Genomic DNA, 57,671 nt, shown 5'->3' on the forward strand with positions numbered 1-57,671 from the left:
CTTACTTGGAGAACAGGCTAACTCAAAACACCGGACTTTTCAGGGGAGCAGGTCAGCAGGAATCGCATCTACCAACCTTAGGCGGTAGTGTGGTGCTGAGCCAACGCTTACTATGATCTCTTCAAATCAAGGCTCGATAAAAAGGTTGATTTCGCCGATGTGTGCGATCTGCCTTTGGTAATTTCTTCTACTGAGGTATTGTACGTGGTTTAATATTATATTTTAATATCAATTTATTATGGAATATATAATACTGACCCTCGGTTCGCCATCAAAGTGTCTGTGAACTTTCATGATAAGATTCATTTCCCGTCACAAAACGTCCTTTCGATTGCAAACTTAGTGTCCTGTGGAACGAACTGTTGGGTTAACTTCCGGCGCAGATAGTTTTATCTGCTGCCTTGGTTTCGGACGGCCGCGTTGAATAGCTCATTGATGAAGCTGATCTCGCTTCGGACGCCAGGCTGCCGTGTTTGTATGTGTCCGTTCTTGGTGGTTCTGATTGGTTCTATCCCCAGTAGTGTCGCTTTCGCATCGCATCGGGCCGTCCGCCTGAAATCCAAGCAATTGACCGTTCGCATCAATTGCGCGCCACAGGTACCGCCATTTTCCACCGGCCCGTATGTAGGTTTCATCCATTGCCCGGCAGGCGATCACACGATGATCTGCCGAGAGGAGACGTGCTAGTTCAGGCTAGCGCGGCTGAGAGGGCGCTAAGCCGGCCTGAACAGTTCAGGCCCAAACTTCTGCATCCATCGAGAGAACGTCGAGCGGTCGACATCCCGCCCTCGTTCTGCAAGCAGGTCCGCCCCATCTTGGTAGAACGGTAGGTGCCGCAGATACGTCCGAACCGTACACAGGATGATCACAGAGGGGAAACCGGTAGCGCTTGAACGGCTGTTTGCTTGCCATGTAGAAGTCCCTTTGATTAACAATTTCGCGACAAGCTGGCCGTTAATGCAACAGTCCTATTTTGAGGTGCGTATGGTGGCTATCATGCGCGGTCTTTGGCTTCAGCGCTTGTGGGGCCAAATAGAGCGATTTGATGCAACACACCCGTCTCAGGTAAGCTTGCGGGGTTGTCCAGTATCGTCGAGCTGCTTTCTCATGCGGCCCGGCGTGAACAGGCCCGGCATTGTCCAGTTGGGAGTTTCGCCAACAAAATCTTCGAAAAAACCAATGGCGAGATTTACGTCTTCGTTCACGTTTTCGCGAAAAGACCACCAGGTCCGCAAATCACCCAGTTTGGGAGCTGTATCCGCGGACAGTGAAAAATCCTGTTCAATCACCGCATCGCGCACAGCAAGGCAAAACGAAACGTAGAGATACCCTTCAGGCCAAAAGGTTGCGGGTTGGTCGCGTTCACCTTCGTCTTCCTGCGCTGTGACGGGAGCAAAACGCACCATTTCTCGCAGCATAAGGCCAGCCGCAAATGTAACGTACTCCAGCCGGTGTTCCTGCGCTTTGAATTTCTGCGCCTCGAAAGACCGAAACCACGCGCTGAAAGCCTGCAACAGTTTGGCTTCGTCCAAGGATAGCGTCTTGCCGGTTTCGTGTTCCAGAGACGCGAGAAATTCGCGAAAAGAGCTGACAAACCACCGCGCGCGCAGGATCGTCTTGCGCACGGGCAGGTCACTGTTTTCCAGAGCGTGCAGGGCTTCTTTCACGTCATATCCTTTCAGACACATCCAGCAGGATTTCGTTGAGCGTCTGTGGGTCGTTCCACGCCTTTTGACAGGCCTCCAGTGATCCTGCACCCAACCAGCCAGATATGCGCACCAGTTCTTCTTCGGGTGTGGCGCCATCCCCCGGCTCCGTCAGCAGCCACAGCACAGCCCCGATGCAGATGCGCAGCGGCAACCCCGCGTCGGGTCCGGTTCCGGAAGCCATAAAACCCGGGGCGACACCGAAAGGTTCACGCCGCACCATCGCATGCAAAAGGGCGGCAGCCCGGTAAGACTGAGTTTCAGCATCATGCCAGCACATGGCCAAGATCGTTTCGCTGACCAGCAGATCAGGTTTGCGCGCCTCTGCCAGTAACACTGAAATCGCGAACCCTGCGCAGGTCGCCATCTGAGTGGCGGACATGTCCGCACCTTGCATTGCCGCTGCAGCATTGGCGACCATCATCGGATCAGGCGGGCCAGAAATACCTGCCCCCTTAGGATCAAACGGCGTGATGTTCTCGACCGCATTGCGCAGCGGCCCCGGCAAGGATTCGAGCGCGTGTGAAATTATCGCAGCAGCGGGCCCCGCATGCTGGCGCACGCCGCGCACAAGGTCGCGCAACGGTAATTTCAGAGCACGTGGGTTCGGGTAGGAACTGCTCATTGTGGCAGACCTCTTGATGGTTTCAGCTGGCAGTATAAGCCTTGAGAGCAGTCTTTTCCATAAAAGAAAGTGTGTTCGCCAGATCGCTCACACCAGCCTGAGAGCCCAACCCAGTGGCGTTTTGCGCCGAACTCGCTTGACCCAGCCGGATGCAGTCCTCAACCGACTTACCCAGATGTAGCCCGGTGGCAAAGCCTGCGTTAAAGCAATCGCCGCAGCCGCAGGTACACACGACGTCGATGTCGTAGGCTGGGATTTCGATTTTTACGCCCGTCTGATCGCGGTACATTGCCCCTTCGGCACCCAGCGTCAGGATTACAGCCGCCGCCCCCTGATCCAGCAAAAACCGGGCGATGTCCTCGAGGTCAGTAAGGCCCGACAATGCCATAGCCTCTTCTTCGGAGGGCATGAACACATCCGTATGCGCCAGCAGTGGTTTTATCAGCGCAAGATCATCGGCGGTAGAGGCAAAGACATCCAGCGTTGTCTTGCAGCCGCGTTTCCGTGCTTCTGCCAGAACTTCTTCGGTGCGACCTTTGTCCATGGCGTCCATCAGACCGACCCCACCCACATGCAGAATTTTCGTATCAAGTACGCGATCCAGTTGCGTCTCATCCACAAAAAAGCCCGCCGTTGCGCCCAGTTTATGCAGGGCAGGGCGCGCGCCATCGGGGCGCGTGGTCACGATGCTCGATGACGTCGAAAAATCTGCGCAGCGCTGCATCATTTCACGGTCAACGCCGAAATCATCCAAGCGGCGCAACACCCAATCGCCCATCAGATCATTCCCGACCCCGCCGACCGCCTGCACCCGCAGCCCGTGTTTCGCGGCCACGATCGCAGCCGACCCAGCGGCCCCCGAAACAGCCAGGGCAAAATCATCAACAAAGAACGTATTGCCTCCGGGCGGGATGTCGTTCACCGGTCGGCACAGGGCATCAAAGGTGTAGAACCCCATGGACGTGTAGTCAAAAGTCATGACGCCTCCTTGCGCGTAAGGGTTCAGCGCAGCCGCTGACCAGTGGCCGCATCAAACAGACAGATACGCGCAGGATCGAACGTCACAGCGATCGGCGTGTCAAGATCGGCGCGGTAATCCCGGTCGGCCTTGATCTCGACCATGGCGTCCCCGGCTTTGACGGTCAGGTAGGTCAGATCGCCCGTGGGCTCTACCCCAAAGACGGTCCCTGTCAAATGCGGGTCGCTGCCGCCGACGGTGCAGTCTTCGGGCCTGAACCCCAGAACCACACGTTCGCCCAGCGTGGCCGCCAGCCCCGAGACCGTAACCCCCGGCGCGGTGAATACCCCGCCCGTTACCGCCCCCTCAACAAGGTTCATTGGCGGTGATCCGATAAACCCGGCCACAAAGGTATTGGCCGGATCATTATAGATCTCATCCGGGGTGCCGATCTGTTGCACGCCGCCTCCTTCCATGATGACGATGCGGTCCGCCAGCGTCATCGCTTCGATCTGGTCGTGGGTCACGTAGACGGTGGTGACTTTCAATTGCCGCTGGATGTGTTTGATCTGTACCCGCATCGCCTGTCGCAGCTTGGCGTCAAGGTTGCTGAGCGGCTCGTCCATCAGAAACACCTGCGGCTGGCGCACAATGGCACGCGCGAGCGCTGCACGTTGACGTTGCCCGCCGGACAAGGCACCGGGTTTGCGATCCAGATAATCGGTCAGTTCTGTCATCTTGGCCGCGCGCTGCACAAGCGCATCCTGATTGGCCTTGGGCACCTCGCGCATACGCAGGGGGAACCGGATGTTTTCATAGATCGTCATGTTGGGATAAAGCGCATAGCCCTGAAAAACCATCGCCACATCGCGGTCGCGGGCGTCGACGTCATTCATGACCTCGCCGTTCATGATGACTTCGCCTTCGCTGGGATCTTCAAGACCTGCGATCATCCGCATCGTCGTGGTCTTGCCACAGCCGGAGGGACCAAGAAAGACCACGAATTCCTCGTCCGCGATGTCGATATTCACATCGCGGACACCCCAGACGTTGCCCCATTTTTTCTGGATGCCCGAAAGCTCGATCCTTGCCATGTTTTATCCTTTGACCGCGCCCATCGTCAGACCTCGTGACAGATGTTTCTGGATCAAAACGACCACGAGAAACACCGGCACAAAGGCCAGAAAGGCGACCAGTGCAATTGCGTTGTAAATCAACCCGTCCGACCCGCCGGTGAAATTCGCCAGCGCGACCGACATCGTATAGGCGTCAGGGGTCGAGGCGATCAGCAGGGTGAACAGGAATTCGTTGATGGCAAAGATCATCGCGATGACGCTGGCGGTGATGATGCCGGGCAGAATGGCGGGGATGATGATCTCCCACAGAATGCGCAGATCGCCTGCGCCATCCGTGCGTGCCGCGTCTTCGAGTTCTTTGGGGATGTCCATCATATAAGACCGGATAATCCACGTCACGAAGGACAGGTTGATCGCAGCATAGATCAGCATCAAAGCCCAGACGGAATCCAGCAAGCCCGCATTGCGGAACAGGAAAAAGATCGGGATGGCGACGATGGCCGGGGCCATCATCCGGGTCGAGAGAATATAAAACCCGATGTCGTCACGCCCTCGATAAGTATAGCGAGACAGCGAATAAGCGGCAGGAATCGCCAGCACCAGATCAATCAGCACCGACCCGATTATGGCCAGAACCGAGTTGCGCAGGTATTTGGCCATGGGCCAGTCTTCCCAGATCATATGCCAGGCATCCAGACTGAACGTGGGCCAATAGATCGGTTGGGGTGTGATGATCTCTGTGCGGGGGCGCAGCCCGATGGACAGGAACCACAGCACCGGCATCAGGCAAAACAGCGCCCACGCCCCGAGGATCACATAACGCAGGGTCAGGCTTTCGCCGCGGCGTTTTCTGCGCACAGAGGCCATCGCTACACCTTCGCCGAGACAAAGGCGCGTTTGACCACAAACTGCGCAACGATGATGGTCAGGATCAGCATGATCACCGACGCGGAGGACGCATAGCCAAAATCAAAGAACTTGAACCCCGTGCGGTAGATGAAATAGCTGATCGTCTCGGTCCCAAAGGCAGGCCCACCCTTGGTGATGACAAAGACGTTGGTGAACATCGTTGTGATATCGATGCCCCGCAGGATCAGCGCCACTGCGATCACCGGTTTCATGATCGGCAGCGAGATGTTCCAGAAGATCTGATACCAGGAAGCGCCGTCCAGACGCGCGGCCTCTTCGACTTCTTCATCCTGCCCCTGAAGGGCTGCGACAAAGATGATGAACAGGAACGGCGTCCACTGCCAGACGTCGGCAAGGATCAGGATCGACCGACTCATCCAGATCGAGGACTGGAACGCGATATTGCCGTCAATGAGCCCGATCCGCATGAGCAGATCTGCAAACACCCGCGCATCCAGAAAGAACAGCTTGTAGATGAAAGCCACCGCCGAGGGCATGAACAGCATCGGGACCAGAAAGATGATCCGCCAGCCTGTGACCCAAGGGTCGCGATAGGCGTAAAACGCCAGCGTCAGCGCGATGACGCATTGCAGGGTCAGCGCAATCGACCCCATCACAAAGGTATTCCAAAGCGCGCCCCAGAATTGATAGTCATTGAATAGCCGTGCGTAGTTATCAAAGCCAACAGGCTGCCATGGACCGAATTTCACAGCATAGAAGCTTTGCACGATGGCATAGACACCCGGATAGAGCGTGATCATCATCAGATAAAGCACCGCCGGGGCCACCAAAAGGTAGGGAAACCACGCTTTTAGGCGCTTGCTTCGTCTTTTGTACGTTCGCGGCGTCGGCTGGCCCGGGGCGGATTGCGCCGCCCCGGGATCCGACAGGTTCGAAGTGCTCATGCTGAGGTCCTGCTCGTCTTGAGGTCGCTAGAACGGCAGAGCCTTGCCTTCGCCCACGTAAAGACCGGGCGCTGCCTCGGCATAATCCACCGGGTCACGACCCTGATAGAAGCCATTGCTGGTCATGATCCGTTTGACCGCTTCAGCTGCGTTGTCCAGCGCTTCCTTCGGCGTAATCTGGCCAACGACGGCGCGGTTGATCTCGTTACCGATGGCCTGTTCGATGGGGAATGCACCGGGCAAACGCGGCGAACACCACGCATGCTCAAGGCTATCGGCCCAGACTTTGGCGGGCTGGGACACCTCATGCAGGTTGGTGTTGGTCAAGACGGATTTATACCCCGGTGCCACACCGTTTGCATTGGCCTCGTTCATTGCCATGATCGATGCGGTCGTCAGGAACGCCAGCATCAGGAACGCGCCTTCAGGGTTCTGCGCACTTGCGGCAACACAAGAGGTCGAGCCCGCGATATTCGGTGGTGCAAAACGCCCGCCGTCGATGCGTGGCTCATAAATGGTGACGAAATCATCAACAATCTGGCTTTGGTCCGGCCGCATGGCCTGCGTACCTGAATCCTGCCAGCTGATGTTGGTGGCCACTTGACCGCCCAGCCACGCCGCACGGTTTTCCGGCCAACCGGCTCCCGCATGACCTTCATTGGCGTTCTTGGTCAGGGCCATGATGATATCAAGACCCTTCATGCCTGCGTCACCGTTAAAGATCGGCTCCCAGTTTTCATCAAACAGCATCATGCCGGCCTGTGCCGAAATATGCTGCCATGTGTATGTCGACCAGAAACCGGGGGCTGCCATCATGCCGACACCCGACACACCGGGTTCGATCTTGTTCAACTCCCCTGATACGCGGATCAGCTCGTCATAGGTCGGGACCGAATTGACCTTGTCGACGGCACCGCCCAGCAGCGTTTCCATGTAGCCTTTGCGCACATGCACCATCTGAATGTCGCAATCGAAGGGAATGCCGTACATCTTGCCGTTGAAGAACCCATAGTTCAGGCGGTACGTGTCATAGAAGTCGTCCAGCGGCAGACCCCATTTGTCAGCATATTCATCGAGGCTGGCCAAAAAGCCCGGCGCGGCGAAATCGCCCAACCAAGGCGAGAAGAACTGCAGCGCGTCAAAGGACGCATTGCCGGAAATGAACTCGGCCAGCGCTTTGTCATAGAAACTGTCATCCGGAATCGGCACCAATTCGACCGTGATGCCGGACAGCTTTTCAAACGGCACGAGGCCCTCGGCGGCTGATTCCGCATCCGCCGCACCGATGGCAAAACGCACTGTGGTCCCTGCAAGCTCGGACCGGACAGCCTCCCAATCAACAGTGCGGATCCAGTCCTTGTTGCTGTCCCAGATCGGCTTGTCATCGGACATGCCATAAAGCTCGCGGTAATCCTGCCGTACATATTTATTGATTGAGATATCCGCCAGAACACTTTGGGGGTCCGGCAGGTTGCCCTGTGCAAAAGCAGCGCTTCCAAAGCCTGCGCCCCCCGCGACGATGCCTGCAGCAGAGGTGCTTTTCAGGAATGATCGGCGAGATAGAGTGTTGCGAGTTGTCATGTAAGTAGTCCTCCCAGTTAGTTTTAACTTGATGTTTTCGCCGAGCAAATTTGAATGCTCAGCCCCAACATCGATTCTTTCCATCCAGACTTGAACACCTGTGTTTATCGCCAGACGGTTGTCCATTTTTAATGATTGGTCAACTTTTATCATCACAAAGTCAATGAACAATTGATTTGACAACTGTACCAAAGTTCACCTAGTTGACTCCTGCACTCCAGCTCAGAAAGATACCATTCCATGGCTGCAAACATCTCACTTACAGGGCTTGCAAGAGACCTTTCTGAACGGGCCGCAACTGGAAAGCCCGTGCGCATCGGTCTGATCGGGTCTGGCGAGATGGGCACTGACATTGTCACCCGCGCCGGGATGATGGACGGTGTCGAGGTTGCCGCCATATCCGAGGTAAACTCCGCGGCCGCCCACAAAGCCGTCGAGATCGCGCATGCTGCAGCAGGATTTAGCGCAGACGCAAATTCAACCGACGCCCTGAATGCGGCAATCGAGAACGGTAAGACAGCTGTGGCCGACAATGCTGATGCGATCCTCGAATCTGGCTTGATTGATGTGGTGATCGACGCAACCGGCATCCCGGCTGTTGGTGCTGAAATCGGCCTGCGGGCGATGGAGCGCGGCAAACATCTGGTGATGATGAACGTCGAGGCCGATGTGACCATCGGAGCCTACCTGCGCCGCGAGGCCGACCGCCTCGGCGTCGTCTACTCGTTGGGCGCGGGCGACGAGCCATCATCCTGCATGGAGCTGATCGAATTTGTCTCCGCCATGGGGCACAAGATCGTCTGCGCGGGCAAGGGCAAGAACAACCCGTTGAATTTCGACGCCATCCCCGAAGCCTACATGGAAGAGGCCGCGCGCCGCCACATGAACCCCCGCCTATTGGTGGAATTTGTCGACGGGTCCAAAACCGCCGTCGAGATGTGCGCGATTGGCAATGCCACCGGATTGATCCCGGATTGCGATGGGATGCACGGCCCTGCCGCTGGTCCGAAAGACTTGGCCAAAACGCTAATCCCAAAGAAAGACGGCGGACTGCTAGAGGGTATCGGCCGGGTGGACTATTCTATCGGGAAGGGCGTCTCACCGGGTGTGTTTGTCATCATCGAAGCCGAACACCCGCGCATCCGTGAACGCTTGAAAGACCTGAAAATGGGCGATGGCCCCTATTTCGAGTTTATCCGTCCCTATCACCTGACTTCGCTCGAAGTGCCACTGACCTGCGCGCGCGCTGTGCTTTATGGCAAGGCGGACATGGTGCCGCTGGACAAGCCTGTGGCCGAGGTGGCCGCCGTTGCCAAACGTGACCTGAAAGCAGGTGAAACGCTGGATCAGATCGGTGAATACACCTACCGCGCATGGGCGATGGAAACATCGCGTGCGCGCACCGCGCGTGCCTTGCCTGCGGGTCTGCTGACCGGGGCCGTGACCACCGCCGCGATCGCCAAGGGTGAACTGATCACAGCGCATAACACCACGCTGCCTGATGCGCGCATCGTCGAATTGCGCCGCCGTCAGGATGAGATGATTTACGGCAAGGATGCCGCGAATGTCTGATCCGAAAAACACACCCTACGCCATTCGCACCTATGACGCCGATGAACTGAAGGGTGCGCTGCGCAAGATGTTCCTGATCCGCAAGTTCGAGGAAGGCGCTGAAGACAGCTACACCCGGGGTCTGATCCACGGGACGATGCACCTTTCCATTGGGCAGGAGGCGTCCGCAGTCGGGTCCTGCATGTCGCTGAGTGATGATGACAAGATCACTTCGACCCACCGGGGCCACGGGCATTGTGTCGCCAAAGGCGCCGATCTGGGCCGGATGTTTGCGGAGTTCTTCGGCAAGGAGGACGGCTATTGCCGGGGGCGTGGCGGGTCGATGCACATCGCGGATGTGGCAAAAGGAAACCTCGGCGCAAACGGCATTGTGGGCGGCGGTTTGCCCATCGCGGTTGGCGCTGCTTTGTCGGCCAAACGCCTTGGCACTGGCGCTGTGACCGTGTGCTTTTTCGGCGACGGGGCCAATAACGAGGGTGCCTTCCACGAGGCCCTTAATATGGCGGCCATTTGGAAATTGCCCGTGGTGTTTGTTTGTGAAAACAACCGCTATGGCATGTCGACTTCGACAGAAAAATCCACGGCGGTCAAACATATCGCCGAACGTGCTGCAGCCTACAACATGCCGGGCGTCACCGTGGACGGCAATGATTTCTCAGCTGTGACCGAGGCCGTGGACACCGCTGTCGCCCGTGCCCGCGCGGGCGATGGTCCAAGCCTCGTGGAAAACCTCACCTATCGTTGGCGCGGACATTCAAAATCTGACCGCAACCGCTATCGCACCAAGGAGGAGATCGCCGATTGGATGGAGCGCGACCCGATTGGACAGATGTCCGCTTTGCTTGTCACACATAAAATCATGTCCGAAAATGACGTCGCAGCGCTGGAATCCGAGACCGAGCAGGTCATTCAGGACGCCATCGCCTTTGCCAACGCCAGCCCGTCACCCGCCGTGGCTGACGCCACCCGCTTTGTCTATACCGACGACGCTGCCGCATGAATATACAAGCCAAACCTGAGATCCGCGAATTGTCCTACGCCGAGGCTATCCGCGAGGCGATGGACATCGCCCTTGGCAGCGACCCGCGCGTCATCCTGATGGGTGAGGACATCGGCATCTATGGCGGGGCCTTTCAGGTGACCGGCGATCTGGTGGAGAAATACGGAACTGACCGTGTGATGGATACGCCCATCTCCGAGCTTGGTGGCGCAGGTGTCGCCGTGGGGGCCGCCTTGACTGGCTTGCGCCCGATCTTTGAATTCCAGTTCTCGGATTTTGCCACGCTCGCGATGGAACAGATCGTCAACCAAGCTGCCAAGATACGGTTCATGCTGGGAGGGGCAGTATCAGTCCCGGTTGTCATGCGGTTCCCCGCAGGGTCTGGCACGGGTGCTGCTGCACAGCACAGCCAAAGCATCGAGGCGTGGTTTGGGCATGTCCCCGGTCTCAAGGTCATTCAACCGTCAACGCCTGAGGATGCCAAAGGCATGTTGCTGGCAGCTCTTGAAGATCCGGACCCGGTGATGATCTTTGAACACAAGATCCTGTACAAGATGAAAGGCCATGTGCCCGAAGGGTACTACACCACGCCTATCGGCAAAGCCGCCGTGCGTCGCGAAGGGCAGGATCTGAGCATCGTCGCGACCTCACTGATGGTACACAAGGCCCTCGCTGCCGCCGAGGAACTGGCAAAGGATGGCATTGACGTCGAGGTCATCGACCTGCGTACCGTGCGTCCGATGGACCGCGATACCGTGCTGGCATCAGTGCGCAAAACCGGACGGCTGATCTGTGTCTATGAGGGGGTAAAGACCCTTGGCGTGGGTGCCGAAATATCAGCCATGGTAGCCGAAAGCGATGCGTTCGATTTTCTGGATGCGCCGATCATTCGGCTGGGCGGCGCGGAAAGCCCGATCCCCTACAATCCCGAGCTGGAGAAATCCGCTGTGCCGCAGGTGCCGGATATTCTGGAAGCTGCAACAGCACTGGTCAAAGGCCGCCTCTGATGCCTGTCGAAGTCATCATGCCAAAGGTCGATATGGATATGGCCAGCGGAACTGTGAGCGCATGGCATGTTGAGATCGGTTCGACTGTTGTCAAGGGAGACCCCCTGTTTGATATCGAAACCGACAAAGCCGCGATGGAGGTCGAGGCCCAAAACGATGGTGTGCTGTATCACTGCGTTCCTGCGGGGACCGAAGTGACCATAGGCCAGCCGGTTGCTTGGCTTTACGACAAAGACGAGGAGGTCGGGGATGCCCCCGTTGCTACGCCGGAGACTGTCTCCGAAAACACAACTGAACGCTCTGAACCGGCCTCTGATCAGGCCGCTGACGTGCCAAACCCTTTAAAGACGAAAACCGCACGGACTGACAAAACCCGTGCGACCCCACGTGCCCGCACCCTCGTGCGCGAAGCCGGTATCGACATTACCGCAGTAACGGGCAGTGGCCCGCGCGGGCGCATACAAGCCAAAGACGTGCCGCAAACGTCTGACCCTGCGTTCGCATCACCGACAATATTCGTGCCGGAAACTGGGCTCCTGAACATCACTTACAGAAACGGGGGCACGCGAACCCCCATCGTTTTGATCCACGGTTTCGCCAGCGACACTAAATCATGGAAGCAGATCGAGCCCTTTTTAGCGGACCATCCGCTGATCCGCATCGATCTGCCCTGCCACGGTAAATCCCCAAACCTGCGTATCAGCAGCTTCTCCGACCTGGTAAAAACGGTGCGCCAAACATTTGATGATCTGCATCTGGACGGAACACAACTCATTGGCCATAGTCTTGGCGGTGCCGTCGCACTGGCGATTGCAGATACCCGGCCGAGTAAAGTTAACTCGCTTTGCCTAATCGCACCTGCTGGCCTTGGCCCTGATATTAACGGTGCGACCCTGAGCGGCATCGCAAACGCATCCCGTGCAGAAAGCATTGCGCCATGGCTGAAAACGCTCGTCCAAGACGACACGCTGATCAGCGAAGGTTACGTCCGTTCCGTTATGGCGACGCGCACGCAGTCCAACATGCGGGCTGCTCAAATCGCTCTTGCGGGCATTGTTTTCCCGGATGGGACTCAGGCTTTTGATCTAAAAGCTGCTCTCAGCAGGGTTGAAATGCCCACCCGTCTGATTTGGGGTCGCCGGGATAAAATCATACCATGGCAGCATGCGCTGACAGCGCCCGGTAACGTCGCAATCCACCTTTTTGAGGACACTGGGCACCTACCTCATATCGAACGTCCCGAACAGATCGGCAAACTGCTGGCAACGTCAATTTGACAGTATAGAAAGCGCGAAAATGATACCGATATGTGCTTTCGATGCCGGCACTTGAAAGCTGTTGTCATTGGCAGTCAACCGGGCCAAGAATACCACCACCGGTTTCGAAATAGGAAATGTCCAACGGTGGCCGACAAGATTGCAGCCATTCACATCAATCCATTTCACCATTTAAAATTGCCTGATCGCTCCCGTCTGCGGGCGTTTCACCACCGCAGTTTGATATCACCGTCCTCAGGCTTTTGAGGTCCGGAGCAACGCAACGGCGGCTATTCGGAATAGTAATTCGGGGGCACATTCACAGTTCGCAAATAACATCAATTTGCCCCCGTTAGACGGATAACGAGAAAGCGTTCATCACACTTCGGACATTCTCTTTTTTCTTGTACGAAAGAGTCTGTGGTGAGACTGCAAATCTTTTTCTATCATCTGATGGGGCGGCTGATTTGGCCAGGTGGTCTGGCCGTTTGCATTTAATTGTTTGACCCGAATCAATCGGTATGCACAATTGTAATATAAGTGTTACAATTGTAGCTTAAAGAAAAAAATCATCTGGATGGTGAGCGATTACAACCAAACTAGAGAAATATTCGAAGAATCCCAAGGCAAATGCCGGGGGGGGTACTAACACCATGGGAGAGATACAAATGACGCGAACTTTGATTAAATCTGCATCCACCGCCATCGTTACACTGATGGTTTGCCAGGCGTCTTATGCCGGTGAGTTGACGCTTTACACGTCGCAGCCCGATGCAGACGCCGCTGAAACCGTTGCCGCATTTGAAGCCGCAAATCCGGGTGTTGAAGTGCAGGTTTTTCGCTCTGGCACAAGCGATTTGATGAGCAAACTTGCTGCCGAGTTCGCAGCCGGTGCACCGCAGCCCGATGTGCTTTTGATTGCTGATGCCGTGAGCATGGAAACGCTCAAGGCTGACGACCGCCTGATGAAATACGATGGCGCCGTCACCGACGGTTTTGACGCGAATGCGATAGACCCCGAAGGGTATTACTTTGGCAGCAAGCTCATCACGACGGGCATCATGTATAACACCGGCGCTACCGAAAAGCCCGCGACCTGGAGCGATCTGACAGGTGATGCCTACAAAAACCTCGTCGTGATGCCCAGCCCTCTCTACTCCGGTGCGGCTGCGTTTCTGCTTTCCGGCTTTGTCGAAGATCCGGAACTGGGCTGGGAGTTCTTTGAAACAATGCAGTCAAACGGCCTGACGGCTGTACGCGGCAATGGCGCGGTGTTGAAATCGGTCGCATCAGGCGAAAATGCCTACGGTGTCGTTGTTGATTTCCTCGCGATGAATGCCATCAAGGACGGCTCACCCATCGGATTCGTTTTTCCACCCGAAGGCGTACCAGCGGTGACCGAACCGGTTGCGATCATGTCCACTGCGGATAACGTGGAAGACGCGCAGAAATTCGTTGATTTCATCCTGTCCGATGAAGGGCAGAAACTCGCACTAAGCCAAGGCTACCTTCCTGCCAAAGCCTCGGTCGGCCAGCCCGACTGGTTGCCCGCAGGTACCAAGGTCAAGGTTATGGATATCTCCGCATCTACGGTCTCTCCGAAAGTCGGTGATAACAAAAAACGCTTTGCCGATATGTTCGGCGGGTAACGCCAATCGTGGCGATACGTGGCAAAACCGATCAGGGCCAGTTTCTGGCCCTAATTTTCCTTATTGGCATCGTCGTTTTTGTACTTTCTTTCCTGCCGATGTTGCGGCTGTTGCAGGAAACCGTATTTCCAGGTGGAGACTTCTCGCTTGATGCGATCCGAGATGGATTATCGGATCAGACAGTTTGGCGCGCGACGCGCAACACGATAGTGGTTGGGATCGGTGGCACCGTTGCGTCCGTCATTCTGGGTGTCACAGTTGCGCTGATCGTGACACTGACCGATATTCGGCAGCGTCAAGCGCTTGTTCTGTGCTTTGTCACACCGCTGATGATTGCGCCACAGGTAACCGCCCTTGCGTGGCTGCAGGTCTTTGGTCCCTCCAGTCCGATTCTGAATTTCTTCGGCATTGCCCCACCGCTGGGCACGCCGAACCCGCTCTATTCTCCCGAGGGCATTATACTGTTGCTTTCGATCCAGTATTCGCCGCTCGTTTTCCTGATCGTGCGTGCCGGGCTGCGCCAGCTTCCTCGCGAATTGGTAGAAGCAGCGCAAAGCGGTGGGGCCGGGCCTTTCCGCGTTGTCGCGACGATTATCCTGCCACTGGCGACTCCGGCGATTGTGGCGGCTGCGGCGCTGACGTTTGTCTCTTGTGTCGGCAACTTTGGCATCCCCGCTTTTCTGGGCATTCCGGCCAATTATCTGGTCTTGCCGACGTTGATCTTTCAACGCCTTGCGGGTGGCGGCCCTGCGGTCCTGTCCGAGGTTGCGGTGCTGTCGATGCTGATCGCGGTCATCGCCATGATCGGGATATTCATGCAGGATTACTTCAGTTCGCGCAGGGATTACCGCATTTCCGGCACCTCGGCATCGCTTGCGCCTTATATGCTTGGGCGTTGGCGTGTGCCTCTTGAAGTGGTCATGTGGCTACTGATGATGATCATTCTTGTGCTGCCCCTTACCGGATTGGTCCTGACCTCGCTGGTGCGTGGGTACGGCGTCACCCTGACCGCCGACAGCGTCACGTTGGACAATTACCGCTTTGTGGTGATGGAACACATCGCGGCGCGGCGTGCCTTTGCCAACAGCTTCATGCTGTCCATTGCGGCGGCTGTCTTCGCCATGTTTGTTGCCATTCCCATTGGATATTTGATCGCGTGGCACAGGGGACGCTGGACCAAGGCGTTAAACATTGTGGTCGAGATGCCGTATGCGCTGCCCGGTGTGGTGCTTTCCATCGCAGCGATCCTGTTGTTCCTGAAACCAATCCCGATTCTGAACGCACAGCTTTACAATACGGTCTGGATCATTCTGTTTGCCTATCTGGCGCGTTTCCTTGTTCTGGGCGTGCGTCCTGTCGTGAACGGCTATCTCCAGATTGATCGTGCGCTGGAAGAAGCAGCGCAAGTGAGCGGCGCGCGGTTGCTCACGCGGATGCGCACGATCATCGTGCCAATGATCGCACCGGCGGCAATGGCAGGTGGGCTGTTGATCTTCATGACCGCCTTTTCAGAGTTGACTGTTTCAGCACTTCTTTGGTCGTCAGGGTCTGAAACACTTGGCGTCGTGATCTTTTCCTTTGAACAGGGCGGCGACACAAAATACGCCGCTGCGATTTCGGCCTTGCTTGTTGCGTTCACGTTTCTGTTGATGCTGACGGCGAACCTTTTTGCCAAGAAACTTCCAAGTGGGGTGCTGCCGTGGCGGGACTAACGATCGACAACGTCACCAAGAAATTTCAGTCGTTTGCGGCGCTAAAGAATGTATCCATCGACGTGCGCGAAGGGGAGTTCCTCGCGGTGCTTGGCCCGTCGGGATGCGGCAAGACCACTCTGTTGCGTATCATTGCCGGGTTCGAGCAGGTTAGTCAGGGCGAAGTCCGGATTGGCGGGAAGGTGGTGTCATCAAGCAATTTTAACGTGTCACCAGAAAAACGCCGTATCGGCATCGTTTTTCAGAACTATGCGTTGTGGCCGCACATGAATGTTGCAGAAAATATCGGCTATTCGTTGAAGGTTGCAAAAGTTCCAAACGCCGAGCGTGAACAACGCGTGGCAGAAGCGCTCAAGCTGGTGGATATGGAAGGATATGGCGAGCGGGCACCTGCCAATCTGTCCGGTGGTCAACGCCAGCGCGTTGCCTTGGCGCGCTGCCTTGTCGCGACGCCCGAACTGGTGCTGTTTGACGAACCCTTGGCCAATCTCGACGTGCATTTGCGCGCATCGATGGAGGATGAGTTTGCCGATTTCCACAAGCGATCGGGCACCACAGTAGTGTATATTACGCATGACCAATCCGAGGCGATGGCTCTCGCGGATAGGATTGCGGTCATGGATCATGGGCAGCTTGTGCAGCTGGATACGCCGCATAAGCTATATCATGAACCCGCCACGCCGATGGTGGCATCCTTTATTTCTCAGGGTATCGTGCTGCCAGTGGACGTTTTGGCAGCGGGAACAGATGGCACCTGTGCGGCAGACTTGTTCGGCCAACCCCTTACCCTGCGATGTCGGCCCAGTGACGGCCCCCGCGCCGGGGCATTGGCCTGCTGCCGGTCTGAGGCTGTCAAAATCGTGGACACCGATGCGCCCGGCTTTGACGGCACGATCACCCGTGTTGTCTATCAGGGTGGGCTGGCGCGGATCGAATTTAGACCTGACGCAGCATCAGACCGGATCGTGCATTTTGTTCAACCCGACCCTGTGACGCTGGAGGTGGGGCAAACTGCACGGCTCGCTTTTGAGGGCGGATGGCTTATTCCTGCGCAGGAGCCAGGCTGATGCAAGTTCACCTTCAGGGCGGCTTTGGCGAGAAGGGGCGCACAAGCGTTTGCATACAAACGCAAGGCTGCAGCGTGATGCTGGATGCCGGGATCAAAGTGGGTGCGGATGATGACAGCTATCACCCCCGGCTTGCACTGCCCGCGCGCGATCTGGACGCTCTCGTCATATCTCATGCACATGAAGACCATGTCGGTGCCCTTTGCTGGCTTGCGGCGCAAGGGTACACCGGTCCGATCTATATGACTGCCGAAACGCTCGCTGAAACGCCGGCGGCACTTGCGCAATACGCGCGGCCTGATGATCTGGCGACCCACCCTCTGGCGTCGATGGACATCAGAACTGTGCAGATCGGGACACGGTTTTCAGTCGGGCCACTTGCTATTGACACCGGCCATTCCGGCCATGTTGCAGGCGGCATGTGGATTGCGGCGTCAGACACGTCCGCAAAAGTGGTCTACTGCGGTGATGTGGTGCCCAATAGCGAGGTCTTCCCGATGACTGCCTTGCCGCAGTGCGATCTGTTGGTGATTGATGCGTCCTACGGAGCCGATCCAGTATCAGCCCATGATCGTGCTATCGCAATTAGAGCGTGGATAGCAACGCATTCAGGGGGGAGTGTTTTGCCGACGCCGCTTGCGGGGCGTTCGCTGGAATTGATCGCGATCCAAGAGGGCCCTTTTGCCATTTCCGGTGATATGGCCGACCCGCTGCTTGCGCAGATCAGGGTAATTTCTGGTCATAACCCCAAAATTACAAAGCGACTGGTCGCCAAGGTAGAACGCGCGCATCTGTGGAATAGGGGCGATCAATTCCCAACTACTCCTTTGTTGGTGCATGACGGCATGGGTGTCGCTGGGCCCGCTGCAACTGCAATTCCCCTGGCGGTGACGCGCCAAACCCCGATGCTATTTACAGGCCATCTGCCCGACGGGTCACCCGGTGCTATCGCATTTGCTAACGGACAGGCAGACTGGATACGTCTGCCCACCCATCCTACGCTGCATGAAAACAATCAAATGTGCGGGACGGTCGATGCAGCTCGTGTTTTTGGCCATTCCTGCGCCACGGCGGATTTGACCGATCTTGCGGACCATATAGACGCGCTGGATCCAACCGCAAAGACCGGGCAAACCCACATCGTAAATGGGAGGGACAGGTAATGCGCATTCTGATCGCCAACGACGACGGCATCGACGCACCGGGAATTGCGCTTGCAGAAGAGGCAGCGCGCCAGTTGTCCGATGATGTCTGGGTCGTCGCACCCGAAGCAAAGCGCACGGCAGCAGGGTCCTCCTTGACTGTTGGTCGCCCGCTATTCATGACAGAAACCGCCCCTCAACGGTTCAGCTGTTCCGGCACGCCCGCCGATTGCGTTGTCACGGCGATGACATGGGTGTTCAAAGACGGAGCGAAGCCCGATCTGGTTTTGTCGGGTATAAACGATGGTCCTAACGTGGCAGAGGATATCGCCTATTCCGGCACGCTGGGCATCGCGCGCGAAGCAACCTTTTGGGGCATCCCCGCAATCGGCATGTCGCGGGTCAAAAACCCGCAGCTTGGCACAGATGATGCCGATTACCTGGCACGATTGATCGGACGGTTATGGCAAGAACGGCAGCACTGGGTTCTTGATGGTCACTGGCTGTCGATCAACTTGCCCGCTGCACTGCCTGCGCAACTCCGGCAGGCCCGTATCGGGCGCGACAAGATCGCGTCAACAAGCGATGTCATTTCCCAAAATGGGGCACGCACCGAATTGCTGGTGCCACGCGGCAGAATGGGCACTGGCAAGGACGGTGATGAAAACGATTTGCTGGGACAAGGACATGCCACGCTGACGCGGCTTTCGTGGTTGGGGCATAGAACTGTCGACGACGCAGTGATGTCGGCGCTAACCGGCAAATAAGAGCGAACGGTGCGACACGGCTTTGCGACGAAATGCGAACAGTGTAATGTTGATCCAACGCTCCCTTAGAGGAAAGTTACCATGAACTCCGCCGCCATTGATAAACTGACAGAAACCTCTCTGCCGACCCGCAAATCCGTGCGCCAGCTTCGTTGGTTCGAAACGTCTTTTCGTGCGCAGATGGCCGCCGTTTCGGCGCAAACCGGACAGCACTACGACCTGAGTGACCAGCGTCTGATAGATACGTTTTTATCTTGGCACCATGCGTTTGACAGAAAGAAACCGGCCTCGCGGATGGTCCGCCGCGCCTATGTCAGTTTTGCCGCTGGTATGATGTTTTACGAACTTTTGCACAAACGACCTGTGTCGGTGCGGACTGGATCAGCACCCGCAGAAGCAAAAACCCCCGCCTTGATGCATCCTGAGGCCTATCTATATGCCTCCTATTGCCATGTGATCCGGCAAGCCATTCTTGGAGAAGACTTCTGGCTTGATACAAACGCGCCGGATCGAATGGATGAAATCGCTATATGGCAGACCTTTTCAAAGGAAACTACGCAGGACCGAGCTGCCGCAATTGCGTTTCTAGACCTTTTTACAAACGGAAGCAGGACCTGGGCCATTCCCAAAATGACGCATTCACAGGGTGGTTTTGGTAATCGGCTCTGGGACCTTGCCGCACGACAAAGCGATGCGGATGTGCCAACGCGTGTTGATATACCAAAGGGAGCAGCCCTGCGGAACATCTCTGATAACGCGCGTTTGGGCCAGATACAGCTTCCTTCTGCCACAAAGCTGGTTTTGATCGCATTCGAGGGGGTCGCAGCACAAACGGACTTGATCGACAGTGAAGAACTGTCTGCCTTGCTCAACGACTATGGTGTGCCGCTGACGCCCCAAGAAACCCGTGATCGTTTTTCCGGCCAACCATTATCATCGGCGCTGACCTATATTGCGGAACGCACCGGGAAATTGTGCCCCAAAGATTTTCTGGAAAAGCTCGACCAGCGTCTGGTTGATCGCGACACGGTCGACCTGGCGCTCACACCCGGTTTTGAACTGTTCCTGGGACGCCTAAAAGCCGCGAACCTTGATGTCGCCATCGTGTCTCATGGTCGGCACCGCCGCGTCGACGCAGCCCAGAACCTGCCCGCCCTCTCAGGGTTAAAATCTGCTGGGCCAATTCATTATCTTGATCCCGCGAACAGGGTGGGAAACGGACTGCGATCGACAATTCGCGCCCGCGGCCATGCCCCTGAAACGGCGATCCTGATCGACGCAAGCAGCACCGGTGTGGGGATGGCAAAAAACTTGTCGATGCCAGTTTTCGGCTTTGTTGATAAAACCCGGATAGCTGATCGCAACATGCTGATTTGTGCAGGGGCTCAAGCGGTTCTGGTTGACTTCGAAGAGTTGACCCTAGGGCGCTGAGTCAACCAGTGTCCGCGCTGTAATCTCGTCTGTCACCAAGGTCGTCGGGGCCAGCGCATTCAGCGCCGCGCGGATAACGGTGATCTTGTTGCTTCCCCCGGACACCAGAATGCGTTTGGGAATATGGGCCAGCTTGTCCAACGAAATTGAGATAACGCGGTTATTGATCGGATGTTCAACCCGCCGTCCGTCTGCATCGATGAAATTGTACAATACATCACCGACCGCACCAGCTTTGGTCAGTGATTTACGCTCTTTTTCGGAGAGATGGCCCTGCTGATACGTTGTCGATGTTTCCGAAATGCCACCAGCGCCGAAAACTGCGATTTCTCCTGACTGTGCCATTTTAAAAACATGATCCAAACCGCTTTGCTGCAGCAAGACATCGCGCGCTTCGGCGCTGTCCACCAAGGCAGGTGCAGGAACAAGGTATCCGTCTGCCTCAAAAAGCTCGGCAAAACGCCAGGCAAATTCTGACGGGTTGAAACGCCGCGCCTCCATGATCCCACCAAGCAGCGAAACCACACGCACATCCCTCAGGTTGCGCCCTTCGATATGCGGCAGGCTTTCGTGCAAGGTCCGGCCCCAGCCAACCCCGATGGTCAGCCCCGCGCGCATCAGCGATGAAATGTGCACCCCTGCTGCTGCTGCAATCACGGGGGTTGGATCAGCTTTTGCATCCGACAAAGGAGCGACAATCGCCCGCTCCAACCCAAACCGCGTTTCCAGATCGCGCTGCAGCGACACCAAGGACGCAAGTTCACCTTTGATCTGGATTGTCGCTTCCCCACGCCGCCGTGCCTCAGAGAGCAGGCGCGTCACTGTGATGCGATTGATCCCAAGGAGGGCAGCGACCTTGCTTTGGGTCTCCCCTTCCATGTAATAGATCCAAGCTGCACGCAGTCTCAGTTCGTCTCCGGTATCGGTTTTCGAACGTTGTTTAGTCGCATGCGACAGAGTTTTGCGGACGCGGCCTACCATACAAACAGGAAACGCGATTTAGCTTGCCGTCGCAATAGAAAAACAGTTCGGGTTGGCTTTTCCATATGCGGTTTCTATCAGACCCGTGGGCCGTCACATTCGTCGAGCCAAATGGTTTTTTGCTTTAATTACAGGCAATTTTCACGATTCCGGACGCAGCGGCATTGTGTTACAATAAACGGGTAATCCCCGCTTTGTAACGATATCGGGGGCAAGAAGGATCAACATCAGATGGCACTACGCTTTCCATATCCCGGTGAACTCGCTTTGCCACTGCGTGATCTGATGCGGGGTGCGCAACAGATATCTCATATTCCCATGACAATGGCTGCGCCTGTGGTGTCTCACTTGCCGGAGCCATTGCGTAGCACCTTGTCCGAAATTGGATTAAAGGCAGAAGACATTTACAAGTCCAGCTTGCAAATGTGGCACCCGAAAAATACGGAAATTCAGCAGGCCGCCAGGTTGTTGGCTGAGCCGTCGCTTTCAGATTTGGCAGTGTTTGGTCGCGTGGTTTCCTGGGCAATGGAGGTGGCACTGGCGCAGGATCAGCAGGACTCTTTCTTTGTAAGCGAAACAGTGGTGACACTGGCGCTGAAGGACACGCTGGACGACGTTAAGTGCGAAACATGTGCCGCAACCCGTGCGGCAGGTGTGTTTCTCGCTGTTGTCGCACAGGGGCTTGGACCTTCGACGCAAAGACTGCCAATCTCCCGGATGTCTCCGGCGCGGTCTGTTCGGCTGCGCTCCGCAGCTTTTTCCGCAATGCTGTTTCTGCTGGCAGAACGGGCGAAAAGCGCCGACGAAGAAATGAAAATCCTGAGCTATGCTATTACCATCACAAACCTGATCGCCGAAGATATTCACGCTGCAGGTAAGGACACTGCCCAAATTACCAGTCTTCTACGCAGTCACGCAAAGATGATATAATCGGGACTGGTGCATTAACTGCGGAATTTTTTCGCTGGATGTTCTGAAGAGACCTCATCAGGTTCTGTCGCAAAGTATTCGCGGCTGGTTAGATTGGCTCGCGCGTAGTGGATGCGTGTTTTTGTTATTGAAAGCAAGTGCTTAATGATCCTTCCCCACTGAACTGGTCCGCCGTTATAATTAAGAAACGGAGGATCAATTATGGGGATCAAACGACACAAGCCGGAAGAGATTGTCACGAAGTTGCGGCAGGTTAAGGTGCTGTGTGGCCAAGGGATGCCGCGTGTTGATGCAATCAGACAGGTGCAGATAATGGAACAGACATATTATCGCTGGCGTGCGCGGTATGGGAACTGACCAACTTAAAGAGCACAAACGGCTTCAGAAGGAGAATGACCGGCTGCGCAGAGCCGTGTCGAACTTGACGCTGGACAGGATGATCCTGTCGAAAGCTGCACCGGGAAACTATTAAGCCCGTCACGTCGGCACGCCTGTATCGATCACTTCCGGGATAACATCATGGTCTCGGAACGGCGGGTCTGCCGCGTTGTGGAACAGCACCATGACAGCCGGCTCTGGCTTAACGACGGCGCATGTGTCCGGTTGCGACCTGAGTATTGCAATCACGTTTGCTTGTATGACTTCCATGCACCACCGGACCGATGACGGGAAGGCATTCCGGACCTTGAACATGCTGGATGAGCACAGCCGGGAATGCTTGGCGATCCGTGTGACGCGCAAGATGAACTTAGGGCCGTAACACCTTCGGAATGTCGCTCGTTTGGAAGCTTTGTGGCAAAGCGGCGCCGCCCGTGAGCGGCGCCACACTGGTATTTTAAGTGAACAGGAACGCGTCAACAGGCAGGAAATCCGCGATGTCGATGATCCCGTCGAAACGCGCGGCCTCTGCCACGGCAGCGCCTGTAACGAGGTAGGCCTCGCCCGCATCGCTGCCCCTTAGATCGCCGCGCCATGAAGAGAGCAGTATATCATCGCGCCCGTCGCCATCGATATCTCCGGCATCTGCCACGCTCCATCCTGCGGTGTTGTCCTCGCCGAGGCCAAGGATTTTGATGCCTTCGTCGGGCGTCATATCGGCAAAGTGGAAAAAGCCATCACCCGCAGCGGTGAAATCCGCTGCCAAGGCCTCGCCGAAGACGAGATAGGCACCGCCACTTTCGCCCAACCCATAGGCACCGACAAGCACATCAGGCGCACCGCCGCCATCGACATCACCCGCCGTTGAGACCGAGAACCCGGTCAGGTCCCGCTCATCCGCACCGACAAAGCGCACCCCGCGCCCGCCAGACAGATCAGAGACATCAACCGACACATCAAGGCCCGGCAGTGTTTCGGCCGTCAGTGCGGCACCTGACAGCAGATAAGCCTCCCCGCCGAAGGGGATGCCATCCGCATCAGACAGATACGCGCCAAAGAGCACATCGCCAAAGCCGTCACCATCAATATCGCCCGCATCCGCGAGACCCCGACCAAGCGCATTCCCTGCCTCAGGGCCATAAATGACAAGGCCCTCTCTGTTGGTCATTGTGCCTGCATCGATTTCGCCGCCGGTACCGCGCGCGGCGAGGATTGCTGAGCCAAAGATCACGGCACCGACCCCGTTTTGTGCGCCGGAGCCGTCCGGCGACCCGGTCCAACCCCCTGCGATCACGTCCAGCAAGCCATCTCCGTCCACATCGCCCGCACCGGACACCGCAAAACCCAGCAGGTCCTGCGCCTTTGCACCGGTAATGGTGACACCATCGCCGCCGGACAGATCGCCAAGCGCAATTTCACCGTCGCCGTCTTCGCCGGTCTCTGCGACAATGGCAGACCCAAAGACGACATGGGTTTCGCCCCTGCGCCCGTCGGCTTGGCCTGCACCGATGATGATGTCATCAAAGCCATCCCCATCCAGATCACCAAGGGCTGCGACCTGATGCCCGGCATAATCAAGGATCGCAGAGCCGGTGAGCGTCACGCCCTGATCCGGTGTCAACGCCCCGAGATCGATGGCGGTTTCAGTCGCGCGTGCATCTTCGATCGCGTCGCCGAAGACGACAAAAGCGCGTCCTGCAAAGATATTGGCACCAAACGCGCCCACAATGACATCCGCGCGGCCATCTCCATCGACGTCGCCCGCGTCGGCCACGCTCCACCCTGCGAATTCGGCGTTGAGAGCGCCCTGCAAGAGGACCCCAGCGCCCTCCGAAAGGTCACCAAGGTCGAACGCCGCAAAACCGTTGGTTGGTTCCAGCGCACCTAGCGTGGCTCCGTCGAGCACATAGGCCTCACCGGGTGACAGCAGCGCATCGCGGTCTGCGCTGAAGGCGCCGATGACAACCTCTGGCGTGCCGTCACCGCTCATATCCCCGGCGGTGGAGACCGAGATGCCCGCGTTGTCGCCCGCGTCTATCCCCGTCAGCGCAACTACCGAGAGCGGCTGAACCGAGATATCTGCCCGCGTCAGCACCGTGTCGCGCAGGACAACCGTGGTTGCGCCATAGGCCAACGTCGTGTCGCCCGTGAACGTATTGTAGCTGAGACTGTAGTCCGACGCGTCCGCGAGACGGATGCTGTCGACACCGGCCTCAAAGTCGGTGATCACATCCCGCCCGTCCGCAGTGCCGAAATGGAAAATGTCTGCGCCCTGTCCGCCCACGAGGCGGTCATCATCGCCACCGCCCGTGATCACATCATCGCCGTCACCACCAAAGACGAGGTCGTTTCCGGAGCCGCCGGTCAGCCTGTCATTGTCAGCGCCGCCCGCGATGCGGTCCGCACCCGCGCCGCCGTTGATCTCGTCACGGCCATCATTGCCGCGCAAGACATCCGCCCCGTCGCCCCCTTCAATGTCATCATGGCCGGTGCCTGCATTGACACTGTCGTCGCCGTTGCCGCCGCTGATAACGTCGTTGCCTACGCCCCCGTTGATGATGTCGTTGCCGTTTCCACCGTCGAGCATGTCGTTGCCGGCACCGCCGCCCAGAACGTCCGCGCCGTCTTCGCCAAAGATCGTGTCATCGCCTATCCCGCCAAAGGCCCGGTCATCGCCTGAGCCTGCGGAAATGAAGTCCGCGCCGTCCTGACCCAGCAACTGGTCGTTTCCGTCGCCACCGGCCAGACCGTCATCACCTTTGCCTGCGATGATGAGGTCGTCACCTGCGCCACCGGACAAACGATCATTACCGTCGCCACCAAACAGCCTGTCATCACCGCCGTTACCCGCAAGAAAATCGTCGCCGCCACTGCCCCCAAGGGTATCGTCGCCGTCGGCACCGCGCAGCAGGTCGCTGTCTTCGGTGCCGCGCAAAACCGTGTCACCGGGCAGTGGGGTATCGGCAGTGGCGAAGTTGAAGGTTGAGGTGTCGCCGGGTGCGATGGCTGGAAGCGGCTGTCCTGTAGTGTCTTCGAATACGCCTTCATCGAATTCGACCGCGTAGCGCGCGTCCGGACGGAAGTAGTTGGCGGTCGTAACAGTGGCCACATCGCCATCAATCTGAACGAACAGCGGATCGGCAACGTCAACGACCAGAACGTCCGATGGATCGTCACGGTTCACAAAGCGGATCTCGCCTGTGCCGCGTTCTATGGTCTCAGTGAAGGTGAGCAGGACAGATGTTCCCGGATCCACATCGCGGCCATTATCCGCAGGATCGGATGACAATAGAAACGGGCGGGCGTCGGCGTCAAAATCAATGACCGCCGGTGTCGTGGTGGTTCCGCTGACCTCATAGCCGAGACGCCCATCCGAGCCTGAACCCCAAGTATAGACTGTTCCATCGGCGGCAACCGCGATGATGTGGTTTGGCCCGGTGGCAATCTCTACGATCTCAACATCGTCCAGTTCGGCAATCTTGGTCGGATAAAAGGTTCCATCGGTTTCGGTCGCGGGGTCGCCGTCCAGACCACCCGTTGGGCCCCGGTCATTCGGACCCCAGGCATAGACATCGCCATCCTCCGTAAGGGCCACGGCCCAGCGGGCGCCGCCCTTTACGTCTATGACGGCACCGGGGATGTCGATTTCAACCGGGGTCAGGATCTTATCCTCCGTCGGCATGAAAGTGTTGTCGCCATTGTCCGTGCCGATCAGAAGCTGACCGAAGGAATTCTCCCCCCAGCCATAAAGCTGCCCGGATGCAGAGACCGCGTAGGATGTTTGCGTGGCGGCTGCGACGGCTATGAGATCAGAGGGAAGCCCTTCAATCAGAACCGGGGACAGCACCTCGCGCACCGGGGTGCCGTCGACCTGCTCCGAGGGTGCGGCCTGTCCGTCGATGTTGGAGCCGAAGCCATAAACCAACCCGTCCTCCGTCAAGGCCAGCGCATGCGACGTGCCCGCAGCAACCGCAAGCACGCGGCCCGGCAGATCGATTTCGGTGGGCACAAGACGTTCGTCTTCGTCCCCCTGACCCAATTGGCCGGAGGTGTTCTGCCCCCAGGCATAAAGCGCGCCATCGCCGGTGATGGCGTAAGAGGCACCATTGCCCATCTCAATGACCGACACCGGTTTGTCATCCAGAACGCCGGTAATTTTCTCAGGCACAAGGCGGGCGTCCTCATCGCCAAGACCAAGGCGACCGGAATTGCCAAAGCCCCATGTGTATACATCGCCGTCAGCGGTCAGGAATGCTGCATGGATCAGACCCGCAGAAACGGATGTGATGGCGCCATCAAACCCTTCCGGCAGCGTGACCGCGACCGGTGCCGGGATATCATAGCCCGCAACGCCCTGTCCAAGCTGGCCCAGGACGTTTTCGCCCGTCGCCGTCAGTGTGCCAGTCTCAGCGTCCAGAAAGACCGAGAAATGGTTGCCCGCACCGACGCTCGTATGCGCTGTGGCCACTGTGCCTTCGTAAAAAGAGACCGAGCGCGGCCGCTCCAGCGTGTCTTCGTCAAATGCGCGCGAGGCAAGGACGTTGGTTTCACCGACGTCAAAGTAATCGCCGTCGCCATTCACGTCGGTCAGAATATAGACATTGTCCCCAAAGGCATCGAAATCATTGGACGTCAGGGCGATCCGGCCCGCGCCATCCGCTGCGACCGAAAAGGCGGCGAATGTCTCGAACACACCCGGCAGCTGGCTGGAATTCCAGATCGTGACAGTCTCATTTGGCTGGTCGATGGCACCGGACCCGTCCAGATCGCTGAAGCGCACCAGATCGTGGCCATCATCGTCGCCATCCAGCCACTCAAGCACGACAACGCTTTCACCGTCTGCTGCGGCGGTGAAATCAATGGGCGCGCCGGTTGATGTCTTCTCGGCGAAGGTTGAGAACTCATCGGCCTCGATGACGCCCGATCCGTCGGTATCCTCGAAGGTATAGATTGAGTCCTCGGCGCTGCCAGAGGGATCAATCAGATACCCGCGCGCACCGATGAATGACAAATCAAAAGGCGATGACGTCGGCACGACCGCGCTGAGGTCCAGCCAAAGCGACGCTTCGCCGGCATCCTCAGCATCCCCGTCGCCATTCAGGTCCACCGTTCGGTAAATCCCGTCCTGTGGGCGCGACGACACACCTGCATTCACGACATAGATCGCACCGTCCGGCCCCTCGGCGACGCCGTTCGGGGTGGGCAGTGTGAAGGCGGCATCATTGCCTCCTTGTGAAAACCACAGGCGTGCCTCGCCTGCATCATTGGCATCCCCGTCACCGTTCAGATCAAAGAGGCGATAGACCGCGTCAGTATCCCCATCCCCGATGTAGACTGCACCGTCCGAAGCCTGAGTGAGATTCAGAATATTGCCTGTCGGAACATCCAGCCCGCTTGCGTTTTCGCCATCGAAAAACACGACCCGCTCTCCGGCGTCGGCTGCATCCCCATCGCCATTGGTATCCGCGAGCAGGTAAACCTTGTCGCTTCCTTCAACCGATCTGGACCCCTGATCTCCAAGTAATACGCCATCAACTGGCCCGTTCAGCACACGCGTCATCGCAATTCCCCCGATAGTCAACGTGACAGGGGCACAGTGCCAACTTGGCCCGCCCCCTAATCATTTGGTTTTCGGCTGGCCGCAAAATCGCTGAGCTGGCTGTATGAAGAAACAAGTGAAAGAAGTTGCCATGAATGTCAATCCGACAAAAACAATCGGAAATTTTCCTGCACGGCCAATTCGACCAGTTTATGCGTTGATTTGTGTAATGTCGGCGCTCGCATAAACAAACAACGCGCCGATCCAGCGTGGTGTTTGTTGAGGCTGAAGGCAAAACCAACCGTTTCTCGACGCAGCTATGGGTCTGCATGTCAGCAGTAAGTGCAAAGGAGAGTCCTTTCCTGCTGTCTCGGGAGTTGAAAAACAGTGGGGGTCATGAAGCCCTAAGTGGCGTTGGTGAAAGCCTTTCATCTAAGACGGCAGCCCTGACAACCGCAACATGGTGCGCGCCTCTTGGAGACCATCTCATGTGCTGTTTCTTTCCCATGCGCACATCGGCACCCGCTGCGATTCTGACCTAGCGAGGCAGCGCATGGTCCCCGCCAGAAAGAACAGTGACTGCAACGCCACCCTCCCAACCAGAGGTTTTCAGGCTGCACCGCAGGTGTTCATTCGGGTGAGCTGCACCCATTTGGCTCAATCCAAACCGCCGTTTTTCAGCTGTTTCACTTTCAGGACCCGAGGCGCTTGCCCCACCCAAACACCGTTTCAATCCGGATACGAATTTCAAAACAAATCCTCCTGCCACGTAGCCAACAGGGTAGACCGAGTTCAATTCAACTCCCCAGAGCTTTTCCACTCCTGATACGCGGCGGTCATGCGCAACGGGCGTCATCTGGCTCGGTCCTTCCAAACCGGCATTGGTTCTGCGGGCATTCGCATTCGCCAAAGTCCGCTTTCGGAAGAAAGACAAAAGTGCCTTCTTTGGGGTGTTCAGCAATGCTGCCTATGCGCGTTTATGACAGAGACGCGAGGACTTCGAATTTACTCGAAATCCTCGCTCTGAGATTATGACTTCACCGCTTCTTTCTCGATTGCATCCGCGGAAGGAATGGAGGGCTCTTTGGCTTCGGAGATGCCTATTGCGCCGTTCGCAACGCCAGCCAAACCGTTTTCAAGGCTGATCCCCAGTTCTTTGCCGAGCGCTTGCATGGCAGGCATCTGCAACGCCATGCCAAGCACAGAGTCGAGCGCTTGATTGACAGGTGTGCCACCGCTCCCTGATGTGTCGCCAGGCGCGCCATGGCCCATACCTGTGACTTGGTGGATTTTGATCGAGTCGATCTTTTCGGCAGGTTTCACCATCTCAGCAATGATCGCGGGCATGGCTTCGAGACTTGCCAAGCGGATTTTCATCGCGATTATCTCAGCGCTCAGCTCGTTTTCGGAGTTCGCGATTGCGGTTTGACCTTCAGCCGTTGCAAGCATATCAGTTTTCTTCGCTTCAGCGCGGACCATCGTTGCGTTGGCATCAGCCTGCGCTTCTTCCAGCTTGGCTGCAGCACGATCGCTCGCAGCATCTTTTTCAGCGGTCGCGGCAAGACGAATGCCAGTTGCTTGACGCTCAGCTTCTTTCTCGGCCTCAATCAAGGTGATCTGCTTCTGACGCTCAGCGGTTGCGACTGCACGGGCCGTCTCAATGGCTTCGGACGCCTTGATAGCCTCTGCACGGGCGCTGTCGGCAGATGCGCGGGCTTGGCTTTCTTCTTCAGATTTACGGGCAACGATAATCTGGCGGTCTTGATCAGCGACCTCAAGCTCGCGTTCTTTTGCAATCTCAGCTTCGCGGATTGCGCGTTCGCGCTCAATCTCGGAGGATCGCACGGCCCGTTCACGCTCAATGCGGGCTTGGTCTTTGGCTTGATCTGACGCTTCTTGATTGCGGGCGATCTCAGCCTCTTGGCTGGCTTGCAATGTTTGGATCTCGCGTATTTGCGTGATGGACGCTTCTTTCTGTTCACGATCGATCTGATATTTCAGCTTCTCCGCTTCCATTTCGGAGCGGGCCACAGATACGTCAGCTTCAGCTGTGATTTCAGCACGTTGCTTACGGGAGGTGGCAATCACCGCCGCCAGTTTTTGCATACCAACGGCGTTAAAGGCGTTGTTTTCATCAAGCGATTCAAACGGTGTTTGGTCAAGTGCAGTCAGGGAAACAGCTTCAAGCTCAAGCCCGTTTTTCAGCAAGTCCTCAGATATCGCGTTCTGCACTTCCTGCACAAAGCTTGCCCGGTTCTCGTGCAGCTCATCCATGCTCATCTGGGCGGCCACAGCGCGCAGACCATCAATCAGCTTACCTTCAATCATCTCACGCAATTGCTCTACATGGAATGTTCGGTCGCCAAGGGTCTGCGCCGCGCGTGAGATGCCATCGTCCGTCGCATTCACGGAGACATAAAACTCAACACCAACGTCGACACGCATCCGGTCTTTGGTGATCAAAGACTGATCGTTTGTGCGCGCCACTTCGAGGCGTAGAGTCTTCATGTTGACCTTCGAAACTTCATGCAAGAACGGGACCACGATGGTACCACCGTCCATGATCACTTTGCGTCCACCGGACCCGGTGCGAACAAGGCTCATTTCACGCGTCGCGCGTTTATAAAGGCGGGCCATGATGAGGCCGATGAAGATAAGAAGGCCGACAATGATGCCAGCGACGGTAAGGATTGATGTAAGCTCCATAGAATACTCCATTGTTTTTATGAATTTGAATTTCAGGTTGAATGTTAAACCTAAATGACGAAGAACTTGTCGCCACGTTTGCGGATCAACGTCACATTGCTGCCCTTAGGAAAGACGTCATCATCGTGTAAGGGTTCGACCCGGAGGTAATGCATATTGCCGTGGCGATCCTTGATTTTGACTTCGGCGGGTTTGCCGCGCGCAGCCGTACCTTGGGTGATGGTTCCAAGATGCCCGCCCAGAAAGCGCGTACGTATCGCGCTCGTTTCGGTTTTGGGCATGATGAGCGCGACCCAATTGGCGATGACCCGAGTGATGGCGATTGATGGTATCAGGGCGACCACAACGGCGAGCGACGTAAAAAGGGGTGCGCCTAGGGCATTGGTTGCAATCGACTGAATGATCAGACCGATCAAGCCGAACATGGTCAGAAAGGATACAAGCCAAATCAGGAAGGGGACATCGCGTATGCCAAGCCAACTGAGAAGCCCGGAGGGGCTGGTCGGCGTTTCAATGCCGTCCGCTGGCATACTAAACCCGTCAGTATCGATATCTACTGACAGATCAAAGTCCGCCTCGACGTCTATATCTGGCCCTTCACCACCCAAGCCAAGAATCGTGGCACCCAGCAATAAGCTCACGATCTCAAGGAGAAACAGTCCGGCCGTTAAGGCTAAGGCAAGTGCAAATGGGTATGATTCCGGCGTTAGAAATGTATCGAGCATAGTGATCCTCTCAATGTACATATATGCATAGAATGCCATAATTGTTAGGTATAAGTAGGCATATTTTTGAATTTCATGATAAATATATTGATTTAGTGGGTGCCTTATCTTAACTTATCCGCACGGTGCATTACAACGTTTGCTCAAGGAGCATAATGCCAGACTTCATGCAACGCAGACGCTTGGCGCGGATACTAGACCGCACGGCGCAACAGCTCGGGAGGCAGCAGGTGCCTGAGAAAGGCTGGATCGCAACAATGCGGTTGGCCTTGGGTATGTCTGCGGAGCAATTGGCGGTGCGCAAAGGCGTTAGCCGCAACGCAATATATCAAGCAGAGCGGAGTGAAAAAGAGGGATCAGTATCACTGAAGCAAATGGAATCTTTGGCTGCTGCGATGGGCGGTACATTCGTCTACGCCATTGTTCCGGACGCGCCCATTGAGCAACTTAAGTACCGTCAAGCTATGCGACGTGCGCGCGACATGGCCGCACAAGAGCCTGGTTTTGCGACTTGGACAAGTGATGACCAGCAAGACTGGATTGATGACGCGGCTGCACAACAGCTGCATGATATGCCGACAGACTTCTGGAACAATGACGAGGAGTGAGGTGTCCCGACCTTAGTTGAAATCCAATCAATTTGATCACGGTTATGGGTCGAAAGCGGCGGTTGATCTGATCCGGGTGAAGCTTTGGAGTGTCCGCAGAACGCTCTTCGACCAACCCCTGATTTCGCGCTTGCAGCGAGCGGCAGGAAAGTGGGCTGCGACCGCAGCAATTTAAGACCACGACCAACGTCCGGAATGGGCCGCTGGGTTACCGTAATGCCAAGTCTTTTCCGGGCCTCAGTGTTTGATCTGCGAGGTGGGGAAGGCATTCATCAATTTTGCTTTACGATAGTGTGCAGGCGTCGTCCCGAGCCATCGTTTGAAGGCACGTGTGAATGAACTTTGCTCCGAGAAGCCGGTGAGAAACGCAACCTCTGCCAGCGAATACTGCTCATCCCGCAGCAAGCCTTCGGCCAGCTCACGGCGGGTCTCCTCGGTGAGGGTCTGAAAACTCAAACCGTGTTCCGAGAGGCGGCGATGGAAAGAGCGGGCGCTCATGCCCAGACCTTTGGCAATGTCTGCGACTCGCGGCGTGCCTTCGTTCAAAGCCTGTGCAATCGCGTTTCTTGCATCACCAACTACCTGAGGTGGCGTCTTGAGTTTTGTCAGCTGGGTATCGAGGTCTGACATCAAGTATCTCGAGATGCCTTCGTCGCCGAGGATGTTAGGCCGCTCCATGGCCTCATGGGAGATGAGGACCGCATCAAGATCGGCACCAAAATGGACCGGGCATCCAAACCACGCCTCGTGAAAGACCTTGGATTTGGGTTCTTTGTGCTGAATGAGAACTTCGACGGGGCTGAAGGGGACCGGGCAGACCTGCCGCGACAAGGAGACCGCGCTGGCGAGGGTAGCTTCGTTCGAAAGGCGTAGCCCCAGACGCCGTTCGCCCTCTCTGTGCAACATAAAGAGAATGCCGCGGGTATCGTTTCGAAGCTCGTACGTCACGACACCCGTCCAGATCCGGGCATAGCGGTCAACCCGCGAGCAAGACGCCTTCAGAGTAGGCGCTGCTTTCCACGCAAGGCCAAGTGCGCCATATTCATCGCATCGCATGGATGCGCCGACATGAACCGGGAGCTCGGTCACGTCGATCTGTTCAGCCATGCCTTCGAGCATTTCGTAATAGGTAGTTGCAGCGATCATGACTTTCGGGTCCCACGGCGCATCAGGATCAATGCCTGCACGCTCCAGTGTCGCCCTCTGGTCTATGCCTCTACCGGCAGCAGCGACCATCTTCCGCGCGAAGAGCGAGGTTACATAGGCCATGATCAAGATCCGTATGTTGCGTGAAAGATATGCATGATCAATTGATAGCTTCCCAAAACCAGTATGTCACAGGACGCTGTTGGCACAATCGGTCAAAACCTTGGCAGCGGCGGTCAATAATCGGACGCATGGGTCCGATTACTCCTTGAGCATCGCAGGCAAAAAGGAGTTATACCATGCAATCCCAAACCATCCTCGTCGTCGGCGCCAATGGAAAGACCGGATCGCGCGTTGTTGCAAAGCTTGAAAAAGTGGGTGCCCTTGTCCGGCGCGGTTCCCGCAATGCGGCAATCCCGTTCGATTGGGAAACCCCGGCCACCTGGGCGCCCGCTTTAAGCGGTGCATCCAAGGCCTATGTCACATATTTCCCCGACCTCGCTTTCCCGGGCGCTGTAGAGAAACTCGAAGCCTTCACCAAAGTGGCGGCGGCCAGCGGTCTTGAACATGTTGTGCTTCTCTCCGGGCGCGGTGAGCACCATGCGCGTCTTGGCGAAGAGGTCGTCCAGGGCTCAGGCATACCCTTCACTCTGGTGCGTTCCGCGTGGTTCGCGCAGAACTTCAGCGAAGGCTATCTGCGTGATCCGATCCTCGCAGGGGTTCTGCCCATGCCAGGTGGCGCCATCGCCGAGCCAATTATCGACATTGATGACATCGCAGATGTCGTCGTCGCGGCACTCACGGAAGATGGGCATACCGGTCAACTTTACGAGGTGACTGGGCCGCGCCTGATGAGTTTCGCAGAAATGGCAGAGGTGTTGTCGTCCGCCACAGGTCGCCCCATCCGGCATTTGCCGATCACGTTTGAAGATTTCCACGCCAATGTTGCAGCCTCGGGGGGTGACTTCGTCGCCGATGTTTTTACGGCGATTGCGCGCGAGACGCTCGACGGGCGCAATGCGCATGTGGCCGATGGCGTGGAGCGCGCGCTTGGCCGGGGACCGCGCGACTTTGCTGATTTCGCAGCTGTGGCCGCCTCGAGTGGGGTCTGGAACGCTGCGGCGTGATTGGCTTCCTCATCCGAAAGGAAACCCTTATGTCTGCTACTGTTTTTAACAAAAATGCCCTTGGGGCCCCAGGTCTGACGGGTGGTGGCACAGGCGCCTTCATTCTGGCCGCGCCACACGCGCTTTTTGTCAGCTGCGGCGTCACTTTTGGCGGTTGTTCGTCCTTCGCGCCCGCCACCGCCGTCACCAAAAAATAGGAGAAATATCATGTCGCCACTCGTTTTCGTGCTGCTACAGCTTTCCATTCTCGCCTATGCGATCGTTGGTGGTGTTTTTCTGGCCTTCTCTGACTTTATCATGCGCTCGCTCTCCCATGCCGGCGGAACAGGCGGCGTTGAAGCCATGCAAGTCATCAATCGCGAGGTCTTTCGCTGGGTTTTCATGACGCTTTTTCTCAGTATGGCCGTCGTGTCGGTATTCGTCGTCGTTTACAGCGCGACGTACCTTGCCGGTGGACCGGGAAGGCTCATCCTGCTTGGCGCACTGGTCTACCTGTTCGGGTGCTTCGCCGTCACAGTGTTCTTTAATGTGCCGATGAACGAGGCGCTTGCAGGCATGGAGCTGTCAGCAGACGCGACCCGCGACTACTGGACCGGCACCTACCTGCCGCGTTGGACCATGTGGAACACGGTGCGCACGCTGGCCTGCTCGTTGGCCGCTGCGATGATGCTTTTTGGGCTTGTCTGGCTTACACAGTCGCACATACGACTGGTGTGAAGCGGTTGGTTGCCCTCATAGTAGGGCGGCCGTTTCGATTGTTTGAATACTGGAGGTCAGATATGTCCCAAAAGTCCCCCATGCTCCACATGGTCTGTGGAAAAATCGCATCCGGGAAATCCACGCTATGTGCAAAGCTCGGTGCGTCCGCAGGCACAATCGTTATATCTGAAGATGACTGGCTCAGCGCGTTGTTCGCCGACCAGATGAAAGACGGAGCCGATTACGTGCGATACGCGTCCAAACTGCGAACGGCGATGGTTCCGCACGTGTCGGCTCTGCTGAATGCGGGACTAACGGTGGTTCTGGACTTTGCTGCCAACACTGTCGCGCAACGAAAATGGATGCTGGATGTTGCTCGCGCCAGTAACGCGGGGCATCAGTTGCACTACCTGGATGTGCCGGACACCGTCTGTCTGGAACGCCTTCGCGCCCGCAATGCCGAGGGAAATCATGCCTTCGCGGCGACCGAGGAACAGTTCAGGCGGTTCACGGCGCATTTTCTGCCGCCCACTGAGGATGAGGGTTTCAACATAGTCCATCATTGAACGTAGTTTTTCAGTCTAATCCGATGCATGCAAAAGCCAACGGCAGCTTTGACGGGTCGCACTGCAGAATGGCACTTGCCAATCGAATGGCAGTTCAGGCCGTTCCTCATCCGAGCGAAATGCGTCCAGCGCCTGGATGCCGCGTTTGCTCCAATGGCGGTAGCGAGCCCACTTTGTACATTCGATTTTCTCGCTGAGCTCGCTGCATGAAAATTGCGGCAGGTGCATATTACTCTGGGTCGTCAAGCGGTAAAAGAATCAATCCTTTTCCGGACCGTATCGGCAGCAGGCCATTCTGTGACACCCATGGGCAAACTAAGCTGCCCATGGGAAACCAACAGGACTATTGTTTAGCCGAAATCAAAACCAAGATCACCAAGCGTTGCGATAAATGCGCCATCCTCATCGAGCAGGCCAGAATTTGCGTCTGCGGTCAGGTTATCATCGGACAGATCCTCTGCTTGTAAGCCAAGGATCGTATAAGTGTGACCGCCATTGTTCAGAATTTCGATGACGAGGTTTCCTGCCTCTTCGGTGACCCCGACACTTGCCGCCGTCAATGCGCCGAAATCGAATGTGTCGGTTTCCAGATCGAAGTCAGAGACAATTTCCTGCACGCCCCATTCGTACTTGATTTCCAGCACATCGGGCGTGTCATCCGTCCCATCATCGGGTTCATCTTCGCCACCTCCCGTTGGCGTCATTGTCCCGGGACGGGCCTGTTCACCATCCGTCGTGGCACCAGCGGGTGCATTCGGGGTGAGTAACTCCGCGCGTGAAACAAGGCTGACGTCCTCCTGAGAAAATCCAAAGGAGTCTTCCAGGTTGTCTTCTATCACCTGATCGTGATGGAATTCCACAAGACCGGGAATAAGGTCAGCCAATGCAACATCCGTCAGAGTGAGGCTTTGGCCCGTCGGCAGACTTGAGATAACCAGCCCGTCCTCGCTGTCCTCAACGGTCAGTTGCTCGCGGGTACCAAAATACAGAAAGTTGATTTTCATCGTTGAAGGGTCGAAGCCGTCAACAGTTTCCTGCACCCCATACTCGTGACTGCGCACATAGACCGTGTCCGCTTCGCGTGGGCCGACTCCCTGCTCCCAGCTGATCACGCCGCCCATGTCCTGACGGAAATGCTCATTGCCGACGATGCCGAAATTATCGATGGTAACATCCTGATAGGTGATGTCCTGCACGATTTGGGCGGCAGGCGACCAAGGGCTGTCGATCACGATTTCGCCGGTTTCGGATTTGGTCACGATCATGCCGTGTACGGATGTCCCACCGAAATCGAGCGCGTCCCGTATCGGATCAAATCCAACGATATCGTCCGCATTACTGTCGGCTTTGAACCTGGTGCCACCTTCATCGGTCGTTCCGGTGCTTTCGACCGGATTGGAGCCGTCAGCATCATAGCTCGGCGACTCGATCGTGCCTTCACCCGGCGTAAAGATGACTGCCCCAAGGGTCGAGGCAACTTCGTTCAGGACACCTTCGTTGGAGATGGAAAAGTTGCCAAGGCTCAAATCGCTCAGACCAAAACCGGTCAGAATGATCTGTTTGATGGACCCCCCGTCACTGATTTCGATCCGGACAGTCTGCCCCAGAGCTTCGCCAGATTCCTCGAAAATCGCAAAGTTTTCGGCGTAGACGTCGCTCTCGATCTCGATCACATCCCCCATGCCCGGCATAAAGCCCGTGATCGTCTGCGCTGGCGTGGCAAGGTTGATGGATACGTGCATATGCGTGTGGCTGTGCCCACCGTCACCATCATCGCCCCCGTGGCCGTCATTGCCGTCGTCATGCCCACCATCGTCCCCACCGATACCATCACCAGAGCTGTCCTGAGCGATCAGCGACAGAATTTCCGCCTCGGCGGTCGCGTCCAGAATGGTGAAATTGGAAGGTGAAAGATCCGCCAGAGCGACACCGGACAAGGTCGTCGTCTGCGCATTTCCGACGATTGCAAAGGTCACGCCCGCGGCTGTCTCTTCGATCTCGAGCAGGTCAGACGAGACCCAGTCTACAAAGATCGTGTCATTTTCCGTGTCAAAGTCTGTAACGGTGACACTGGTCCCGTAGTCCCAAGTGATCACGACGTCCGCTGTGTCTTTGGTGACCCCCGCCGTGCCTTGTCCAAGGGTATCGTCAGAGCCGCCGCCTGCGTCGTCGCCCGCGCCGCTGTCCCCACCGGTATCGTCGTCACCCTGTCCACCATCGCCAGTGTTACCATCGCCGGAGTCCGCGTCACCGGTGCCGTCATCGCCCGTGTCGCCGTCTCCCGTACCGTCGCCCTCGTCATCGGCTGGATCGTCATCCTCTTCTTCACTGCCAACCAGCGCCAATACTTCCTGCGCTGCGGTCGCATCAAGGAATGTGAAATTTGCAGCCGTGAGGTCGTCAAGCCCGACACCTTCGAGGGTCAGTTTTTGCGCGTTGGACGGGATTTCGAAAACCGTGTTGCCCGCTATCTCCAAAACTTCCAGATCTGCCGCTCCGACCCACCCGACAAAGATCGTACCCGTATCGGCGTCAAAGTCAGAGATTGTAACATCCGCCCCATAGGACCAAGTAATGACAACATCTGCGTTTTCTGCTGTTACGCCGGCAGACCCGGCCGCTGAAGTACCCCCCGAGTTGTTCTCGTCAAAGATTGCGATCAATTCTTCGGATGGTGGCGCGTCAAAGCCGCCGAAACGTTCCATATAATTCAGGATGGACGTGCCGTTTTGATCGAACGACACAGCATCGCTGAGCAGGAGATCCAAGGTTCCAAAGGCACCGCGCAGGTGCGCGGCCGATAGCAAGCCCGTCATTGTGATGGTGACCGAGACTTCAACGCCAGCCTCTATGTAAGTGCGCGTGGTTCCCAAGTAGTCGTCAAGTGTCTGGCCCGCGTTGGCAAGGCCGTCTTCGATGGTTTTCAGATTGAAACCAAAGGCTTCACGGATCGCTAATTCCTGCGGCGCTTCGTTCTTGAAGTCGTCCAGCGAATTTATGCCGTTTTTGCCTGTCCATGTGCCTTCCCACGTGTTGGTGGGCGCGCCACCACCACCTCCGACAAGCCCATCGGCCTCATAATACCCAAGGTCGATCATCAGCGCCTCGCCGAACTGATACCCGACAAACCCCAGCGTATTTTCGGACCGGTAGGACATCTCCTCCCACTGCTCCGGGCTCATCTGGCCCCAGCTGGTCAGATCCGGGTAAAAATCGGACACAACGCCGCCCGCCCACTGGTTCAGCTGTGCATCAATAATGTTACCCGTCGCGTAGCGCGCACTGTCCCAGCCAGACTCAAACGTCCGCATGGCGTCAAGAAAATCCGCAAAAGTTCCGTTAGACATATCTGTTTCCTGTTTTGAAAGCGACGGGCGGGGCATCACATCATGTGGTGCAGCCTTCGTGCCTGAGTGAGGCAGATATGGGGGAACGAAATACATCCGTATTGTTATGAGGTGCCAATCTCTGTTGAATACACGCCATACGGGAACATCTTGTCGAGCTCAGTCAACAACGCGGTAGGACAGGCGATACTGGTTTGGTGTTTGACCGGTGGCCCTTTTGAAGGCGGCGCCAAATGCGCTTTGGTCGGAATACCCCAGCAAATAGGTGACTTCTGCCAGTGGCCTGTCGGTCTCGGCAAGCATTTGCCGCGCAGCAGAGATCCGTAGATTATCGCGCAGCATGCTGTAACTGGTGCCGTTGCGTGCAAGACGGCGGGCCAATGTGCGCCGCGACAACCCAAGCGCATCAGCCGTTTCTTCAATTCCGGGAGGGGTTCTCGTAAGATGATCTGCGACGTAGTTGATGACCAACTACTCCACGCTCAATGACGCCGGCGCAGTGTCACGCAACAAAATCCGTCCATAGCTGAACATCTCGCGATAAAGGTTCGGATCTCGGTTCATCACTGGCCGCCCAACGTCAGTCGAGCGCAGGACAACCGTGGTTACCGCCCCGTCAAACGAAACAGGACAACTGAAAAGGTCATTTAGGATTCCGGCATCAGCGGATCGCTGGTGAGCAAAGGTGACGGTGACAGGACAAATGGCGCTCTCTGAAGCCCGGCGCATCGAGTTGATCAGCATTGCTGCGCAAAACTCAACATATTGCGCATTCATGGCGACGTCTTTGATCCGATTGGCGAAATGGACCGAGACCTTGTCTGCTTCGCGCGTCATGCTCACTTTCGAGGAAGGCCGCATCAGGGGAAGAAAGCGCACAAGGTTCTGAAGCGCATGATCCAAGTTTTGAGAATTGAACAGCAAATAGGACAAGAGGCTTGTCTTGCGAACGTCGAGGCGAATTCCCGATTGAGCGCCCAGAAAGGGTTGATTGCTCCGACGCGATACGGCGTCCAGAAACTCTGCTTCCTTTCTCTGGTCGATTTTTTGCTCCGGATCTGTGAGATCCAGGCGATCCAGACCGAGGTCCCAAAGGACCGAACTCACATGAGGTGTGCCGGGACCCAAGTGATCGACCAAATGGCGCAGCCAGAAAACTGGGACAAGTTGGTTCGGTGGCGGGTTAGGTTGCATTTGTTTTCGACGGATTCGATGATGTATGCTCTGCAAGGCACTGTTGCATTAGTTTGGTCTGGTGCAACAGCATCCATCCACCTATTTGTTTATGTAGCCTCTTTGAACAGGTTTCCGGCGAAGGCGGTCTCGATCAGGACACCCGTTTCGTTATCTGCAAAGTGGTCCTTTTTTTGATCTGCGGGCCTCGATGCCTTTCAGTGAAGCTTTTGTATTAACTGAAGTTCTTGGCCACGTTTCCGATTTTGGGGACCGGTATGCTACGCAAATCATGGTTCAAGCACCACCGATTTCCGCAAGACGTCATCCGTTGCGCTGCGCGCTGGTAATTGCGGTATCCGCTGCCGTATCAAGTCGTTGTGGATCTGCTGGCTGAGCCTGGCGTGAGTGTGGCTCGATCCACGGTTTACCGCGGGGTTCAGGAATTCGGACCTGAACGGATCAAAACGAGCCGAAAAACATCTGCGCCGAACAAGTGTTGAATTGCATGTGCCCTCGTAACAAATCACTTCGTGACCGCCTGCCGAGTAATAGACGAGACCTATATCCGCTTCGGTGCGGTCCACATGCCGCAGCAGACCATGTACTACTTCTATCGTAACGCGACGGCCAAGCTTAACTACGCGGGCACCACCTTTCTGCTCCACCCGATGCTCTCATCGAAAGGAGCATTGCCGTCTTTCGCGGGGATTGAGGCAACGCACTGTACTATCGACCTTGGTATGGCCAAGAGCGTAGCAACGAGCCGGATGGCGGTTTTCCTAAAGCACTAAAACGCATTATCTCTGCATATGCATTGGGCCGCAAAGATCCCATTTCTACCAGGCTGTTGCAACGCAGCGAATGTCGGCTTCTAAAGAGATCAAAACGCGATCCCTAGGGAATTCTTGACGCCTTTGCCTTAACCCGCCGCAATGGAATTGATGACTCGATGGAAGATACGCCCCGCACTTTTGTCAGTCTTTGAGTTAAAAACCGTTCAAATTCCCTTAGGTCGGTTGTTGCGATGCGCATCAAATAATCGCGCGTTCCAGTCATCAGCCAGCAATCGAGAACTTCTTCGAACGCAGCGACGGCTGCCTCGAATGTTGCAAGTGCTTCATCGACTTGTTTGTCCAGTTGCACCGAGACGAAGACAGTCACAGGATACCCGAGCGCGTCATCGTCAAAGCGCGCGTTGTAACCGGTAATCAAACCGCCATCTTCAAGCGCCCGCACGCGACGCGCGACAGGTGTGGCGCTTAGCCCAACGGCGTCGCCAAGGTCACTCATGCTGATGCGGCCATCAGCAGCCAGACGGCGCACGATTCGTTTGTCAATATCATCCATTACGATGCTTTCTGTCACAAAATCAAAAGAACCTGAAGGATACATCCAATATTATGACCTCAATAAACGAAAGTTGCGAGAATATGAGTTCTCCTTTCTGCTAAATCTCGAATAATCTCGAAGGACTCCACGATGCCACTCTTTAACCGTACCGAACTAGAAGCCGCCGCTGGCCTTGTTCATCACCATATGTCGCCAACGCCGCAATATACGTGGCCTTTGTTGAACCAAGAAATTGGCACCGAGGTATGGGTGAAACACGAAAACCATACACCAACGGGTGCTTTTAAGGTACGCGGCGGGGTGACGTATATCGACCATCTGAAACGCTCTCAGCCTGATATACGCGGCATTTGCACCGCCACACGTGGCAACCACGGCCAGAGCCAAGCCCGCGCGGCGTCGGCTGCAGGGCTGATTGCCAAGATTTATGTGCCCGAAGGTAATTCGTCAGAAAAGAACGCGGCCATGGCAGCGTTCGGTGGCGAGGTTATCGTGTATGGCCCCGACTTCGACGTTGCCCGCATGGAGGCCATGCGCGTTGCCGAGGACGAAGGGCTGGCCCCCGTGCCGCCGTTTCACCCTGAACTTGTTCGCGGTGTCGCGTCCTATGCGCTCGAGTTTTTCACCGCAGCGCCTGAACTGGACACTGTGTATGTGCCCATCGGCTGCGGGTCTGGCATCTGCTCAGTTATTACCGTGCGCGATGCATTGGGGTTGAAAACCAAGGTCGTCGGTGTCGTGTCTACTGAGGCGCAGGCCGCCAAACTATCCTTTGAAGTGGGTCGACTGATTGAGACGAATTCGGCAAATACCTTTGCCGATGGCATGGCCGTGCGCATTCCGGTGCAGGGTGCCTTTGACATCTATTCCAAGGGAGCGGAGCGGATCGTTGCAGTGAGTGATGCGGAAGTGGCCGAGGCGATTAGGGCTTACTACCGTTGCACGCATAATGTCGCCGAAGGTGCAGGTGCCGCACCATTGGCAGCCTTGATGCAGGAACGCGAAGCGATGCGCGGCAAGCGTGTCGGCGTTATCCACTGCGGTGGCAATATCGACACCGAACAGTTCATCACTGTTCTGAAGGGTGGAGTACCGCAGGTTTGACCCATCTCAAGACGGTAGAACAGCGCCTGTTGTGGCTGTCCCATTGGATGATCCACAACGCCAACCACTTGCGCCCCAAGAAGGACGGGATCAAGGTCGGCGGGCATCAGGCATCGTCCGCCTCGATGGTCTCCATCATGACTGCGCTCTACTTTGAGGTGCTGCGAGCGGAAGATCGCGTCGCTGTCAAACCCCACGCCTCACCGATTTATCATGCGATGCACTATCTGATGGGAAATGTGACACGCGAAAAGATGGAGAATTTTCGAGGGTTCGGTGGCGTACAAAGCTATCCGTCGCGCACCAAAGATACCGATGATGTTGATTTTTCAACGGGTTCGGTAGGGCTGGGTGTGGCAATCACGTCATTTGCGTCGATCATCCAGGACTACGTCCACGCTAAGACGTGGGGCAGGGACATTCCCATGGGCCGAATGATCGCGCTGATGGGTGATGCGGAACTGGATGAAGGCAACATTTACGAATGTCTGCAAGAAGGTTGGAAACATGATCTGCGCAACACGTGGTGGGTGATTGATTACAACCGTCAATCGCTTGATGGCATCGTGCGGGAAGGGCTGTTTGAGCGCGCGGAGAAGGTATTCGAAGCGTTCGGATGGGATGTTGTTCGGATCAAATACGGCGCTTTGCAGCGGGCCGCTTTTGATGAGCCGGGCGGCGACAAGCTACGCGCGTGGATCGACGGGTGCCCGAACCAGCTCTATTCGGCGCTAACCTACATGGGTGGTGCCGTATGGCGCAAACATTTGATGGATGATTTGGGTGATCAGGGTGATGTGACGGCCTTGCTGGACGCACGCAATGACGATGCATTGGCCGCGTTGATGGAAAATCTTGGCGGAAACTGCGTGGAGACAATGGCGGCGACTTTTGGAGCGGTGGACCACGACCGGCCGGTTTGCTTTTTGGCGTACACGGTCAAAGGATGGGGTACGCCGATTGCCGGACACAAAGACAACCACGGCGGTTTGATGACAAAGGCGCAAATGGCCGCGTGGCAGTCTGACATGGGCGTGCCAGAGGGGGCTGAATGGGAGCTGTTCGCCACGGTTGATGACGTTTCAGCTTTCACAGCCTACCTCAAAGACGTGCCCTTCTTCGCCAAAGGACCACGGCGCTTTAGTGATGAGGTTTTGCCCGTTCCGCAAATCGCGATGACCAGTGATCGCGAAATTTCCACACAAACGGGATTTGGTAAAATCCTCGATGATCTGTCAAAAGGCGACAGTGGCTTGGCCGCTCGTATCGTGACCATGTCACCGGATGTGACGGGTACGACGAACCTTGGAGCGTGGGTGAACCGCCGCAAACTGTTTGCACGCCGCGCGCAGGCCGACACGTTCAGAGATCACCGCATCCCTTCGACGGCGAAATGGGAATTTGCGCCGGACGGCCAGCATATCGAACTCGGCATTGCGGAAATGAACCTGATGCTGGTGCTCGGCGCTGCAGGGCTGTCCCATTCGCTTTTTGGCAAACGGTTGATCCCTATTGGCACGGTCTATGACCCTTTCGTATCTCGCGGTTTGGATGCGTTAAATTACGCTTGTTATCAGGATGCCCGCTTTATGGTGGTGGGCACACCGTCGGGCGTAACCTTGGCCCCTGAAGGCGGCGCGCACCAATCCATCGCATCTCCTTTGATCGGGATGTCGCAAGACGGGCTCGCCGCGTTTGAACCGGCCTTTGTCGATGAACTGGCAGTGATCATGAAATGGGCCTTTGATTACATGCAACGCGATGGAAGTGGCGATCCAGACGAGCGCACATGGCTGCGCGATGAAACAGGTGGCTCGGTCTATCTGCGACTGACGACAAACCCCATCGAACAGCCCGGCACGCGCGTTGATGACTCGTTTCGTCAAGGCGCGATTGATGGGGCCTATTGGTTGCGTAAGCCGGGGCCAAATTGTGAAGTCGTCATTGCCTACCAAGGTGCCGTTGCACCCGAAGCAATCGCCGCCGCTGGTATGATTGGCGAATATCGCCGTGACATCGGGGTACTGGCCGTCACGTCAGCGGATCGCCTCAATGCAGGATGGACCGCCGCCCAACGGGAACGCGTACGTGGCAACGGGCAGGCTATCTGCCATATTGAGAAGCTTTTGGGTGAATTGCCCCGCAGTTGCAGCCTCGTCACAGTCATCGACGGTCATCCTGCAACACTGTCATGGCTTGGCGCGGTTGCGGGCCACAAAACTATTTCCCACGGTGTTGAGCACTTTGGCCAGACCGGATTGATCAAGGATCTTTACCGGCATTTCCGAATTGACCGGTACTCCATTCAGGAATCGATAAGCGCGTTAACTGTCGGGGGCTCTTGTTCGGAAAAGTAAGGGCCTTAGCTGAATTCTTGGTGCACATCATCTCTGGTTTAGAATTTTTCCTTAAGCAGACCGTCGCGCAGTTGCGGTCAAAGGGCGCTTTGTCCCGCAGACCGCTCTTTGACCAACCCCTGAATTGGTGCTTGCAGCGAATGTTTGGGACGCGGGCCGCGACTGCAGCAATTCCAAACAGTACTTAAGCTCGGCTATGGGCGGTGGATGTGATCTTAGACTAGTGTCGCTGCGCGTGCTGTGATCAACTGTCTGGCTGCGATCCTTTCACGATGGATCATGTACAGCCCTGCAGATATGATTATTCCGATGCCGAGCAGGCTCAGCATGTTTGGGAAATCGTTGAACACCAGATACCCAAATATAGTTGCCACCGGCAGTTCGAAGTACTGCAGAGGTGCAACTGTTGCAGATGGTGCAAACGACAGAGCATAGGTCATCATCATGTGGCTCACAGTTGCAAAAAATCCGGCTCCGAAGAGCCAAAGCCAGGCAATGTCTTCCGGCCAGACAGGGTCAAATAGCGCTGATCCGGAACCTTTTGCCAGCAGCAAGACCGGAAGACAAAACAGACTGGCGATCAGGCCTGTGTGAAATTGCAATGCTACGGGATGCATTCGTCGCGACAGGCTGCGCGTCACAAGTATGTAGGCGGCGAAGGCGACTGCGGTTCCAAGAGGAATTATAGCGATCGCACCAAAGGCTACAAAACTGGGCTGGATGACGAACAGAACACCGACAAATCCCACAAGTGCCGCGCCGACCCGGCGTGGACCAACCTCTTCATCAAGGTAAAACTTGCCGACTAACAAAACAATGAATGGGGCTACGAATACGATTGCCAGGGCATCGGCAAGCGGCATTACGCGGATTGCGGCAATGAAGCAAAATGTGGCGAATAGCAAAAGCAAGGCTCGGGCGATGAGGGTCAAGATCTGTCCTTGCGGCACGCGCAAGGACACTCCCATCGCCCAGACAAAGGGAGCCATAAGAGCGCACTGTACAATGAATCGCGCCGCTGTAATCTGTCCGACTGGCACGCTCGCTGAAGCAAGCTTTGCGGCGACATCCAACAAAGGAGCGGTCAAACAGAACCCAAGCATAAGCGCCACACCGACGAGTATACGATCTGTAGATTGAGGAGTGGCAGCGACAGTGCTCATCCGCCCACTAACAGACATTGCTAACTGCTTGTCTACCCTCAAAACGATACTGCAATCGATGCCTGCATTGCAGTATTTCGCCCCAACCGCGGGCGTCCAACCGTAGCGTAGCATGCTAAAAGACCAGAGGTCGGCAGTGCGGACAAAGCTGCCGTCCTTTGCGCGCGTTAGAATGCCCGGTTTCTAGTATCTTGGCCGTTGCAAATAGACCTTTGCAAAGCATCTATGCTATCAAAGCTTATGCACAAATCAGCGCGCCATCAAACCATTCTTCCCGGGATAGACGCGATCTCGATCAAGTCGGATCGCACATTCCCACGCCATTCTCACGACGAGTTCGGGTTCGGATATGTTGTCGATGGAGGGCAGGAAAGTTGGAGTAGTCGCGGTCTGGTGGAGGCTGAGGCAGGCGATACGATCACAGTGAACCCTGCCGAATTGCATGACGGAACTGGTCGCGAGGGGCACCCACGCCACTGGCGGATGTTATATCTCACTCCCGCTGCGATTGCAGAACTCAGCGACATTCCGGTTGAAAATGCGGAGTTCTCACGTCCGGTCAACAAGTCCAGACGTGCTTTGAGGCTGGCCGTAGATGCTATCAAATCCACGACGCTTGACCAACCCAACCGAGATCATGCTGAGCAGTTGATGATCCTAGCGCTCGCCGAGCAGCTTCAGCCAACTGGAAGCGACAACATTGCTCAGGCCTCCCACCGCTCGAACGAAGTCCAGACCGTCCTCGATATGATATTCCAGAACTGGGCAGCGCCTCTGTCTCTCGCTGATTTTGCGGCAGAGACGTGCACCAGCAAGTTCCAGCTTCTTCGCAGATTTGCGCGCGAGTTGGGAGCAACCCCCCATGCATATCTCACCCAGCATCGCGTGAAACGGGCGAAAGACATGATCATGGCAGGAACATCGCTTGCAGACACGGCCATTGCCTGCGGATTCTCTGATCAAAGCCATCTGACACGAACCTTCTCCCGCCAGCTAGGTCTGACGCCGGGATGCTTTGCCCGATCAGCCATCCACTGACCTGCAATATCGTTCAATACCAATGCACTTAAGTCGTGCAAGCTGTCCTAAAAATGAGGGACAGAATGCAATTTCTCTATTCTCGATACATGCAGCACACCTTCCCTGACAGGGTGACGGGGGTCGTCGAACTGGACGGCATCGGACCGGATGCCATGGCTAAAGCTGAGGTCGCGACACTGACTGCGCGGGCTTTGATGCGGCTGAAAGCGGGGGTAGAAGGCGGTTTTCCCGAGATACAGGCTTGGCGGCGTGCCTATTCAACGATGGGGCTGAAACCAACCCAATATCGTTGTGCCTCCGAGGCGCTGCTAAGACGTTTGCGAAAGAATGGTTCGCTGCCTACGCTGCATCCCTTGATTGACCTGTGCAACGCCGCCTCCGTGGCCTACGCTATTCCTGTCGCAGTATTCGATCTCGATCATGTGGCTGGTGATCTTGAGGTGAGGCAAGCGAAAGGCAACGAAACCTACATCGCATTTTCCGGCGAGACTGAAACGCCAGACCCGGGCGAGGTCATCTTCGCGGACGACGACGGCTACGCCCACGCACGCCGATGGGCAAACCGTCAGAGCCGCAAATCGGCTGTTTCCGCCGAGACGAAAAGCGCCCTGATCGTTACGGAAGCAATGCATGAAGGCGGCGCAGAGGATGTAGAGAAGCTCACGAATGAACTCTCGGCGCTGATCGCTGACACTCTCGAGGTCGCAGGCCAGACGGAGTTACTACTGCACCCTGATGCCATCTTTGCTTCGGGAAAAGCCGGAGGCGGTGGTCGTGTGGGTTGAATTCCTGATCACCTCCCTGATCGTCGTTGTCGCGCCGGGCACAGGCGTGATCTACACTGTCGGTGTGGGCCTGGCCCGAGGCACGGCAGCTAGCTTTGCCGCTGCAGCGGGCTGCACCTGCGGAATCATACCGCATATGGCAGCGGCCATCGCCGGGCTTGCAGCGCTTCTGCATACCAGCGCGGTTCTGTTCCAGACCTTCAAATGGGCGGGCATTCTCTATCTCCTCTATCTGGCCTGGTCGATCCTGAAGGACGACGGTCCGATCCAGTTCAAAGCAGAAGGGAACACCGGCCCGCTCAATCAAGTGGCTATGACAGGATTCCTAGTCAACATCCTGAATCCCAAGTTGTCCATCTTCTTTCTGGCGTTCCTGCCGCAATTCATTCCTGCCGATAGTGCCTCGCCGTTGGCGCAAATGTTCATCTTGAGTTTTGTATTTATGGCGATGACCTTTGCGGTCTTCATCTTTTACGGCGCGTTTGCATCGAGGGTCCGGCTCTATGTTCAGCGGACGCCATCCGTTTTTACCTGGCTAAAGAGGGGTTTCTCAGCTGCGTTCCTATTGTTGGCCATGCGGCTGGCCATTCAAAGCAACTAACGTGAGGTTTGAAGATGAGAAAGACACCAGACCAATGCAACTCTATGGCGGAGCTTCGAAACGAAATCGACAGGATCGATGATGAACTGATTTTACTTCTCGCGAAACGTTGCCAGTATGTCGACCGAGCTACTGTCCTCAAAGTTGTGGAGCGCTTACCACCCAAGACAGAAGACAGAATTGCTCAGGTTTTGGCAGCCGTCCGTCGGAGAGCATCTCAAGCTGGACTGGATGAAGCGCTCGCGTCACATATTTGGTCAATACTGATTGACTGGGGGGTCGCGTATGAAGCCGACCGCATGGGTATCGACGAACACGCGCTCCCTTCGAACCGATAGAACGAGAGCAGTCGTTCGTCCGCCATGCAGCATCATGCAGTTTGGGCTCATTGCCGACTTCGAAGACAGCGCAGCAAGGTTGTGATATGGTGCCTTGTCAACGTCGGGTTGTCATTGGGAGGGCATGGCGGATCGGAGGATCAGTTATGGAAACACCAAACCTGCCAGCCGTTTGCGCACTTCGCCCTGCATGGAACAAGTGTCGCATTGTCGGTTAGAAACGCCCGCCAAAGCCAAAGTATGTATGGACAATCCGACTTCGACTTGAACTTGCCGAGAACCATCGCGACCTCGCACTGTTCAACATGGCAATCGATAGCAAGCTGCGCGGATGCGATCTGGTCAAGATGAAAATCGTCGATGTCATGACGTCCGGCCAGATCAAAGAGCGGGTATCGGTACTGCAGAGCAATACATAGAAACCTGTGCGCTTCGAGATTTCAGAAGGCACATGCGCTTCGGTCGAAAAGGGGATGGAAGACCATCTAATGGTTGGTTCTGAACACCTTTGGTCTGCCGTTTCCATGAGCATCTGCACATTTTGACCCGCCAATATGCGCGGATCGTCCGGGATTGGGTGACTTCGATCGGTTCCGAGGCAAGCGCGCATGGAACTCATTCAAAGCGCAGAACCAAGGTTACTCAGATCTACACGTAGACCGGCAACCTCAGAGCTGTTCTGCTCCTCCTTGGCCACGCCAAGACGGACAGCACAGTCCGATATCTTGGTGTGGAACTTGAGGATGCCTTGAGCATTGACGAAGCGATCGAGATCTAGCGCTGACGGGTCGCCGTCACGGGTGGCCCAGATGAGACATTCGCAGTGCCACTTTAAACATAGACGGAACGTTATTGATGTGGGTCAACGACACGCAGGCCCAAAGCATATAGCTTTTGCTGACAGGAGAGGAGGTCTCTGAAAATGTTGAAAATCTCGAAATTATCGGCAGATCGTCTGGACTTGGAACTTTCAGGTGCTCTTGACAGGGAGGCCATGCAAGCGGGGCTCGACGACCTGATCGAGCAATCGAAGGATATCACCCATGGTAAGATGCTCTATAAGGTTCTGGATTTTGAGATGCCGACCATGGGTGCGCTCGCCGTTGAACTGCGGCAGATGCCAAAACTCTTCGGCTTGATCAACAAGTTTGATAAATGTGCGGTGCTTTCCGACGTCGCATGGATTCGAACGGTTGCGGAGATCGAAGGCGCGGTTATCCCCTCGTTTGAGATCAAAAGCTTTCCGCTCTCGGCCGCCGCCGCTGCAGAGCACTGGCTGGATGGTCAGATCAAAGAAGACGGCGGGGAGGAAGCAGATGAGAACTTCCCAGTCTAACATGGCGCAGGCGCGAAGATCATTCGGGCCGTTCGCCCAGCGAATGCGCAATTCGGAGTACCTGGCGTGGAAAGGCTTGCCCCCAACCCGGGACTTTGTCTGATGTTTTCGAACAGCCCACCGCCCGTCTCCGTGATTTTACGAGGGGGTTGGTGTCGTGGGGGTGTAAGCCAACATCACGCAGCAACAAAACGGAGCAGCGAATATGCGAAGAACAAATTTGGCCTTGCTTGTGCTCGGCAGCACCTTAATGGCGCTGGCGTCATGTATGAGCCCGGACGGACAAGATGAAGCGATGCCCACCCGGGCTGACGGCGCGGCGTTCTTCGCTGCAAACTGCGTGTCTTGTCATGGCGCGGGTGGCCAAGGGGTGGGCACCACCGCAGACGGGCTTGCCGTCTTGCCACCCAATCTGACGTTATTGAGCGCAGAAAACGATGACCGGTTTCCAGCGGCACGTGCACTGAGCTACATTTATGGCGACCCGCAAAACAGCCATCTTGCGCGCGTCATGCCGCAGTTTGGCGGAGAGATGGCTGAAGATCTCGTTCCGGTGGACATAGAAGGTGTGCTGACACCAACACCCAGAGAGCTTGCTGGCTTGTTGGTCTATTTGGAAAGCATCCAGCAGTAGAGCAACACGTATAGGTCAGAGGCAGGCCATCGAGAAAGAAGCTTCAAGCGACAGCCGGCCATTCTGCCAACTCTGGATGCCGCGCCGATTTTCTGCGAGGCGATCAACCCTTTACGGCCATTGAGACACGGACGGACCAAAGCTGACATTTGCCGATTGTCTGGTATGCTGCGGCGGCACTCTTCATGGTCGCCTTTCGCTGCAGCTACTCGATTTGGGTGCTGCCGAAGGTATCAAGAGCGGGACAAAACGAGCTTTCGCTGGGACCGCGCCAATGTCTCCTTTTCACTATCCTCTAGCATTTGAACCGTTTGCTTTTGCAAGTTCGGTTAGAAGTTGGTTCAGCTTATGAGCCGCCGTACTGATGATCATCTCATCGAACGCCGCATAGCCAAGGACAAGGCCTTGTGGAGGGTCGGGCAGGATGCAATGCGAAGACAAAGCCTTCACATGCAGACCCTTTTCCCGAGCAGTGTTTGAGATCAACTTGTCCGTTGCGTGATGTCGAAGACTTGGCAAAAGGGATGCGCAAATGTGCATACCAGAAGGATCCGGCGCAACATTGATCAGACTTGCGGACTCCTGCAACTCAGCAATCAGATGTGCTTGTCGCCTCGCATAGGTGCGTCGCATACGTCTCAGGTGAACGGCAAATTCTCCACTTTCCATGAATGTGGCCAAAGCAGGTTGCGGTACAAGGGACGCGCGCGACCCAAACTGGGCCAGATAGTCCTGCGCGGACGATATCAGCGCATCTGGCAAAACCAAATAGCCAAGACGCAACGCAGGGCTCAGCAATTTCGAAAAACTGCCGAGATAAATTGATCGTTTCAAGCCATCCAGCCCAGCCAGCGACGGCAGGGGGTGGCCCTGATACCGAAACTCACTGTCATAATCATCCTCGATGATAAGCGCGTTTGCCCGCGCGGCCCAGGCGAGCAGCGCCGTTCGTCTCGGCATTGGCATGGAAATCCCTGTCGGATAATGTCGCGACGGCGTGACAATCGCCACTGAAGCTGCGCCTGTAATCTTGTCGGCATCAAATCCGTGCTCATCAATGCGGATAGGTTGTACTTGCGCCCCAAGCGAGCCAAGAACGTGGCGCAATGTGTGCCAACCGGGGTCTTCGATGGCGGCATGTGCATCCGATCTGTGCACGCCGCGAAAGATGATCTCGAATGCCTCCGATGCGCCGGACGTCACTAAGACTTGCTCGGGCCGGCAGTCAAGCTCGCGCCAAGCAGACAGGTGATTGCTGATCGCTTGCCGCAAAGGATACCAGCCAAACGGATCGGGCTTGCCAAGCAAAGCGCTGTCAGGCTTCGCCCATGCCTTTTCGATATGCCGGGACCAAAGCCGGTGCGGAAACAGCGACTGATCAGGGATGCCTGATTGAAAGGGCACCCACGCTTGCAGCGGCTCCGGGCGGTCGTTCGAGGTACGCACCGGTGGCGCAAGGTGCGGTATTTGATCCGCCACATACGTGCCGCCGCCCATTTTCGTGTGCAGATAACCTTCACTGATCAACTGGTCATACGCCCCGACAACAGTTGTCCGGGACACCGATAATTCCAGTGACAGGACGCGGCTTGACGGAAGGCGTAGACCAGATGGGGCCTGCGTCTCGTTCAGCAAAGTTCGCAGAGCGCTGATGAGTTGTGCCTGAAGGCTCATGTGCGACGAACGGTCCAGATTGAGCCGAAATAGGGCAGCATCCAAATTGGACTGATTTTTATTTACGGTATTGGACATTTCTAAGTATCCAATAAACCGCTACCTGTCGTCAAGGAAATCAAACTAAAAGGCCCCGTTATGGATGACACCCTGAACGTCACAGAGAAGTCCCGCCTGCGCCGCATTCATCAGCGCGGGCACTTTGATCGCAAGACTATCAACGCCATTCTTGACGCCCAACCCATGTGCAGCGTCGGTTACATCATCGACGGACATCCGTATGTGACACCCACCTTTCAATGGCGTGAGGGAAACCGCATTTATTGGCACGGTTCCTCGGCCAGTCGTGCATTGCGCCAGTCAAAAGACGCAGAGGTCTGTTTGACGGTGTCCATTCTTGATGGCTTTGTTCTGGCCCGCTCGGGCATGCATCATTCTGCAAACACGCGCTCAGTTATGTTGTTCGGCAAGGCGCAAAAAGTCGAGGATCCGGCGGCAAAGCTGGAACATCTTCGACGTTTTGTGAACGGGCTCTTCCCCGGCCGCTATGACACTCTGCGGCCCGATCACGCACAGGACCTGAAGGCGACGATGGTGTTGGGCATGGATATCACCGAAGGAAGTGCGAAAGTCAGAACAGGTCATCCGGGGGATGAAGAAGAAGATTACGCATTGCCCATCTGGGCGGGGGTTATTCCGGTGACGACCCAGATCGGAACACCGATCCCCGATCCGCGCAATCTGGCCAGCGTGAACCTGCCCGACCATGTGCGCAACTTCCGACTGGAATGAAGCGATGACGCACTTGTCTGTGAATGTGAATGTTGCCGCACTCCTGCGCAATCGCCGCGATCATGCGTGGCCGGATATCGTCGGGCTGGCTCGCACAGCGCTTCAAGCCGGAGCTTTCGGCATCACGGTGCACCCGCGGCCCGATCAGCGCCACATCAGGCCGTCTGATGTCTGGGACCTTCGCACGATGTTGGATGCTGAATTTCCTGACCGGGAGCTCAACGTAGAAGGGTTTCCGACCTCCGATTTTCTCGCTTTGGCTCACGACGTCCGGGCGGATCAAATCACACTGGTCCCTGATGATCCTGTGCAAGCGACCAGCGACCATGGGTGGGATTTCACGGCTGAAAAGGCGTTTTTGATGCCCATCACTGCTGATTTGAAATCCAAAGGGCACCGCGTCGCTCTATTCGCAGACCCGGATGCGACGCATATGAAAGCTGCAGCCGAAACAGGGGCAGATCGTGTTGAGCTCTACACCGGACCCTATGGAAGTTCTTATGACGATCCGGTCGCTCAAACCCGCGCGCTTGACCGTCTTGAGGATGCGGCGCGTGCTGCTGCAAATGAGGGGTTGGGCATCAATGCCGGCCATGACCTGACAGTTGAGGGAACAGCCCGATTGGTTGGAAGAGTGCCGTCGATTGATGAGGTGTCGATAGGGCATGCGCTCTTTTGCGACGCGCTTTCGCATGGGATGGCAGAAACAGTACGCCGGTATTTGGTGTCCTGTGATGGGCAAATGAACCCTTCGACGAGAGACTGCAGTTGATGACCGATGGTATCGTCATTCGGGATGCAGCCGAGCAGGACTTTGATCTCTGGTGCAACCTTTGGACCCAGTACAACGCATTCTATGGGAGGGAGGGCGCGACCGCCCTTTCGGAAGAAATCACCCTGACAACGTGGCAGAGGTTTCTCAGCCCACAGACGCCAGTGCATTGTCTCGTGGCGCAGCAAGACGGCAGACTGCGGGGGCTTGCCCATTATGTGTTTCATCTCAATACAATCATGATTGACGACACATGTTACCTTCAGGATCTGTTTACAGAACCATCTTCGCGAGGGGGCGGCCTTGGGCGTAATCTGATCACCGAGGTATTCGAACGCGCAAGGCAAGCCGAAATCCACAGTGTTTACTGGCATACGCATGCGTCAAACGAGACCGCGATGCGCCTCTATGACCAAGTTGCCATAGACACCAGTTTTACAGTCTATCGAAAATCGCTCGATACAAGCGCAGTTTGAGATCATCCAGTCTGACACATCTGCTTGCTATGGAAAAAGAAAACTATGCAGACTATCGCATTGGTGGATCCTGACGATCAAGCCTGCGCCACCTTTTCTGCCTACAACGCAGTGCGCTCCGCTTGGGATTGGAAAAGCTACTTTTGCGTTATTCATCAGCACGGGCAAATCGTGGCGGGCGAACGGGGCATCATCAACAAGGGTGCTCACTCAATGCACGGCGTCAGAGTTAAACCCAACAGCGCAGCAGGGACCTTGGAAATCATTCAATCAAGGTCCCAGATGCTGCGTTCGCGGCTCGCATAGCGGGGTTGTTCCGACCTTTGGCGCAGTGTTCCGAATGTCTGTTGCGCCGAGGATGGTCGTGGCCACCTCTCGATCTCAGCCTAATCTCTCAACATCTTGTATGCGCCTTGCGACATACAATAGCGTGAGAAATCCTACGCCGTAGATCGCTGACGTTGTGAAAAGTAGCGTGCCATGACCGGATGTCTCCAGAACGGACAACAACAAGGGCGTTCCAATGAGATTTCCCAAGTTGCCTGTTTGAGCCATCACACCATAGCCAAGCGTCCGCGCATTGGTTGTATGATTGAGTTGAGCCACCGCTGCGAATGTTCCGCTTTGGATCAGACCTAAGATCGCGAAAAGCATTATTGCGTGCATCGTGGGATCAATCCATACGCCGATGGCTGCGGTTGTGCCCGCCAATAGGAAACCCGCAAACACCAGTGTTGTGGCCTTGAAACGTATCAAGGCAATCGGCAGTATGATCAGACCTGCGGCAATTCCAACCAAGGACATCGCCGTCGTGAGTTGTGGCCGCAGTTCTTCGGACAGTTGGGATGGCAAGATGGTCAGCAAGGCCAGAAACGTCAGTGTATAGAAGAGCCATCCGACACCAGGCCAAATGACCCTCGCATCTTGAAAGGCCAAGAACGCAGACATGTGTTTCGGATGCGATCCGCTGCCCGAACTGTCAGATACGTTATGCGTTCTGAGCAGAAACCAAATGAGGGTCGCCACGACAAACAGGCTGACGCCGTGAAGTTGGAGCAGCCCACTGATACCGAACTCATCTACAAAAGGGATGCCAAACCAGCCAAATGCCGCAAAAGAAACGCCAAAAAAAGTGCCCCACAGCGCCATGCTGGTCCCGCGCCACCTTTCGGAGCTGATCTCGGCCATCAAAGCTGGCGCAGTCACGACTATGCCGAGATGTGTCACACCTTCGATCACCCGTGATGCAGCCATGAGCGCAAAACTGGGATAGGTGGATTGCCAGCAAGACAGGCCACCAGCCGCTATCAGTGATGCAATAAGAACGTGTCTTAGTCCAAATCGGTTCGCCAGACTGGCTGCTGCCCCTCCAAAAATGGCACCAACAACGCTTACGAGCGTCAGTAACCATGCGATTTGATCGGTCTGTTCAGGGTACAGCGATCGAAATTCGGGAAAAATGACTGATACTTTTGCAAACTGCCCGCCCGCCAGAATACCAGCGACCCACAGCGCGATGATCAGCGCAATCTTGTTAGAAACTCCAGCCATGTGCGCAAACTACAGGTGTTTGGGCCGCTGACCCACGCATAAATTATGCAGCGTGGCTCCGACCACTGACGAGCCGTGCCGGAGTGCCGTCTGACAGGTAGACGCGTTCCCACAGGATCTGACCCGCACTGATGCTAATGTCGCGATAATTGGCTTGAGAGGTCTCAAACAATCTGGGTTCTGGCGATACCACTGACCACCAATCAGAGGAGTCCAATTCATGCTCCGCCTTCTGGATCTCCTCAGTGGCAAACTGCCAGAGCGAGATACCTAACATGTCCCTTTGTCCGACCTGCCAGTCGCGGGCGCGAACAGCAGAATAGGCGAGACAGACATGGGTTGCTTCATCGACCAGATGAACACACTCAGGAGACGTTTCGACCAAGCGGCGCAATGCTGCATCATCTGAACGATAAGGCAATAGTGTTTGGAAAACCTTGACTTGCAAATCAGCCTCTGGCGTTTGGACGCCTCTTTCCCATCTGGACACGGTCGCCTGATCAACGCCAAGCAGCTCAGCCAACCCGTCCTGCTTCAGTCGCACGGCGGTGCGCACGCGTCTCAGCCGCGTGCCAAACACTGGGAGAGCCGCCGATCCCTTCATGCAAGCGTCGCTCCACTGTCAATCACGTTTCATTCCTCCGGTTCTCTTGCAAACATACAATTCAAAGAAACATTTCCCAGCGAAATCTCTGGATGCGGAAAATTGTGCAACGCGCAGCATCCGGAATAATGGGCTCACTACCGTCACCGGAGCAAGCGCAGCATTTAGGCGCTAGGCGTAATTCGCTCGGATGAGGGCGGCCCATTTCAGACCTTGGTCGTGGTCTTCAATTGCTGCGGTTGCACCGCGCTTAGCCGACATTCGTGGCGTGCGCGTATCTAAGTGAAAGGTGAACCAACAACGTGCGGGGCCAAGCAGCCTTATGCGGATGCGGATGCGGCTGTTGCTGTCGCAGAAAACACTCGCATTTGCAGCAACGCTCAATAGGCAGTGCGGCAGATTTCACCAGACCGGTCGTCTGGTCGTTTCTGTCCGATGATCCAGCTCTTGTTCCAAGACGTTGTTTCGAGGTGGCTCTGAAAAGTTGGAAACTTGGCATGGTTGCCCTCCAATTCCCTCCCCCATACATCAGCACTAAGCTGACACTAAGATTGCATCCGCCTGCAAATGACATCCCAGTATCAACTTTGATGGTACTGCTTGGTTGATGGTTTCCAACAAGTTTTGGAAGGTAAGTGTTGTGCTGCCTCTGGTGTTGGATGAAGCTACCGCACTAGTATGAAAAGGCTGAGTTTCTTAGCTGTTCTCACTCACCTTCTCGAAAATCGACATGCAGGTGATTGCCCATAGGGTCTGTCAGGTTGAACTGCACAATATTGGTGCCGGGGACATCTCGCCGATC

The 57,671-nt window shown here is 56.1% G+C and carries 50 protein-coding genes and 2 pseudogenes (1 of these 52 running past the window's edge); 29 read left to right on the forward strand and 23 right to left on the reverse strand.

What is annotated here, in order from left to right:
• Positions 1-429 precede the first annotated feature (429 nt).
• The 8 genes from K5Q35_RS22630 to K5Q35_RS07950 form a co-directional block, all read right to left on the reverse strand.
• Positions 430-639 carry a DDE-type integrase/transposase/recombinase gene (locus K5Q35_RS22630; RefSeq protein WP_259650493.1) on the reverse strand — a complete coding sequence of 70 codons (210 nt, stop codon included), beginning with the start codon at positions 637-639 and terminating at the stop codon, positions 430-432.
• A 422-nt stretch (positions 640-1,061) separates the two neighbouring features.
• On the reverse strand, positions 1,062-1,667 hold the full coding sequence (locus K5Q35_RS07920; protein ID WP_013963131.1) for a hypothetical protein: 606 nt from the start codon (positions 1,665-1,667) through the stop codon (positions 1,062-1,064).
• A 1-nt stretch (position 1,668) separates the two neighbouring features.
• Positions 1,669-2,331: a hypothetical protein gene (locus K5Q35_RS07925; protein ID WP_220799149.1), complete on the reverse strand. Its 663-nt coding sequence runs from the start codon at positions 2,329-2,331 to the stop codon at positions 1,669-1,671.
• A gap of 22 nt (positions 2,332-2,353) precedes the next feature.
• A complete protein-coding gene (locus K5Q35_RS07930) occupies positions 2,354-3,310 on the reverse strand; it encodes a carbohydrate kinase family protein (RefSeq protein WP_220799150.1) in 957 nt (318 codons plus the stop codon).
• Positions 3,311-3,333: 23 nt separating this feature from the next.
• Positions 3,334-4,383: an ABC transporter ATP-binding protein gene (locus tag K5Q35_RS07935; RefSeq protein WP_220799151.1), complete on the reverse strand. Its 1,050-nt coding sequence runs from the start codon at positions 4,381-4,383 to the stop codon at positions 3,334-3,336.
• Positions 4,384-4,386: 3 nt separating this feature from the next.
• Positions 4,387-5,232 carry a carbohydrate ABC transporter permease gene (locus K5Q35_RS07940; RefSeq protein WP_220799152.1) on the reverse strand — a complete coding sequence of 282 codons (846 nt, stop codon included), beginning with the start codon at positions 5,230-5,232 and terminating at the stop codon, positions 4,387-4,389.
• Positions 5,233-5,234: 2 nt separating this feature from the next.
• A complete protein-coding gene (locus tag K5Q35_RS07945) occupies positions 5,235-6,179 on the reverse strand; it encodes a carbohydrate ABC transporter permease (protein ID WP_220799153.1) in 945 nt (314 codons plus the stop codon).
• 27 nt (positions 6,180-6,206) lie between these two features.
• Positions 6,207-7,760 carry an ABC transporter substrate-binding protein gene (locus K5Q35_RS07950; protein WP_013963125.1) on the reverse strand — a complete coding sequence of 518 codons (1,554 nt, stop codon included), beginning with the start codon at positions 7,758-7,760 and terminating at the stop codon, positions 6,207-6,209.
• A 240-nt stretch (positions 7,761-8,000) separates the two neighbouring features.
• Between K5Q35_RS07950 and K5Q35_RS07955 the strand changes: the two genes are divergently transcribed.
• From K5Q35_RS07955 to K5Q35_RS08000, 10 genes are all read left to right on the forward strand, one after another.
• A complete protein-coding gene (locus K5Q35_RS07955; protein ID WP_220799154.1) occupies positions 8,001-9,332 on the forward strand; it encodes an NAD(P)H-dependent oxidoreductase in 1,332 nt (443 codons plus the stop codon).
• Positions 9,325-10,332, forward strand: coding sequence for a thiamine pyrophosphate-dependent dehydrogenase E1 component subunit alpha (locus K5Q35_RS07960; RefSeq protein ID WP_259650494.1), 1,008 nt, complete (start codon positions 9,325-9,327; stop codon positions 10,330-10,332). The genes K5Q35_RS07955 and K5Q35_RS07960 overlap by 8 nt, the downstream gene beginning before the upstream one ends.
• Positions 10,329-11,339, forward strand: a complete 1,011-nt coding sequence (locus K5Q35_RS07965; protein ID WP_013963122.1) for an alpha-ketoacid dehydrogenase subunit beta — start codon at positions 10,329-10,331, stop codon at positions 11,337-11,339. The genes K5Q35_RS07960 and K5Q35_RS07965 overlap by 4 nt, the downstream gene beginning before the upstream one ends.
• A complete protein-coding gene (locus K5Q35_RS07970) occupies positions 11,339-12,616 on the forward strand; it encodes an acetoin dehydrogenase dihydrolipoyllysine-residue acetyltransferase subunit (RefSeq protein WP_220799155.1) in 1,278 nt (425 codons plus the stop codon). Before K5Q35_RS07965 ends, K5Q35_RS07970 begins: the two co-directional genes overlap by 1 nt.
• Positions 12,617-13,263: 647 nt before the next feature.
• Positions 13,264-14,244 (forward strand): ABC transporter substrate-binding protein, encoded by a 981-nt coding sequence (locus K5Q35_RS07975; RefSeq protein ID WP_013963120.1) that lies wholly within the window; start codon positions 13,264-13,266, stop codon positions 14,242-14,244.
• 8 nt (positions 14,245-14,252) lie between these two features.
• Positions 14,253-15,956 carry an iron ABC transporter permease gene (locus tag K5Q35_RS07980; RefSeq protein ID WP_220799156.1) on the forward strand — a complete coding sequence of 568 codons (1,704 nt, stop codon included), beginning with the start codon at positions 14,253-14,255 and terminating at the stop codon, positions 15,954-15,956.
• The gene (locus K5Q35_RS07985; protein ID WP_220799157.1) at positions 15,944-17,023 is read left to right on the forward strand and encodes an ABC transporter ATP-binding protein; all 1,080 of its coding nucleotides are present in this window, start codon (positions 15,944-15,946) and stop codon (positions 17,021-17,023) included. Before K5Q35_RS07980 ends, K5Q35_RS07985 begins: the two co-directional genes overlap by 13 nt.
• Entirely contained in the window at positions 17,023-18,186 is a 1,164-nt protein-coding gene (locus K5Q35_RS07990) for an MBL fold metallo-hydrolase (RefSeq protein WP_220799158.1), read from the forward strand. The genes K5Q35_RS07985 and K5Q35_RS07990 overlap by 1 nt, the downstream gene beginning before the upstream one ends.
• Entirely contained in the window at positions 18,186-18,932 is a 747-nt protein-coding gene (locus tag K5Q35_RS07995) for a 5'/3'-nucleotidase SurE (RefSeq protein ID WP_220799159.1), read from the forward strand. Before K5Q35_RS07990 ends, K5Q35_RS07995 begins: the two co-directional genes overlap by 1 nt.
• An 81-nt stretch (positions 18,933-19,013) precedes the next feature.
• Entirely contained in the window at positions 19,014-20,363 is a 1,350-nt protein-coding gene (locus tag K5Q35_RS08000; RefSeq protein ID WP_220799160.1) for an HAD family phosphatase, read from the forward strand.
• Here the strand turns inward: K5Q35_RS08000 and K5Q35_RS08005 are convergent.
• A complete protein-coding gene (locus K5Q35_RS08005) occupies positions 20,352-21,242 on the reverse strand; it encodes a sugar-binding transcriptional regulator (RefSeq protein ID WP_220799161.1) in 891 nt (296 codons plus the stop codon). The genes K5Q35_RS08000 and K5Q35_RS08005 overlap by 12 nt on opposite strands.
• A 426-nt stretch (positions 21,243-21,668) precedes the next feature.
• Here K5Q35_RS08005 and K5Q35_RS08010 point away from each other — a divergent pair, with 426 nt between their 5' ends.
• Together K5Q35_RS08010 and K5Q35_RS08015 are read left to right on the forward strand one after the other, a co-directional pair.
• A complete protein-coding gene (locus K5Q35_RS08010) occupies positions 21,669-22,274 on the forward strand; it encodes a hypothetical protein (protein ID WP_220799162.1) in 606 nt (201 codons plus the stop codon).
• A gap of 201 nt (positions 22,275-22,475) precedes the next feature.
• Positions 22,476-23,022, forward strand: a pseudogene (locus K5Q35_RS08015) (IS3 family transposase); the annotation flags it as partial.
• A gap of 87 nt (positions 23,023-23,109) precedes the next feature.
• On the opposite strand, the gene K5Q35_RS08020 reads toward K5Q35_RS08015, so the two are convergent.
• The 3 genes from K5Q35_RS08020 to K5Q35_RS08035 all read right to left on the reverse strand — a co-directional run bounded on the left by K5Q35_RS08020 (position 23,110) and on the right by K5Q35_RS08035 (position 31,661).
• Positions 23,110-28,212 (reverse strand): Ig-like domain-containing protein, encoded by a 5,103-nt coding sequence (locus K5Q35_RS08020; protein ID WP_220799163.1) that lies wholly within the window; start codon positions 28,210-28,212, stop codon positions 23,110-23,112.
• Between the two features lie 1,008 nt (positions 28,213-29,220).
• Positions 29,221-30,897: a flotillin family protein gene (locus K5Q35_RS08030; RefSeq protein ID WP_259650495.1), complete on the reverse strand. Its 1,677-nt coding sequence runs from the start codon at positions 30,895-30,897 to the stop codon at positions 29,221-29,223.
• Positions 30,898-30,947: 50 nt separating this feature from the next.
• The gene (locus tag K5Q35_RS08035) at positions 30,948-31,661 is read right to left on the reverse strand and encodes a YqiJ family protein (RefSeq protein WP_220799165.1); all 714 of its coding nucleotides are present in this window, start codon (positions 31,659-31,661) and stop codon (positions 30,948-30,950) included.
• Between the two features lie 191 nt (positions 31,662-31,852).
• Between K5Q35_RS08035 and K5Q35_RS08040 the strand changes: the two genes are divergently transcribed.
• On the forward strand, positions 31,853-32,230 hold the full coding sequence (locus K5Q35_RS08040) for a helix-turn-helix domain-containing protein (RefSeq protein ID WP_220799166.1): 378 nt from the start codon (positions 31,853-31,855) through the stop codon (positions 32,228-32,230).
• A gap of 237 nt (positions 32,231-32,467) precedes the next feature.
• Here the strand turns inward: K5Q35_RS08040 and K5Q35_RS08045 are convergent, their stop codons facing one another.
• Positions 32,468-33,499 (reverse strand): AraC family transcriptional regulator, encoded by a 1,032-nt coding sequence (locus K5Q35_RS08045; protein WP_220799167.1) that lies wholly within the window; start codon positions 33,497-33,499, stop codon positions 32,468-32,470.
• Between the two features lie 176 nt (positions 33,500-33,675).
• Between K5Q35_RS08045 and K5Q35_RS08050 the strand changes: the two genes are divergently transcribed.
• The 3 genes from K5Q35_RS08050 (at position 33,676) to K5Q35_RS08060 (ending at position 35,768) form a co-directional block, all read left to right on the forward strand.
• Positions 33,676-34,503, forward strand: a complete 828-nt coding sequence (locus K5Q35_RS08050) for an NmrA family NAD(P)-binding protein (protein WP_220799168.1) — start codon at positions 33,676-33,678, stop codon at positions 34,501-34,503.
• A 207-nt stretch (positions 34,504-34,710) separates the two neighbouring features.
• Positions 34,711-35,220, forward strand: coding sequence for a DUF1772 domain-containing protein (locus tag K5Q35_RS08055; protein WP_220799169.1), 510 nt, complete (start codon positions 34,711-34,713; stop codon positions 35,218-35,220).
• A 62-nt stretch (positions 35,221-35,282) separates the two neighbouring features.
• Complete coding sequence (locus K5Q35_RS08060; protein ID WP_220799170.1) at positions 35,283-35,768, forward strand: ATP-binding protein; 486 nt, start codon at positions 35,283-35,285, stop codon at positions 35,766-35,768.
• Between the two features lie 350 nt (positions 35,769-36,118).
• Here K5Q35_RS08060 and K5Q35_RS08065 read toward each other — a convergent pair whose 3' ends face one another.
• The 4 genes from K5Q35_RS08065 to K5Q35_RS08080 form a co-directional block, all read right to left on the reverse strand.
• Positions 36,119-39,115 carry a hypothetical protein gene (locus K5Q35_RS08065; RefSeq protein ID WP_220799171.1) on the reverse strand — a complete coding sequence of 999 codons (2,997 nt, stop codon included), beginning with the start codon at positions 39,113-39,115 and terminating at the stop codon, positions 36,119-36,121.
• Positions 39,116-39,274: 159 nt separating this feature from the next.
• Positions 39,275-39,586, reverse strand: coding sequence for an AraC family transcriptional regulator (locus K5Q35_RS08070; protein ID WP_220799172.1), 312 nt, complete (start codon positions 39,584-39,586; stop codon positions 39,275-39,277).
• Positions 39,587-40,255: an AraC family transcriptional regulator ligand-binding domain-containing protein gene (locus tag K5Q35_RS08075; protein ID WP_220799173.1), complete on the reverse strand. Its 669-nt coding sequence runs from the start codon at positions 40,253-40,255 to the stop codon at positions 39,587-39,589.
• Positions 40,256-41,185: 930 nt separating this feature from the next.
• Complete coding sequence (locus tag K5Q35_RS08080; protein ID WP_201766505.1) at positions 41,186-41,638, reverse strand: Lrp/AsnC family transcriptional regulator; 453 nt, start codon at positions 41,636-41,638, stop codon at positions 41,186-41,188.
• Positions 41,639-41,770: 132 nt separating this feature from the next.
• Here K5Q35_RS08080 and K5Q35_RS08085 point away from each other — a divergent pair, with 132 nt between their 5' ends.
• Positions 41,771-42,745 (forward strand): threonine dehydratase, encoded by a 975-nt coding sequence (locus K5Q35_RS08085; RefSeq protein WP_220799174.1) that lies wholly within the window; start codon positions 41,771-41,773, stop codon positions 42,743-42,745.
• Between the two features lie 47 nt (positions 42,746-42,792).
• The gene (locus tag K5Q35_RS08090) at positions 42,793-45,102 is read left to right on the forward strand and encodes a transketolase (protein ID WP_259650515.1); all 2,310 of its coding nucleotides are present in this window, start codon (positions 42,793-42,795) and stop codon (positions 45,100-45,102) included.
• Positions 45,103-45,317: 215 nt separating this feature from the next.
• Here K5Q35_RS08090 and K5Q35_RS08095 read toward each other — a convergent pair whose 3' ends face one another.
• On the reverse strand, positions 45,318-46,265 hold the full coding sequence (locus K5Q35_RS08095; protein WP_220799445.1) for a DMT family transporter: 948 nt from the start codon (positions 46,263-46,265) through the stop codon (positions 45,318-45,320).
• A gap of 225 nt (positions 46,266-46,490) precedes the next feature.
• Here K5Q35_RS08095 and K5Q35_RS08100 point away from each other — a divergent pair, with 225 nt between their 5' ends.
• The 7 genes and pseudogenes from K5Q35_RS08100 (at position 46,491) to K5Q35_RS08130 (ending at position 51,000) form a co-directional block, all read left to right on the forward strand.
• Positions 46,491-47,303 (forward strand): AraC family transcriptional regulator, encoded by an 813-nt coding sequence (locus tag K5Q35_RS08100; protein ID WP_220799176.1) that lies wholly within the window; start codon positions 46,491-46,493, stop codon positions 47,301-47,303.
• Positions 47,304-47,368: 65 nt separating this feature from the next.
• The gene (locus tag K5Q35_RS08105; RefSeq protein ID WP_220799177.1) at positions 47,369-48,091 is read left to right on the forward strand and encodes a B3/4 domain-containing protein; all 723 of its coding nucleotides are present in this window, start codon (positions 47,369-47,371) and stop codon (positions 48,089-48,091) included.
• Positions 48,042-48,692, forward strand: a complete 651-nt coding sequence (locus K5Q35_RS08110; RefSeq protein WP_220799178.1) for a LysE family translocator — start codon at positions 48,042-48,044, stop codon at positions 48,690-48,692. The genes K5Q35_RS08105 and K5Q35_RS08110 overlap by 50 nt, the downstream gene beginning before the upstream one ends.
• A gap of 44 nt (positions 48,693-48,736) precedes the next feature.
• Positions 48,737-49,030 (forward strand): chorismate mutase, encoded by a 294-nt coding sequence (locus K5Q35_RS08115; RefSeq protein WP_259650517.1) that lies wholly within the window; start codon positions 48,737-48,739, stop codon positions 49,028-49,030.
• A gap of 251 nt (positions 49,031-49,281) precedes the next feature.
• Positions 49,282-49,808 (forward strand): annotated as a pseudogene (locus K5Q35_RS08120) (tyrosine-type recombinase/integrase).
• A 144-nt stretch (positions 49,809-49,952) separates the two neighbouring features.
• Positions 49,953-50,366: an STAS/SEC14 domain-containing protein gene (locus K5Q35_RS08125; protein WP_013963101.1), complete on the forward strand. Its 414-nt coding sequence runs from the start codon at positions 49,953-49,955 to the stop codon at positions 50,364-50,366.
• A gap of 205 nt (positions 50,367-50,571) precedes the next feature.
• On the forward strand, positions 50,572-51,000 hold the full coding sequence (locus K5Q35_RS08130; protein WP_220799180.1) for a cytochrome c: 429 nt from the start codon (positions 50,572-50,574) through the stop codon (positions 50,998-51,000).
• Positions 51,001-51,288: 288 nt separating this feature from the next.
• Here K5Q35_RS08130 and K5Q35_RS08135 read toward each other — a convergent pair whose 3' ends face one another.
• Together K5Q35_RS08135 and K5Q35_RS22635 are read right to left on the reverse strand one after the other, a co-directional pair.
• The gene (locus K5Q35_RS08135; protein ID WP_220799181.1) at positions 51,289-52,752 is read right to left on the reverse strand and encodes a PLP-dependent aminotransferase family protein; all 1,464 of its coding nucleotides are present in this window, start codon (positions 52,750-52,752) and stop codon (positions 51,289-51,291) included.
• Positions 52,753-52,797: 45 nt separating this feature from the next.
• Positions 52,798-52,950: a hypothetical protein gene (locus K5Q35_RS22635; RefSeq protein WP_259650519.1), complete on the reverse strand. Its 153-nt coding sequence runs from the start codon at positions 52,948-52,950 to the stop codon at positions 52,798-52,800.
• On the opposite strand from K5Q35_RS22635, the gene K5Q35_RS08140 reads away from it, so the two are divergent.
• Genes K5Q35_RS08140 through K5Q35_RS08155 form a run of 4 tightly spaced genes read left to right on the forward strand, consistent with a single transcriptional unit; the run spans position 52,918 to position 55,020 of the window.
• Positions 52,918-53,466 carry a pyridoxamine 5'-phosphate oxidase family protein gene (locus K5Q35_RS08140; RefSeq protein ID WP_259650518.1) on the forward strand — a complete coding sequence of 183 codons (549 nt, stop codon included), beginning with the start codon at positions 52,918-52,920 and terminating at the stop codon, positions 53,464-53,466. The two genes, K5Q35_RS22635 and K5Q35_RS08140, sit on opposite strands and share 33 nt — an antisense overlap.
• 4 nt (positions 53,467-53,470) lie before the next feature.
• The gene (locus K5Q35_RS08145) at positions 53,471-54,238 is read left to right on the forward strand and encodes a pyridoxine 5'-phosphate synthase (protein WP_220799182.1); all 768 of its coding nucleotides are present in this window, start codon (positions 53,471-53,473) and stop codon (positions 54,236-54,238) included.
• Complete coding sequence (locus K5Q35_RS08150) at positions 54,238-54,714, forward strand: GNAT family N-acetyltransferase (RefSeq protein WP_013963096.1); 477 nt, start codon at positions 54,238-54,240, stop codon at positions 54,712-54,714. Before K5Q35_RS08145 ends, K5Q35_RS08150 begins: the two co-directional genes overlap by 1 nt.
• A gap of 45 nt (positions 54,715-54,759) precedes the next feature.
• Positions 54,760-55,020, forward strand: a complete 261-nt coding sequence (locus tag K5Q35_RS08155; protein WP_220799183.1) for a hypothetical protein — start codon at positions 54,760-54,762, stop codon at positions 55,018-55,020.
• Positions 55,021-55,095: 75 nt separating this feature from the next.
• Here K5Q35_RS08155 and K5Q35_RS08160 read toward each other — a convergent pair whose 3' ends face one another.
• From K5Q35_RS08160 to K5Q35_RS08170, 3 genes are all read right to left on the reverse strand, one after another.
• Positions 55,096-56,265 (reverse strand): MFS transporter, encoded by a 1,170-nt coding sequence (locus tag K5Q35_RS08160; protein ID WP_220799184.1) that lies wholly within the window; start codon positions 56,263-56,265, stop codon positions 55,096-55,098.
• A 43-nt stretch (positions 56,266-56,308) separates the two neighbouring features.
• Positions 56,309-56,869, reverse strand: coding sequence for a helix-turn-helix transcriptional regulator (locus K5Q35_RS08165; RefSeq protein WP_220799185.1), 561 nt, complete (start codon positions 56,867-56,869; stop codon positions 56,309-56,311).
• A 706-nt stretch (positions 56,870-57,575) separates the two neighbouring features.
• Positions 57,576-57,671, reverse strand: the end of a protein-coding gene (locus tag K5Q35_RS08170; protein ID WP_220799186.1) for a VOC family protein. 273 nt of this gene lie beyond the right edge of the window; 96 of the gene's 369 nt are visible here — the last part of the coding sequence; the start codon falls outside the window, past its right edge; its stop codon occupies positions 57,576-57,578.

The organism is Roseobacter sp. OBYS 0001 (assembly GCF_019654895.1).
Lineage (GTDB): Bacteria > Pseudomonadota > Alphaproteobacteria > Rhodobacterales > Rhodobacteraceae > Roseobacter > Roseobacter litoralis.

Excerpts from the sequence above, each read along its gene's own strand:
- K5Q35_RS22630 (WP_259650493.1), bottom strand. The coding sequence starts at position 639 with ATGGATGAAACCTACATACGGGCCGGTGGAAAATGGCGGTACCTGTGG.
- K5Q35_RS07925 (WP_220799149.1), bottom strand. The coding sequence starts at position 2,331 with ATGAGCAGTTCCTACCCGAACCCACGTGCTCTGAAATTACCGTTGCGC.
- K5Q35_RS07930 (WP_220799150.1), bottom strand. The coding sequence starts at position 3,310 with ATGACTTTTGACTACACGTCCATGGGGTTCTACACCTTTGATGCCCTG.
- K5Q35_RS07935 (WP_220799151.1), bottom strand. The coding sequence starts at position 4,383 with ATGGCAAGGATCGAGCTTTCGGGCATCCAGAAAAAATGGGGCAACGTC.
- K5Q35_RS07940 (WP_220799152.1), bottom strand. The coding sequence starts at position 5,232 with ATGGCCTCTGTGCGCAGAAAACGCCGCGGCGAAAGCCTGACCCTGCGT.
- K5Q35_RS07945 (WP_220799153.1), bottom strand. The coding sequence starts at position 6,179 with ATGAGCACTTCGAACCTGTCGGATCCCGGGGCGGCGCAATCCGCCCCG.
- K5Q35_RS07950 (WP_013963125.1), bottom strand. The coding sequence starts at position 7,760 with ATGACAACTCGCAACACTCTATCTCGCCGATCATTCCTGAAAAGCACC.
- K5Q35_RS07955 (WP_220799154.1), top strand. The coding sequence starts at position 8,001 with ATGGCTGCAAACATCTCACTTACAGGGCTTGCAAGAGACCTTTCTGAA.
- K5Q35_RS07960 (WP_259650494.1), top strand. The coding sequence starts at position 9,325 with ATGTCTGATCCGAAAAACACACCCTACGCCATTCGCACCTATGACGCC.
- K5Q35_RS07965 (WP_013963122.1), top strand. The coding sequence starts at position 10,329 with ATGAATATACAAGCCAAACCTGAGATCCGCGAATTGTCCTACGCCGAG.
- K5Q35_RS07970 (WP_220799155.1), top strand. The coding sequence starts at position 11,339 with ATGCCTGTCGAAGTCATCATGCCAAAGGTCGATATGGATATGGCCAGC.
- K5Q35_RS07975 (WP_013963120.1), top strand. The coding sequence starts at position 13,264 with ATGACGCGAACTTTGATTAAATCTGCATCCACCGCCATCGTTACACTG.
- K5Q35_RS07990 (WP_220799158.1), top strand. The coding sequence starts at position 17,023 with ATGCAAGTTCACCTTCAGGGCGGCTTTGGCGAGAAGGGGCGCACAAGC.
- K5Q35_RS07995 (WP_220799159.1), top strand. The coding sequence starts at position 18,186 with ATGCGCATTCTGATCGCCAACGACGACGGCATCGACGCACCGGGAATT.
- K5Q35_RS08000 (WP_220799160.1), top strand. The coding sequence starts at position 19,014 with ATGAACTCCGCCGCCATTGATAAACTGACAGAAACCTCTCTGCCGACC.
- K5Q35_RS08005 (WP_220799161.1), bottom strand. The coding sequence starts at position 21,242 with ATGGAAGGGGAGACCCAAAGCAAGGTCGCTGCCCTCCTTGGGATCAAT.
- K5Q35_RS08010 (WP_220799162.1), top strand. The coding sequence starts at position 21,669 with ATGGCTGCGCCTGTGGTGTCTCACTTGCCGGAGCCATTGCGTAGCACC.
- K5Q35_RS08020 (WP_220799163.1), bottom strand. The coding sequence starts at position 28,212 with ATGACGCGTGTGCTGAACGGGCCAGTTGATGGCGTATTACTTGGAGAT.
- K5Q35_RS08030 (WP_259650495.1), bottom strand. The coding sequence starts at position 30,897 with ATGGAGCTTACATCAATCCTTACCGTCGCTGGCATCATTGTCGGCCTT.
- K5Q35_RS08035 (WP_220799165.1), bottom strand. The coding sequence starts at position 31,661 with ATGGCATTCTATGCATATATGTACATTGAGAGGATCACTATGCTCGAT.
- K5Q35_RS08045 (WP_220799167.1), bottom strand. The coding sequence starts at position 33,499 with ATGGCCTATGTAACCTCGCTCTTCGCGCGGAAGATGGTCGCTGCTGCC.
- K5Q35_RS08050 (WP_220799168.1), top strand. The coding sequence starts at position 33,676 with ATGCAATCCCAAACCATCCTCGTCGTCGGCGCCAATGGAAAGACCGGA.
- K5Q35_RS08055 (WP_220799169.1), top strand. The coding sequence starts at position 34,711 with ATGTCGCCACTCGTTTTCGTGCTGCTACAGCTTTCCATTCTCGCCTAT.
- K5Q35_RS08060 (WP_220799170.1), top strand. The coding sequence starts at position 35,283 with ATGTCCCAAAAGTCCCCCATGCTCCACATGGTCTGTGGAAAAATCGCA.
- K5Q35_RS08065 (WP_220799171.1), bottom strand. The coding sequence starts at position 39,115 with ATGTCTAACGGAACTTTTGCGGATTTTCTTGACGCCATGCGGACGTTT.
- K5Q35_RS08080 (WP_201766505.1), bottom strand. The coding sequence starts at position 41,638 with ATGGATGATATTGACAAACGAATCGTGCGCCGTCTGGCTGCTGATGGC.
- K5Q35_RS08085 (WP_220799174.1), top strand. The coding sequence starts at position 41,771 with ATGCCACTCTTTAACCGTACCGAACTAGAAGCCGCCGCTGGCCTTGTT.
- K5Q35_RS08090 (WP_259650515.1), top strand. The coding sequence starts at position 42,793 with ATGATCCACAACGCCAACCACTTGCGCCCCAAGAAGGACGGGATCAAG.
- K5Q35_RS08095 (WP_220799445.1), bottom strand. The coding sequence starts at position 46,265 with ATGAGCACTGTCGCTGCCACTCCTCAATCTACAGATCGTATACTCGTC.
- K5Q35_RS08100 (WP_220799176.1), top strand. The coding sequence starts at position 46,491 with ATGCTATCAAAGCTTATGCACAAATCAGCGCGCCATCAAACCATTCTT.
- K5Q35_RS08105 (WP_220799177.1), top strand. The coding sequence starts at position 47,369 with ATGCAATTTCTCTATTCTCGATACATGCAGCACACCTTCCCTGACAGG.
- K5Q35_RS08110 (WP_220799178.1), top strand. The coding sequence starts at position 48,042 with ATGCCATCTTTGCTTCGGGAAAAGCCGGAGGCGGTGGTCGTGTGGGTT.
- K5Q35_RS08115 (WP_259650517.1), top strand. The coding sequence starts at position 48,737 with ATGGCGGAGCTTCGAAACGAAATCGACAGGATCGATGATGAACTGATT.
- K5Q35_RS08125 (WP_013963101.1), top strand. The coding sequence starts at position 49,953 with ATGTTGAAAATCTCGAAATTATCGGCAGATCGTCTGGACTTGGAACTT.
- K5Q35_RS08130 (WP_220799180.1), top strand. The coding sequence starts at position 50,572 with ATGCGAAGAACAAATTTGGCCTTGCTTGTGCTCGGCAGCACCTTAATG.
- K5Q35_RS08135 (WP_220799181.1), bottom strand. The coding sequence starts at position 52,752 with ATGTCCAATACCGTAAATAAAAATCAGTCCAATTTGGATGCTGCCCTA.
- K5Q35_RS08140 (WP_259650518.1), top strand. The coding sequence starts at position 52,918 with ATGTGCAGCGTCGGTTACATCATCGACGGACATCCGTATGTGACACCC.
- K5Q35_RS22635 (WP_259650519.1), bottom strand. The coding sequence starts at position 52,950 with ATGTCCGTCGATGATGTAACCGACGCTGCACATGGGTTGGGCGTCAAG.
- K5Q35_RS08145 (WP_220799182.1), top strand. The coding sequence starts at position 53,471 with ATGACGCACTTGTCTGTGAATGTGAATGTTGCCGCACTCCTGCGCAAT.
- K5Q35_RS08150 (WP_013963096.1), top strand. The coding sequence starts at position 54,238 with ATGACCGATGGTATCGTCATTCGGGATGCAGCCGAGCAGGACTTTGAT.
- K5Q35_RS08155 (WP_220799183.1), top strand. The coding sequence starts at position 54,760 with ATGCAGACTATCGCATTGGTGGATCCTGACGATCAAGCCTGCGCCACC.
- K5Q35_RS08160 (WP_220799184.1), bottom strand. The coding sequence starts at position 56,265 with ATGGCTGGAGTTTCTAACAAGATTGCGCTGATCATCGCGCTGTGGGTC.
- K5Q35_RS08165 (WP_220799185.1), bottom strand. The coding sequence starts at position 56,869 with ATGAAGGGATCGGCGGCTCTCCCAGTGTTTGGCACGCGGCTGAGACGC.